General features: G+C 33.9%; 56 protein-coding genes and 2 tRNA genes (1 of these 58 running past the window's edge). 10 read left to right on the top strand and 48 right to left on the bottom strand.

What is annotated here, in order from left to right:
- Positions 1 to 401 carry the 3' portion of a Cof-type HAD-IIB family hydrolase gene (locus tag Q0E86_RS03405; protein WP_295754527.1) on the top strand. It extends 370 nt beyond the left edge of the window, so the window shows 401 of its 771 coding nt (coding positions 371-771); its start codon lies beyond the left edge, outside the window; its stop codon occupies positions 399 to 401.
- A gap of 38 nt (positions 402 to 439) precedes the next feature.
- Here the strand turns inward: Q0E86_RS03405 and fusA are convergent, their stop codons facing one another.
- The 16 genes from fusA to gap all read right to left on the bottom strand — a co-directional run bounded on the left by fusA (position 440) and on the right by gap (position 13103).
- Complete coding sequence (gene fusA / locus Q0E86_RS03400) at positions 440 to 2512, bottom strand: elongation factor G (RefSeq protein WP_295754526.1); 2073 nt, start codon at positions 2510 to 2512, stop codon at positions 440 to 442.
- A 10-nt stretch (positions 2513 to 2522) separates the two neighbouring features.
- Positions 2523 to 3194: an ankyrin repeat domain-containing protein gene (locus Q0E86_RS03395; protein WP_040466503.1), complete on the bottom strand. Its 672-nt coding sequence runs from the start codon at positions 3192 to 3194 to the stop codon at positions 2523 to 2525.
- Between the two features lie 223 nt (positions 3195 to 3417).
- Positions 3418 to 3798, bottom strand: coding sequence for a VOC family protein (locus Q0E86_RS03390; RefSeq protein ID WP_295754525.1), 381 nt, complete (start codon positions 3796 to 3798; stop codon positions 3418 to 3420).
- Positions 3791 to 5857, bottom strand: a complete 2067-nt coding sequence (gene rnr / locus Q0E86_RS03385; RefSeq protein WP_295754524.1) for a ribonuclease R — start codon at positions 5855 to 5857, stop codon at positions 3791 to 3793. The genes Q0E86_RS03390 and rnr overlap by 8 nt, the downstream gene beginning before the upstream one ends.
- A gap of 46 nt (positions 5858 to 5903) precedes the next feature.
- Positions 5904 to 6134: a preprotein translocase subunit SecG gene (gene secG / locus Q0E86_RS03380; RefSeq protein ID WP_295754523.1), complete on the bottom strand. Its 231-nt coding sequence runs from the start codon at positions 6132 to 6134 to the stop codon at positions 5904 to 5906.
- A gap of 55 nt (positions 6135 to 6189) precedes the next feature.
- A complete protein-coding gene (locus Q0E86_RS03375) occupies positions 6190 to 6960 on the bottom strand; it encodes an HAD-IIA family hydrolase (protein ID WP_295754521.1) in 771 nt (256 codons plus the stop codon).
- 24 nt (positions 6961 to 6984) lie between these two features.
- Positions 6985 to 7533 (bottom strand): transcription termination/antitermination protein NusG, encoded by a 549-nt coding sequence (nusG, locus tag Q0E86_RS03370; protein WP_118011501.1) that lies wholly within the window; start codon positions 7531 to 7533, stop codon positions 6985 to 6987.
- 7 nt (positions 7534 to 7540) lie between these two features.
- On the bottom strand, positions 7541 to 7738 hold the full coding sequence (gene secE, locus Q0E86_RS03365; protein ID WP_295754520.1) for a preprotein translocase subunit SecE: 198 nt from the start codon (positions 7736 to 7738) through the stop codon (positions 7541 to 7543).
- A gap of 9 nt (positions 7739 to 7747) precedes the next feature.
- Entirely contained in the window at positions 7748 to 7897 is a 150-nt protein-coding gene (gene rpmG, locus Q0E86_RS03360; protein ID WP_083783560.1) for a 50S ribosomal protein L33, read from the bottom strand.
- Positions 7898 to 7941: 44 nt separating this feature from the next.
- Positions 7942 to 8538, bottom strand: a complete 597-nt coding sequence (locus Q0E86_RS03355; protein WP_295754519.1) for a hypothetical protein — start codon at positions 8536 to 8538, stop codon at positions 7942 to 7944.
- A 73-nt stretch (positions 8539 to 8611) separates the two neighbouring features.
- Complete coding sequence (rlmB, locus tag Q0E86_RS03350; RefSeq protein WP_295754518.1) at positions 8612 to 9328, bottom strand: 23S rRNA (guanosine(2251)-2'-O)-methyltransferase RlmB; 717 nt, start codon at positions 9326 to 9328, stop codon at positions 8612 to 8614.
- Positions 9325 to 9711 carry a Mini-ribonuclease 3 gene (locus Q0E86_RS03345; protein WP_295754517.1) on the bottom strand — a complete coding sequence of 129 codons (387 nt, stop codon included), beginning with the start codon at positions 9709 to 9711 and terminating at the stop codon, positions 9325 to 9327. Before Q0E86_RS03345 ends, rlmB begins: the two co-directional genes overlap by 4 nt.
- Positions 9711 to 11042, bottom strand: coding sequence for a cysteine--tRNA ligase (gene cysS / locus Q0E86_RS03340; RefSeq protein ID WP_295754516.1), 1332 nt, complete (start codon positions 11040 to 11042; stop codon positions 9711 to 9713). The genes Q0E86_RS03345 and cysS overlap by 1 nt, the downstream gene beginning before the upstream one ends.
- A 70-nt stretch (positions 11043 to 11112) precedes the next feature.
- Complete coding sequence (locus tag Q0E86_RS03335) at positions 11113 to 11790, bottom strand: hypothetical protein (protein WP_295754515.1); 678 nt, start codon at positions 11788 to 11790, stop codon at positions 11113 to 11115.
- Positions 11783 to 11959 (bottom strand): hypothetical protein, encoded by a 177-nt coding sequence (locus Q0E86_RS03330; protein WP_295754514.1) that lies wholly within the window; start codon positions 11957 to 11959, stop codon positions 11783 to 11785. The genes Q0E86_RS03335 and Q0E86_RS03330 overlap by 8 nt, the downstream gene beginning before the upstream one ends.
- 130 nt (positions 11960 to 12089) lie before the next feature.
- On the bottom strand, positions 12090 to 13103 hold the full coding sequence (gene gap / locus Q0E86_RS03325; protein ID WP_040466502.1) for a type I glyceraldehyde-3-phosphate dehydrogenase: 1014 nt from the start codon (positions 13101 to 13103) through the stop codon (positions 12090 to 12092).
- A 193-nt stretch (positions 13104 to 13296) separates the two neighbouring features.
- Between gap and Q0E86_RS03320 the strand changes: the two genes are divergently transcribed.
- Together Q0E86_RS03320 and Q0E86_RS03315 are read left to right on the top strand one after the other, a co-directional pair.
- Complete coding sequence (locus tag Q0E86_RS03320) at positions 13297 to 13791, top strand: Lrp/AsnC family transcriptional regulator (protein WP_117926831.1); 495 nt, start codon at positions 13297 to 13299, stop codon at positions 13789 to 13791.
- Positions 13791 to 14951, top strand: coding sequence for a pyridoxal phosphate-dependent aminotransferase (locus tag Q0E86_RS03315; RefSeq protein ID WP_295754513.1), 1161 nt, complete (start codon positions 13791 to 13793; stop codon positions 14949 to 14951). Before Q0E86_RS03320 ends, Q0E86_RS03315 begins: the two co-directional genes overlap by 1 nt.
- 57 nt (positions 14952 to 15008) lie before the next feature.
- Here Q0E86_RS03315 and Q0E86_RS03310 read toward each other — a convergent pair whose 3' ends face one another.
- The 8 genes from Q0E86_RS03310 to Q0E86_RS03275 all read right to left on the bottom strand — a co-directional run bounded on the left by Q0E86_RS03310 (position 15009) and on the right by Q0E86_RS03275 (position 22986).
- On the bottom strand, positions 15009 to 16697 hold the full coding sequence (locus Q0E86_RS03310; protein WP_295754537.1) for a phospho-sugar mutase: 1689 nt from the start codon (positions 16695 to 16697) through the stop codon (positions 15009 to 15011).
- A 72-nt stretch (positions 16698 to 16769) separates the two neighbouring features.
- On the bottom strand, positions 16770 to 17036 hold the full coding sequence (locus tag Q0E86_RS03305) for a phosphocarrier protein HPr (RefSeq protein WP_003866017.1): 267 nt from the start codon (positions 17034 to 17036) through the stop codon (positions 16770 to 16772).
- Between the two features lie 61 nt (positions 17037 to 17097).
- The gene (locus tag Q0E86_RS03300) at positions 17098 to 17523 is read right to left on the bottom strand and encodes a DUF523 domain-containing protein (RefSeq protein WP_295754512.1); all 426 of its coding nucleotides are present in this window, start codon (positions 17521 to 17523) and stop codon (positions 17098 to 17100) included.
- Positions 17523 to 18962, bottom strand: coding sequence for a glycogen synthase GlgA (gene glgA / locus Q0E86_RS03295; protein ID WP_270433004.1), 1440 nt, complete (start codon positions 18960 to 18962; stop codon positions 17523 to 17525). Before glgA ends, Q0E86_RS03300 begins: the two co-directional genes overlap by 1 nt.
- Entirely contained in the window at positions 18962 to 20077 is a 1116-nt protein-coding gene (glgD, locus tag Q0E86_RS03290; RefSeq protein WP_288518698.1) for a glucose-1-phosphate adenylyltransferase subunit GlgD, read from the bottom strand. The genes glgA and glgD overlap by 1 nt, the downstream gene beginning before the upstream one ends.
- A 2-nt stretch (positions 20078 to 20079) precedes the next feature.
- Positions 20080 to 21219: a glucose-1-phosphate adenylyltransferase gene (locus Q0E86_RS03285; protein WP_295754511.1), complete on the bottom strand. Its 1140-nt coding sequence runs from the start codon at positions 21217 to 21219 to the stop codon at positions 20080 to 20082.
- A 115-nt stretch (positions 21220 to 21334) separates the two neighbouring features.
- The gene (locus Q0E86_RS03280) at positions 21335 to 22555 is read right to left on the bottom strand and encodes a chloride channel protein (protein WP_295754510.1); all 1221 of its coding nucleotides are present in this window, start codon (positions 22553 to 22555) and stop codon (positions 21335 to 21337) included.
- A 62-nt stretch (positions 22556 to 22617) separates the two neighbouring features.
- On the bottom strand, positions 22618 to 22986 hold the full coding sequence (locus tag Q0E86_RS03275; RefSeq protein ID WP_040466500.1) for a desulfoferrodoxin family protein: 369 nt from the start codon (positions 22984 to 22986) through the stop codon (positions 22618 to 22620).
- A gap of 91 nt (positions 22987 to 23077) precedes the next feature.
- Between Q0E86_RS03275 and Q0E86_RS03270 the strand changes: the two genes are divergently transcribed.
- Positions 23078 to 23839, top strand: coding sequence for an RNA pseudouridine synthase (locus tag Q0E86_RS03270; RefSeq protein ID WP_295754509.1), 762 nt, complete (start codon positions 23078 to 23080; stop codon positions 23837 to 23839).
- Here the strand turns inward: Q0E86_RS03270 and Q0E86_RS11145 are convergent.
- The 4 genes from Q0E86_RS11145 to Q0E86_RS03255 are packed head-to-tail and all read right to left on the bottom strand — an operon-like array spanning position 23812 to position 27053.
- Positions 23812 to 24273, bottom strand: a complete 462-nt coding sequence (locus tag Q0E86_RS11145; RefSeq protein WP_367117376.1) for a prepilin peptidase — start codon at positions 24271 to 24273, stop codon at positions 23812 to 23814. The two genes, Q0E86_RS03270 and Q0E86_RS11145, sit on opposite strands and share 28 nt — an antisense overlap.
- Before the next feature lie 52 nt (positions 24274 to 24325).
- Positions 24326 to 25522: a cation:proton antiporter gene (locus Q0E86_RS03265; RefSeq protein ID WP_295754508.1), complete on the bottom strand. Its 1197-nt coding sequence runs from the start codon at positions 25520 to 25522 to the stop codon at positions 24326 to 24328.
- 15 nt (positions 25523 to 25537) lie between these two features.
- Positions 25538 to 26425 carry an RluA family pseudouridine synthase gene (locus Q0E86_RS03260; RefSeq protein ID WP_295754506.1) on the bottom strand — a complete coding sequence of 296 codons (888 nt, stop codon included), beginning with the start codon at positions 26423 to 26425 and terminating at the stop codon, positions 25538 to 25540.
- Entirely contained in the window at positions 26412 to 27053 is a 642-nt protein-coding gene (locus tag Q0E86_RS03255) for an HAD family hydrolase (RefSeq protein ID WP_295754505.1), read from the bottom strand. The genes Q0E86_RS03260 and Q0E86_RS03255 overlap by 14 nt, the downstream gene beginning before the upstream one ends.
- A gap of 137 nt (positions 27054 to 27190) precedes the next feature.
- Here Q0E86_RS03255 and Q0E86_RS03250 point away from each other — a divergent pair, with 137 nt between their 5' ends.
- A complete protein-coding gene (locus tag Q0E86_RS03250; protein ID WP_295754504.1) occupies positions 27191 to 28708 on the top strand; it encodes a 4Fe-4S dicluster domain-containing protein in 1518 nt (505 codons plus the stop codon).
- A 65-nt stretch (positions 28709 to 28773) separates the two neighbouring features.
- Positions 28774 to 30678, top strand: a complete 1905-nt coding sequence (locus Q0E86_RS03245; protein WP_295754503.1) for an NAD(+) synthase — start codon at positions 28774 to 28776, stop codon at positions 30676 to 30678.
- 15 nt (positions 30679 to 30693) lie between these two features.
- Here Q0E86_RS03245 and Q0E86_RS03240 read toward each other — a convergent pair whose 3' ends face one another.
- The 9 genes from Q0E86_RS03240 to Q0E86_RS03200 form a co-directional block, all read right to left on the bottom strand.
- Positions 30694 to 31572 carry a YitT family protein gene (locus tag Q0E86_RS03240; RefSeq protein WP_295754501.1) on the bottom strand — a complete coding sequence of 293 codons (879 nt, stop codon included), beginning with the start codon at positions 31570 to 31572 and terminating at the stop codon, positions 30694 to 30696.
- A gap of 119 nt (positions 31573 to 31691) precedes the next feature.
- Positions 31692 to 31997 (bottom strand): type II toxin-antitoxin system RelB/DinJ family antitoxin, encoded by a 306-nt coding sequence (locus tag Q0E86_RS03235; RefSeq protein ID WP_295754500.1) that lies wholly within the window; start codon positions 31995 to 31997, stop codon positions 31692 to 31694.
- An 81-nt stretch (positions 31998 to 32078) separates the two neighbouring features.
- Positions 32079 to 32663, bottom strand: coding sequence for a ribosome biogenesis GTP-binding protein YihA/YsxC (gene yihA, locus Q0E86_RS03230; RefSeq protein WP_295570159.1), 585 nt, complete (start codon positions 32661 to 32663; stop codon positions 32079 to 32081).
- A gap of 1 nt (position 32664) precedes the next feature.
- Entirely contained in the window at positions 32665 to 34971 is a 2307-nt protein-coding gene (gene lon / locus Q0E86_RS03225; RefSeq protein ID WP_295754499.1) for an endopeptidase La, read from the bottom strand.
- A 64-nt stretch (positions 34972 to 35035) separates the two neighbouring features.
- Positions 35036 to 36313, bottom strand: coding sequence for a trigger factor (tig, locus tag Q0E86_RS03220; RefSeq protein WP_288518720.1), 1278 nt, complete (start codon positions 36311 to 36313; stop codon positions 35036 to 35038).
- The gene (locus Q0E86_RS03215; protein ID WP_295754498.1) at positions 36306 to 37037 is read right to left on the bottom strand and encodes a DUF3196 family protein; all 732 of its coding nucleotides are present in this window, start codon (positions 37035 to 37037) and stop codon (positions 36306 to 36308) included. Before Q0E86_RS03215 ends, tig begins: the two co-directional genes overlap by 8 nt.
- Before the next feature lie 115 nt (positions 37038 to 37152).
- Entirely contained in the window at positions 37153 to 38529 is a 1377-nt protein-coding gene (locus Q0E86_RS03210; RefSeq protein ID WP_295754496.1) for an MATE family efflux transporter, read from the bottom strand.
- 1 nt (position 38530) lies between these two features.
- Positions 38531 to 39298 (bottom strand): InlB B-repeat-containing protein, encoded by a 768-nt coding sequence (locus Q0E86_RS03205; protein WP_295754495.1) that lies wholly within the window; start codon positions 39296 to 39298, stop codon positions 38531 to 38533.
- Between the two features lie 55 nt (positions 39299 to 39353).
- Positions 39354 to 42281 (bottom strand): TOTE conflict system archaeo-eukaryotic primase domain-containing protein, encoded by a 2928-nt coding sequence (locus tag Q0E86_RS03200; protein ID WP_295754494.1) that lies wholly within the window; start codon positions 42279 to 42281, stop codon positions 39354 to 39356.
- Positions 42282 to 42590: 309 nt separating this feature from the next.
- On the opposite strand from Q0E86_RS03200, the gene Q0E86_RS03195 reads away from it, so the two are divergent.
- Positions 42591 to 43433 (top strand): CPBP family intramembrane glutamic endopeptidase, encoded by an 843-nt coding sequence (locus tag Q0E86_RS03195; RefSeq protein WP_295754493.1) that lies wholly within the window; start codon positions 42591 to 42593, stop codon positions 43431 to 43433.
- A gap of 173 nt (positions 43434 to 43606) precedes the next feature.
- Here Q0E86_RS03195 and Q0E86_RS03190 read toward each other — a convergent pair.
- From Q0E86_RS03190 to Q0E86_RS03175, 4 genes are all read right to left on the bottom strand, one after another.
- A tRNA-Arg gene (locus tag Q0E86_RS03190) sits at positions 43607 to 43683 on the bottom strand.
- Positions 43684 to 43737: 54 nt separating this feature from the next.
- Positions 43738 to 45561, bottom strand: coding sequence for an ABC transporter ATP-binding protein (locus Q0E86_RS03185; RefSeq protein ID WP_295754492.1), 1824 nt, complete (start codon positions 45559 to 45561; stop codon positions 43738 to 43740).
- Entirely contained in the window at positions 45551 to 47281 is a 1731-nt protein-coding gene (locus tag Q0E86_RS03180) for an ABC transporter ATP-binding protein (RefSeq protein WP_295754491.1), read from the bottom strand. Before Q0E86_RS03180 ends, Q0E86_RS03185 begins: the two co-directional genes overlap by 11 nt.
- A gap of 12 nt (positions 47282 to 47293) precedes the next feature.
- A complete protein-coding gene (locus Q0E86_RS03175; RefSeq protein WP_295754490.1) occupies positions 47294 to 47719 on the bottom strand; it encodes a MarR family winged helix-turn-helix transcriptional regulator in 426 nt (141 codons plus the stop codon).
- A gap of 110 nt (positions 47720 to 47829) precedes the next feature.
- Between Q0E86_RS03175 and rlmD the strand changes: the two genes are divergently transcribed.
- Together rlmD and Q0E86_RS03165 are read left to right on the top strand one after the other, a co-directional pair.
- Positions 47830 to 49125 carry a 23S rRNA (uracil(1939)-C(5))-methyltransferase RlmD gene (rlmD, locus tag Q0E86_RS03170; protein WP_295754488.1) on the top strand — a complete coding sequence of 432 codons (1296 nt, stop codon included), beginning with the start codon at positions 47830 to 47832 and terminating at the stop codon, positions 49123 to 49125.
- Between the two features lie 14 nt (positions 49126 to 49139).
- A tRNA-Leu gene (locus Q0E86_RS03165) sits at positions 49140 to 49225 on the top strand.
- Between the two features lie 64 nt (positions 49226 to 49289).
- Here Q0E86_RS03165 and Q0E86_RS03160 read toward each other — a convergent pair.
- From Q0E86_RS03160 to Q0E86_RS03150, 3 genes are read right to left on the bottom strand one after another with little or no spacing between them, the layout of a single operon-like run.
- On the bottom strand, positions 49290 to 49583 hold the full coding sequence (locus Q0E86_RS03160; RefSeq protein ID WP_295754487.1) for a septum formation initiator family protein: 294 nt from the start codon (positions 49581 to 49583) through the stop codon (positions 49290 to 49292).
- A 53-nt stretch (positions 49584 to 49636) separates the two neighbouring features.
- Positions 49637 to 51484, bottom strand: a complete 1848-nt coding sequence (gene mnmG / locus Q0E86_RS03155) for a tRNA uridine-5-carboxymethylaminomethyl(34) synthesis enzyme MnmG (protein ID WP_295754486.1) — start codon at positions 51482 to 51484, stop codon at positions 49637 to 49639.
- A gap of 1 nt (position 51485) precedes the next feature.
- Positions 51486 to 53093: an oligosaccharide flippase family protein gene (locus Q0E86_RS03150; RefSeq protein WP_295754485.1), complete on the bottom strand. Its 1608-nt coding sequence runs from the start codon at positions 53091 to 53093 to the stop codon at positions 51486 to 51488.
- 101 nt (positions 53094 to 53194) lie between these two features.
- On the opposite strand from Q0E86_RS03150, the gene Q0E86_RS03145 reads away from it, so the two are divergent.
- Positions 53195 to 54691, top strand: a complete 1497-nt coding sequence (locus tag Q0E86_RS03145) for an NAD(P)H-hydrate dehydratase (protein ID WP_295754484.1) — start codon at positions 53195 to 53197, stop codon at positions 54689 to 54691.
- Here Q0E86_RS03145 and udp read toward each other — a convergent pair.
- From udp to Q0E86_RS03125, 4 genes are read right to left on the bottom strand one after another with little or no spacing between them, the layout of a single operon-like run.
- Positions 54688 to 55473, bottom strand: coding sequence for a uridine phosphorylase (gene udp, locus Q0E86_RS03140; protein WP_295754483.1), 786 nt, complete (start codon positions 55471 to 55473; stop codon positions 54688 to 54690). The genes Q0E86_RS03145 and udp overlap by 4 nt on opposite strands.
- A gap of 8 nt (positions 55474 to 55481) precedes the next feature.
- Complete coding sequence (locus Q0E86_RS03135) at positions 55482 to 55781, bottom strand: hypothetical protein (protein ID WP_295754482.1); 300 nt, start codon at positions 55779 to 55781, stop codon at positions 55482 to 55484.
- On the bottom strand, positions 55781 to 56068 hold the full coding sequence (locus tag Q0E86_RS03130) for a hypothetical protein (protein ID WP_281741191.1): 288 nt from the start codon (positions 56066 to 56068) through the stop codon (positions 55781 to 55783). Before Q0E86_RS03130 ends, Q0E86_RS03135 begins: the two co-directional genes overlap by 1 nt.
- A 9-nt stretch (positions 56069 to 56077) precedes the next feature.
- Complete coding sequence (locus Q0E86_RS03125) at positions 56078 to 57541, bottom strand: DUF1846 domain-containing protein (RefSeq protein WP_295754480.1); 1464 nt, start codon at positions 57539 to 57541, stop codon at positions 56078 to 56080.
- Positions 57542 to 57671 lie beyond the last annotated feature (130 nt).

The raw sequence follows: 57671 nt of genomic DNA, 5'->3' as shown, positions 1-57671 counted from the left end.
CTAATCAGCATGTGCATGTGATTGATGAGTTTAATGAATTTATGGATGCGGAAATCTATCAAATGATGGTTGCGACGACAGAAGATCAAGATGAATTGATTCTAGAAAACACAACCACATTAAAAGTAGCTCGTTGGTGGGATAGAGCTTGTGACATCATTCCTTGTAATGGTGGAAAAGATATAGGCATTCAAAAAATATTAGATTACTACAATTTCAAAAAGGATGAAGCCATGGCCTTTGGTGATGGTGGAAATGATATTTCCATGTTGAACTATGTGGGGACAGGTGTTGCAATGGGTAATGCCAAAGATAATGTAAAAGCTATAGCTGACTATATTACCGATTCTGTACAAGAAGATGGAATAGTTAGTGCACTTAAACATTTTGAAATTATATAGAAAAAGACAGCTGTTTTTGCTGTCTTTTTACGTATGTCCTATTCTTTATCTTTCTTACTATCTTCAATGACTCTTGAAGCATAAGGTTCTGGCACTGGATCATAACGATCCATTTCCATAGTATAAGTACCTAAACCAGTTGTCATACTTCTTAATTCAACACAATATCTAGACATATTTGCCATTGGAACTTGTGCATCAATTTCTTGATCTGAATCCACTGGAGTCATACCCATGATTGAACCTCTACGTTTATTCAAATCACCAATTACAGCCCCTGTAAATTCATCTGGAACACGAATCTTAACATTCATGATTGGTTCTAATAAGATTGGACGAACTTTAGTCATCGCATCTTTATAAGCTAAGTGAGCCGCCATCTTAAATGCCATTTCACTAGAGTCAACATCATGATACTTACCATCTAATAATGTTGTCTTCACATTTACCATCTTATATCCTGCTAAAGGACCCTTTTGGCAGCATTCACGAAGACCCGTTTCAACAGCTGGGAAGTATTGTTTAGGAACAGCTCCACCAAATACCTTTTCTGCGAATACCATTTCTTCTTCATCAGGATTTGGACTAAATTCTACAAATACATGTCCAAATTGTCCATGTCCACCTGATTGTTTTTTATGACGACCTTCACCAACAGCTGTCTTTGTGATGGTTTCACGATAAGTAATCTTTGGATCACTCAATACAACTTCTGCTTTAAATTTTGAGTTTAACTTATTCACAATCACATCTAAGTGTTGATCACCAATACCATAAATCACTGTTTCTTTTGTTTCCGGATTATTTACAACTTTAAATGTTGGATCTTCTTCTTGTAGACGAGCAAGTCCATTTGATAAACGATCCTCATCATTTTTAGTCTTAGGTACAACAGCCTGACCATACATTGGTGTATCGAACACAATTGGATCTGCCATCAACAATTTACCCTTATCGCATAAAGTGTCATTTGTCTTTGTGTTTTGTAACTTAACTAAAGCTCCAATATCACCTGTAAACAATTTACCAGCTGCAGTCTGGTGTTTCCCCTTAACAATATAGATCTGACTGATTTTTTCTGGTTTACCATTATTGGCGTTCACAACTGTACTATCAGCTGCAAGCACACCACTCAATACTTTGACATAACTAATTCTTCCAACAAATGGGTCAACAATTGTTTTGAAGACTTGTGCTGTTAAAACTTCAGTTTCACTTGTCAACAATTCAACTTTAACACCATTTGGAGTTGTAGCTGTATACATACCTCTTTCTGAGTATGTTGGGAAATAACTAATAATTAAATCCATCAAACGTTGGATACCAATTGAATTAACTGCACTACCAGAATATACTGGACAGATTTCTCCATTACGCACACCAATACGTACCCCACGTTTTAATTCTGCATCACTAAATTCTTCACCAGAGAAGAATTTCTCCATTAATTCATCATCACCCATCGCAACAGCTTCTGCAATCTGATCTTTATAAAGAGCTACTTCTTCTTGCATAGATTCAGGAACTGGACATGGTTTATCCGCTAATTCTGGACTGTAATACCAAGCTTTATTTTTGATGATATTTACAGATCCAATAATCTTTCCATCTTCAACGATGGGAACTTCAAATGGAATAACACTCTTACCAAATTCTTCACGCAATGCTTGATAACTTGCATCAAAACTTGTGTGTTCTTCATCTAACTTATTGATGAAGAAGATTGTAGGTTTCTTTTCAGCAACCGCTTGTTTATAAGCTAATTTAGTTCCTGATTGTAAAGGATCTTTGGCATTGACTACAATCAAACTTGAATCACCAACCGCAAAACCACCTTGTTTTTCACCGACAAAGTCTAAATAACCTGGCGTATCAATAAAGTTGATTTTACTATCTTCCCATTCAATTGGTACGATTGTTGTATACACAGAAAGTCCACGACGAATTTCTTCTGTATCAAAGTCAATCAATGAACTTCCTTCTGCTGTTTTTCCAAAACGATCTGTTGCCTTTGTATAGTACAACATAGCTTCTAGAACACTTGTTTTTCCAGCTCCACTATGTCCGATTACACTTACGTTACGTACTTCAAAACTCTGATAATCTCTCATACGCTTAACCTCATCTTAAGATCGGCTCTAATTGAGCTCTACAATGTTCACGAACATAATCTAATGCAACACGACCTTGTTTATCTGTCATATCTTTATCAGCTCCATAAGCCAATAATTTTTCAACTAAACTTGGATATCCACCATAAGCAGCACGCATCAATGCAGTTACACCATTATTATCAAATAAATTCACATCGGCATTTCTTTCAAGCAATAAGTGAATTGTGTCACGTTTAAATGCGATACAAGCTTCCATTAAAGCACTACGACCCACTTCATCTTGATCATTGATTCTAGCTCCAGCATCTAACAATACTTCAACACAACGATCTTGTCCTAATAAACAAGCACGCATCAATGCAGTACGTCCTCTATCATCTTTGGCATTCACATCGGCACCTGCATCAATCAAAGCTTTTAAGATTGTTTTATTGCCTTTTTTTGCAGCTGTCATCAAAGCTGTTTTCCCTTTATTATCTGTAATATTCACATCTGCCCCATTATCAAGTAAAACCTGCACTACATCTTTACGATCACGTTTACTTGCACGCATCAAAGCTGTACGTCCATCACCGTTTTGATAATTTACATCTGCCCCCGCTTTGATTTGAGAACAAACCATTGGGAAATCACCATTTGCGCATGCATCCCAAAATACCTTATTAAAATTCTGATCCATTTCAATCATCCTCCTCATCCTTTATTGTTCATGAAATCACAGAAAAACTGGAATGATAGTTCACCCCAGTTTACATATGTACAAAGAAAATAATTGAAATTTTATTTACTTTTACGCCTTGAACTTGATTCATCTCAATCACTCCTTTGTTTAACTGATTCCATTCTAACAAAGAAATAATTATGTGCAAATCAAGTACCAACTTGGACAGAAAACCTACCAATTATGCCTTTTCACAAAACAATTCAATTGATTCATGTAACGGACCTTCTACAAAAGCCACACGAATTGGAAAAACAGGATCTGTTTGCATATCCACATCTTTTGGTTCCACGCTCACTTTATAACCTGAATTACGTACTTTTTCAACAAGTTCATCCACATGATCTGTCGCAAACGCAAAATGACGAATACAACCTTCACCAACAGTTTTTGTGCCATCCAAGAAGATTTCTATACAACTATTGAAACAATCCAAATGAATACCTGTATCCCACTTTCTTAAAATTGGAAGTTCTAGTAATTCATGATAGAAATATATCATTTCATCATATTGTTCTTGTGTCTCACATTTAAATGCGACATGATGAATTCCTTTAATCATAATTTTTTCTTTCTAACAAGCTAAATGTCACTTGTCCTTTTTCTCTTTGAACATCCGTACAAACTACACGTACACGCATACCCATCTGGAATACTTTACCATGTGTTTGTCCCTTTAAAGTCATTGTATCTTCATCATAATCGTAGAAGTCGTTTGAAAGAGTATGAACAGGAACAAGACCTTCAACTGTATTATCCATTTCCACAAAGAATCCAAAACTCATTACACCAACAATTGTACCTTCAAAAACTTGACCAATACGCTTTTCCATATATTGCGCCTTTTTATAGTCATTGACCATTCTTTCCATCATAATCGCATCTCTTTCTTTTTCAGAAATATGGAAAGCCTGTTTCTCAATTTTCTTTTCATCATTTGATGGCGTACGCTTTTGTTCATTAAAACAATATGCATGCAACATGCGGTGTACGACTAAATCTGAATAACGACGGATTGGACTTGTGAAATGACAATATTCTTCTAAAGCAAGTCCAAAGTGTCCAAGACAATGTGCATCATAGCGAGCCTTCTGCATTGAACGCAAAGAAACTATAGACAAGACTTCATATGCATTTTCATCTTGAATCGATTCTAAAAATTTTTGAATTTGACTCGCACTGACTTCATCTGGATAGAAATCAAAAGGAATACGTAAAGAATTCGCAACCGTACAAATTGTTGCCACCTTTTTAGGATCTGGATTTTCATGCACACGATACATACTTGGAATCTTATTGACATGCATATGGTGAGCCACACAAACATTGGCTAAGATCATACATTCTTCAATCATTTGTTCGGCAAAACCACGTTCTAATACTCTAACATCAATTGGATATCCATTTTTATCCATAAGGATCTTCGCTTCTTTTGTATTGAAATCAATACACCCGCGATTATGCGATTGTTTCTTTAATAATTTAGCTAAAGATTCTAGAGTAAACAACAATTCTTTTACTTCTGAATACTCTTCTAATATAACTTCATCGCCATTTAAACATGCATTCACTTTTTTATATGTACAACGCTTATCAGAATGAATCACACTTGGAAATACATTGTATGTCAATAGATTTCCCTTTTCGTCCACTTGCATAGCACAAGTAATTGTAAGTCGATCTACATTGGGATTTAACGAACAAATACCATTACTTAAATCAAATGGAAGCATAGGCACTACACGATCGCATACATAGATTGAGTTCCCTCTTAAGTATGCTTCTTGATCCAGGGCACTATTTTCTTTTACATAATGCGAAACATCGGCAATATGTACATACAATAAATATCCCTTTTCATTTTTCACAATGGAAATCGCATCATCAAAATCCTTGGCATCATCCCCATCAATAGTAACAGTTAATAAGTTTCTTAGATCTTTACGATTTTCAAGTTCATCCTTTTGAACTTTGGCAGGAATTCTTTTACATTCCTTCACAACTTTTCCATTAAATACCTGACGAACCTGGTTACTTGTAAGCATCGCACTAATATCAACGCCTGCATCATCTGGATGTCCTAAAACTTGTATGATTCTTACTTGTAAAGGATCCGCATACTTCACAATTTGACATACAACCTTTGTACGTTTTTTAAAGCTAAACTCTTTTTCATTGACAACACGAATCGCACAATGTAAGTCTAAATCGCTATAGAAGAATGTTTTCTTCTTTTTAACAATCATAACGCCTGTAATATTTGTCAATCCATGATTAAAGACTTTGATCAAAGCTGGTTCTGGCTTTAAACGAACCAACACTTCATCTTTATCAAAAATCTTCATCTTTTTATTTTTGGGAACATACACCTTATTATTTTCGTTAAACACAGCTATTTCATATCGTGAAATATCTTTTGCGCTTCCAGCCATAAAATGTATATCATCAATCAAATATAAACTTGTATGATCGTTATAAATCAATTTTTCATCTTCTAACTCATTTAAAGATTTCACCATTTCTGTAAATTCTTTACTTGACTTAGGGCGAACGACTTTTTCTAAATCTCGTATTTTACATTCTTTTTTTTCTTCTAAATATTGAATGATTTTTTCTTTCATTTTTTTCCTCCTTTAAAACAGAAAAAAGACCTTAACGGTCTTTTAATTACACAATCTGCAATGCGATCACAATCGCAAAGAACAAAATTCCACAAAACAAAGTTAAGCGAGAAATCACTTTTTCCGGTCCTCTTTCTTTTTGTACCGCAAACAAGTTCAAATCTCCACTTCCTGTAAAAGCAGCCGATAATCCGTCTGATTTACCACTTTGTAATAATGTTAATATAATAATAATACCAGATAATGTCATTAAAATCACATTTAATATATCTTTCATTTTTTCATCACACCTTCTACGATATTTCGATTATACCAATAATTTAATAAAAATACTAGTCAAAATTATAGTCCACTAAATCCATTAACGTATTCACTACGTGAGTTGGATAAATTTTTAGTTGTTCGATATCTTCTTGTGTATGAACACCCGTCTGCACAAGCACTGTTTCAATATTTTGCTCGAACCCTAGCTTGATATCCGTTTCTAAATTGTCACCAATCAATACGATTTCATCTTCTTTTAAGCCAAAATATTCCAAACATAAATCAAGAATAGCTCGATTGGGCTTACCAATACGCGGCGATTTTTGATTGGCTGCATATTCAAACATATCGACTACACTTCCATTGCCTACTTCAAATCCACCAGGTTTTGCCAAAATACGATCATTATTTGTACCAATGATCTTAGCTCCATTTAAAATCAAAGACAGAGCTTTTGAATACGATGCATAAGTGGCATCTTTATCCAATCCAATAAAGACAAAGTCCGGGTTTTTATCATCAATCATAAAGCCTTCTTGATCCAATGCATCTTTCATACCTTGTTTTCCAATATAATAAGCCTTATTACCCTTGTAGTGCTTTTTAACATATTGACAAGCTGCCATGGCGCTATTATAAAACATGGATGGTTCTATACCTGTATATCCCATATCTTGCATATGTTTCACATTTTCTTGTGGTGTACGCATAGAATTGTTTGTCAAAAAAATAAATGGAATCTTCTTTTGGATACAATAATCTAAAAATTGATGGGCACTCTCAATAATCTGCGTACCACGATACATTGTGCCATCTAGATCAAATACTAAAGTTTTCATAAACTCACCTAAAAAAAGAAAGTCTTAGTCGACTTTCTTTAAATCCATGTATGGAATTTCTGTTGGTGTTTCACGACCAAATAAGATCAATAATACTGTAGCTTCTTTCTTTTCTTCATCCATAGATTCAATTGTACCTTCTGAATTTTTGAATGCACCATTTGTGATTTCTACGCGATCTCCCACTTCAAAATCAACCTGAACATTTACATCTTGACGACCCAAACGACGTAATACGGCATCTACTTCTTCTTGAGCTACTGGGAATGGTTTTGCACCTTTTCCACTTGATCCGATAAATCCCGTAACACCTGGTGTATTACGTACGATATACCATGCTTCATCTGTCATGATCATTTGCACTAACAAATAACCAGAGAATAAGTTATGTGTTTTTTCAACTGGTTTACCATTTTTATATTCAATTTCTTTTTCTTCCGCAACAACGATTTGGAACAAGAAATCTTCAAGACCCATAGTCTTAATACGACGTTCCAAGTTTTCTTTTACACGATTTTCTTGACCTACATATGTATTAACTACATACCATTCTTTTTTTAACTCTGACATAATTTCCTCCCTATGCGCCAACGATCATTTTAACTAGACCGCTTGATAAAACCTCACAAACAAAGAAATACAAACCAAACAATACTGTAAATACAACGACTAAAGCACTTGAAGACATCAATTCTTTAAATGTTGGCCATTTTACAGTTTTTAATTCTTTGAACACCTTTGAAGGTGAATATGTTCTTTCCTTTTTCTCTTTACTCATATGGATTCCTCACTTTGTTTCCTTATGCAAAGTATGTTTGCCACACTTTGGACAATACTTTTTAATTTCAAGACGTTGCGTGTTGGTCTTCTTATTCTTTTCGGTCGTATAATTTCTTGATAGACACTCTGTACACGTCAAAACAACTTTATCTGCCAATTCCTTCACGCTCCTTAACTCATTAAATGTACCATTTAAACCATTCAACTGTCAATTGTCGTATACCATTTTTTTACCTTTTCAAACATAAAATTGACCTTTGCACAACTTAATCCTAGTTCTTGCGCAATATAATTAAAGGTATATCCATCCATCCGTAAATCAATAATTTGAACATATTCTTCGCCGAATAGATTCATGATTCTTGTTTGAATGTGCTCCCACATCAATTTATCCATCACGATATCATGCACTTCTAAAGAATCATCCGTACTAATTCCACTATAATACAAATTTGTATCTTCTTTCACTTTTTGATCCAAACTTATACAAGCCTGATTCAAATAACATTGTCTGCGGATAGCTTGACGCAAAAGATCATATCCTTTATTTTTTGTACAACGCCTATAGAAACTAGTAAATGTCAAAACACGATCCATGCGACATTCAAAAACACATCGATACAATAATAAATCTGCATGCCTGTAAAACTCGTCTCTATCACATAATATCGTATTTGTCTTACGTACAAATATATCAGCCCATATTTCTGTAACCATAGGTCTAAAATATTGAATTAAATGTTTCATCTCATAAAAATCATTCATTTGAATTAAATATATACTCTCATATATGTTCATAACTATCACCTAAATTCATTATAATAAGGCAATGTGAAAAAGACATTAAAAAAGCCAATTTTTAAAAATTGACTTATTTTTTTGGATTTCTTTGATTATATACTTCATACATCAAGATAGCAGCTGCCACACTTGCATTTAATGAAGTGATGCTTCCTACCATTGGTAAGTAAACCATATAATCGCATTGTTTTTTTACAAGATTTGAAATACCCTGGCCTTCTGAACCAATTACCAATACAGTTGGTGAATCATACATACCTTCACGATATTCCCTAGCCTCTTTCATATCGGTTCCAACAACCCAATATCCGTCTTGTTTTAAATTTCTAAGTGTTTGCGATAAATTTGTAACAATAGAAACAGGCACTGTATAAGCAGCTCCTGTGCTTGCCTTTACAACCGTTGGTGTTAATCCACAACTGTTGTGTTTTGTCAAAATAACACCATCTACACCCGCGCAATCACAAGTTCTTAAAATAGCCCCTACATTATGTGGATCTTGAATTCCATCCAAGGCAACAAGAAGACCTGGTTTTTTAGCACGAGATACAATCTGCTCAATACTATATGTTTCAATTTCACTGACCTTAACTGCCACACCATTATGATGTGTTGTATTGGCAATCTTATCTAATTTTGCACGATTACAATATTCTACTTTTAAATTTGATTTTTGGATCGACTTCAAAAGTTTTGCGTCCTTCAAACCTTGAAGTACATATACTTTTTCAATTGAATCCATATCATTTTGAAGTGTAGAATACACATTTTTTCCATATACGATCATAGACTGTCCCCTATTTCAATAATTTTATCAAGACAAACCTTTAGTCTTTCTTGATGTCCATATAAATACAAATAGCCAAGCATTGATTCTAATGCGGTAGCTTCTAGATATGTTTTGTGTGTCGCATTTTTAGCTTTTGAATGAATAGTGGCATTTCTTCCACGCGCTAAAATGGTCTTTTCATCTTCCGTAAAGAAATTTTCTTCCATCATTTTATTGAGCATAATGGCTTGTCCTTTTGCGCTACAAATAACGGCATTTTTCTTTTGTAGAACATGTGCCTTGCGAAAACCTAAACTCAAAAGGTGCTCACGTACTGCCAAAGACATAACGGCATCACCAATCCATGCAAGACTTGTCGCATTTTCTGTTACAATTTCCATTACAGAATTCCTTTTTCAATTAATGCAGCACGAAGTTTATCTGCAACTTCGAAATTCTTTTCTTTAACAGCATTTCTCCAATTTTGATACATCTCTTTATCTTCTTCGCTCATTGAAATTTTATCAAATTCAATACCTAAAATATAAAGCATCTTTTCTAATGTATGTACCAATACAGCTAAATTTTCAACATCAATTTCTCTTTGACGAACGGCCTGATTGATTTTCTTAACCACTTCATAAACGACACTAATTGCGTTTGGCGTATTCAAATCATCATTTAAAGCATCAATAAATGCGTTATATGTTTCATCGAATGTAGTTGCTTCTTTAGCATCTAATAAAGCAAGTTTTACACAAGCTTGTTTATAGGCAGCTGCAATCTTATCTAGTTCTTTCTTTGAAGTTGCGAAAGCTTCTTCGTTTAAATTTAATGGTGCACGATAATGTGTAGAAATCATTAACCAACGAGTTAGATTTCCTCCGTGGTTGGCAATCAAGTCTTTAGCCCACCATACATTTCCTAAAGATTTAGACATCTTGATACCATTGATATTGATCATACCATTATGTACCCAGATATTTGCCAAGTGTGTGTCGTTGCATACTTCGCATTGGGCAATTTCATTTTCGTGATGAGGGAATTTTAAATCCAATCCACCACCATGGATATCAATCAACGTTTTCTTAAATACATCCTGAATCATAACAACACATTCTGTATGCCAGCCTGGACGTCCTTTTGACCATGGTGAATCCCATTTAATTCCTTCTGTTGTTTCTTTCCATAAAGTAAAATCTAATGGATTTTCTTTCTTTTCATTTTCATCAATACGAGCCCCTACCATTAAATCATCAATACTTTGATGAGATAGTTCCCCATATTTTTTATCACTATTTACACGGAAGTAAACATCGCCTCCAACTTGATAGGCAGAGCCATTTTTAACCATCTTATCGATAAACTCAATAATTCGATCCATAGTTTCTGTTACGCGTGGTGCATAATCTGGAAGATCTGCATGAAGTCCTCTTCGTACATCATTATAGGCAACAATGAATTTATCTGTAATTTCTTTTTCAGACACATTTTGTTCGATTGCCGTTTTAATGATCTTATCATCCACATCTGTATAGTTAGACGCAAAAGTCACTTCATATCCTTGTGCAGACAATGCTTTTTTTAATGTATCAAATACAACGATAGGACGAGCATTTCCGATATGTGGATAGTTATATACGGTAGGTCCACATACATACATAGAAATCTTTCCTTCTTCGATTGGTTTTAATTCTTCAATGGTTTGAGAATAACTATTATATAATTTCATAATAAAATGTCCTCCAATTCATTTCTTTATTATACAATACAAAACATGAAAAAAAAAGCTAACCAAAAGGTTAGCCTACATGTAAATTACTCATAATACGACGAATATCTTCTTCATATGGAGTACCAGCTAAATTTTCTAAAGCCGGATTAAAATATTCCATCATATGATCTACATCTTTTAAATATGAATATTGAAGTCCAATTAAATATTGAATTGTGCCAACTGGAAATTTACGGTTGTTGTCAAGATCAGACATACCATCCCACATACTATTTAAAATTTCTTTGCAGTCATCAATATATTTAGCTTCTTTCTTCATTAAGATACTAAATTGAATTTGCATATTCTTAAATGACTTTTCATCGACATAGCTTTTTCCATAAGAAAGCATGCCCTCTGCTTTTTTAATTTTACCCTTTTCTAAGTAATAATAGAATCCACGACTCGCAACACTTGCTTTTTGCTTGTTAGAAATACGCATGTTTTTCAATAAATCAAATTGCTCTTCAATTTTCGCATCATTTCTTTGTGCTAAGTATCCACTTAAACGCATATATTCGCGGTTAAATGCTTGATATGAAAATTTACAAGCATTTGAATCTAATGTTTTATAGAATTCATCATATTGTTCATTATCCAATTGAGATAATAATTTTTTCCATACCACTTTCTTCATAATGATTGGTACAAAAATAAAAACCAATGTCATTATGACGATAATTATTAAATTTAAATTTTTACTCATCTTTTTTCTTATCCTTTTCTAATTCTAAAGTTAAATCACGAAACTGAGCCAATAAATCTTCACTAATTCCGTCTTTTCTTAATTTTTCCATGTAGACAGCATCCAAATCATCTACATCTTTTGTCAAATCATCGCGCTCAGAATCTGTCAAACGATGTCGAATTCCCATCGCTAACACCTCACAATCTCTAAAGGTTAGAATACAGTATTTACCTATTTATTTCAAGTTTTGGTTTGCACTTTTTAGTTAAGATGAAAAAAAAGGAATCCGATTGGATTCCTTAAAAGTCTTACGATAATTAAGCTAATTCTGAGAAATACTTAATTGTACGAACCATTTGGCTTGTGTAAGAGTTTTCGTTGTCGTACCAAGAAACAACTTGTACGTGAGTAGTTCCGTCACCTAATGAGTGAGCCATTGTTTGAGTTGCATCGAACAATGATCCGTAACGCATACCAACGATATCACTAGATACTAATTGTTCTTCAGTATATCCGAATGATTCAGTTGTAGCAGCTTTCATAGCAGCATTGATTTGGTCAACTGTAACTTCTCCGTCAACAACAGCTACTAAAATAGTAGTTGATCCTGTAGGAGTTGGAACACGTTGAGCAGATCCGATTAATTTTCCGTTTAATTCAGGAATAACCAATCCGATAGCTTTTGCAGCACCTGTTGAGTTAGGAACAATGTTAACTGCAGCAGCACGGCTACGACGTAAATCACCTTTACGTTGAGGTCCGTCTAATGTCATTTGGTCACCAGTGTAAGCGTGAACTGTAGTCATGATACCTGATTTAATTGGAGCTAATTTGTTCAAAGCGTTAGCCATTGGAGCTAAACAGTTTGTTGTACAAGAAGCTGCAGAAATTACTGTATCTTCTGGTTTTAATGTTTCGTGGTTTACATTGTAAACGATTGTTGGTAAGTCATTTCCTGCTGGAGCAGAGATAACAACTTTACGAGCACCTGCTTTAATGTGTGCTTCTGCTTTAGCTTTTGAAGTATAGAATCCTGTACATTCTAATACTACGTCAACTCCTAATTCACCCCAAGGTAATTTAGAAGCATCAGCTTCTGCGTAGATAGTGATTTCTTTTCCATCTACTGTAATTGAATTTTCACCAGCAACAACTGTGTCAGCCTTAGCGTAAGTTCCTTGAGTTGAATCATATTTCAACAAGTGAGCTAACATCTTAGGGCTAGTCAAGTCATTGATAGCTACTACTTCGTAGCCTTCAGCACCAAACATTTGACGGAATGCCAAACGTCCGATACGTCCAAAACCGTTAATCGCAACTTTTACTGTCATGTCAGTAAATCCTCCTTTAAATACCATTGTTATTATAAAAGCCTACCGTTAATTTGTCAATTCTCTAACAAGTAAAACTTTTAACAACTAACAACCACTTATATTTTAGACTATTTACAGTCTATTCTCAAGCATTTTCATACTTTTTACATAACCTTAATTGTGCTATTATATTCAAAAGGAGGAATTAAAAATGAACCAAAGTTTAATCCTAGATTTACTAGAAAATAATGCTCGTTTAACATCACAAGATTTAGCTGACATTCTAAATGAAGATGAAGCGAGTATAAAATCCGAGATTCAATCTTTAGAAAAAAATAAGATCATTTGTGGTTATCACACGATCATCAACTACAACAAAGCATTAAAAGACCAAAAAGTCTTAGCTTATATAGAAGTAAGTTGTACACCTACAAGAAATAGAGGGTATGACAAAACAGCGGCATTGATTGCGAATTATCCAGAAGTCGATACTATGTATCTTTTAAGTGGGGATTGTGATTTCTTATGTTTAGTCCAAGGTAAAACAATGTTTGAAGTGGCACGCTTTGTGTCTGATAAAATCGCTTGTGTTGAAGATGTACGATCTACTAAAACTTTATTTGTCTTAAAACAATATAAACAAAGCGGTATTGTCATGATTGACAAACCTGAAGACAAAGAATCAAGATTGGTTGTGACTCCATAATGAAACGTTTATCTACAAAAGCAACATCCATTAAACCGAGTGGCATCCGAAAATTTTTTGATTTAGCCAATACAATGGAAGGTGTTATCTCTTTAGGTGTTGGTGAACCTGATTTTGCGACGCCATGGCACATCTGTGAAAATGCAATTCATTATATGAGCACTGGTCACACACACTATACGGCTAATAGAGGATTGCTTGAGCTTCGTGAAGAAATTTGCAAATTTCATAAAGAACACTACAATCAAGTATATGATCCTGAAAGTGAAGTCATAGTTACGATTGGTGGTAGCGAAGCCATTGACCTTTGTATGCGTGCTTTATTAAATCCAGGAGATGAAGTCATTGTATTAGACCCTAACTATGTTGCCTATGCACCAAGCGTTATTTTAAGCGATGGTGTTGTTGTCCCTTTACAATTAAAAGAAGAAAACGATTTTAAAATCATTCCAGAAGATTTAAAGAAAGTCATTACGCCAAAGACAAAAGCTATGATCATCAACTACCCTAGCAACCCTACTGGTGGTGTCATGACTAAAGAAGATTACGCAAAGATTGTTGATATCATTAAAGAATCTGGTATTTATGTTGTCAGTGATGAAATCTATGCGGAACTTAGCTTTGATCAGCCATTCGCTTCCCTAGCTCAATTTGATGAAATCAAATCTCAAATTATTGTCGTCAACGGTTTTTCAAAAGCCTACGCAATGACAGGGTGGCGACTTGGATATTGTATGGCCAATAAAGAACTATCTTCTGTAATGAATAAGATTCACCAATATGTTATTATGTCTGCACCTGTTATGTCTCAATATGCAGGTATTGAAGCTATAAAAAATGGATATGACGATGTATTGATGATGAAAGAGGATTATCTAAAAAGAAGAAACTTCTTAGTCAATCGATTAAATCGAATGGGCCTAAAAACAAATATGCCACATGGTACATTCTATGTATTCTGTAACATTCAATCAACAGGCCTTGATTCAGAAACATTCTGTGAAAGATTACTACAAGAACAAAAAGTTGCCTGTGTACCAGGAAATGCCTTTGGTGAAAGTGGTGAAGGATATATCCGTATCTCTTATGCATATAGTATTGACCACATTAAAGAAGCTGTAGTACGCTTAGAACAATTCTTAAAGGATTTAGACAAATAAGTCTAGATCCTTTTTTTGTAAATTAAAAAGGATGCCCTTATAAGACATCCCTTCATACTATTCAGCAATCAAATCATCCATTGCCTTTTGGAAATGAACAGTTTTGTTGTGAGCATCCTCTTTTGAAGCTCCCTTGATACAATAGTAGAATTTACATTTTGGTTCTGTTCCACTAGGACGTACCGCAATCCAGCTTCCATCTTCTAGATAGTATTTCAATACATCCGATTTAGTGAATCCAGTAAGTTCAGTTACTGTATCTCCTTCTTTAATTACACATTCTTTATAGTCTTCGCTACGAACAACTTTAGTTCCACCAATTTCACTTGGAGCATCTTTTCTTAAATTAGCTAAAATTTCTTTGATACGCTTAGCACCTGCTTCACCAGCTAATGATAGAGCTACTTGACTTTCTTCATATGTACCATGACGATCATATAAGCTGTCTAATACATCCACTAAATCTTTTCCTTGTTCTTTGTAGAATGCACAAGCCTCAGCAAGCATCAAACAAGCTTGAGGAGCATCTTTATCACGAACGAAAGGTTTGATTAATGAACCATAACTTTCTTCATATCCAAATACATAGTTCTTTTTGTGTGTTTTTTCATATTTCGCAACTTTTTCGCCAATGAATTTGAATCCTGTTAATGTTTTTTCTGTTGATACACCATAATCAGAAGCTACCTTTTCACCTAGATCACTAGTAACTACTGTATTGAACATAACAGGGTTTTCAGGCATCTTACCTTGTTTTTGAAGTTGTGAACAAATATATTCAATTTCAACAGAACCAGATTGGTTACCTGTTAAAACAACATATTCACCATTATGCAATACTCCAACACCCATACGGTCAGCATCAGGATCACAAACCAAGATCAAATCCGCTTGATTTTCTTTTGCGTATTTCAATGATAATTCATAAGCACCAGCTTGTTCTGGGTTTGGTGTTGGTGTGTTAGAAAAATCAGGATCTGGACTACATTGTTCAACAACTGGAATACAAGTATATCCTGCACGTTTATATACTTCTTGTACTGGAATATTTGCCGTACCATGTTCAGGAGAGAATACGATTTTGATATCTTTTTTCACTTCTGGATTCAATTGAATACTCAATACATTCTCGTAGTATTCTTCATCCACATCTTTACCAATGACTGTAATCAATTTCTTTTGTTCTTCTGTACAATTTGCATCAATTGCTAATTCATCTTCAATTGCGTTAACTTTATCGATAACTTGACTAGCTAAACATGGAATCAATTGACATCCTTTATCATCATACAATTTATAACCGTTATATTCTTTAGGGTTATGACTCGCTGTAATCATAATTCCACCAAAGCAATTTAAGTGACGTACCGCAAAGCTTAATTCTGGTGTTGGTCTTAATGATTCAAATACATAAGATTTAATATTATTTTTTGCCAATAAATCTGCACAGTCAAACGCAAATTCTTTTGACATATGACGGTTGTCATACCCAATCGCAATACCAGCTTCGCCACCATTATTTTCATTAATGTAGTTCGCATATCCTTGAGTAGCTTTACGAATTGTATGAATATTAATACGATTCGTTCCAGGACCTAAAAGACCACGCATACCTGCTGTTCCAAATTCAATTGTAGTATAGAATGCATCATTTTTTTCTTCAGCATCCATAGCTTCTAAAACAGGTTTATATTGAGGGGCTAAATTTTCATGATTTAACCATTTTGAATATCTTTCTTCAACAATAGACATTATTCATTCTCCTTCTTTTCTAGCATTGAAATAAAAAAGTCTCATAAACTATGAGACTTTTCTTAATTAAGCAATGATCTTCTGAGCGCGCAATACTTCTTCGATTGCAGCTACAGCAGCATCTTCATCTTCGCCTGAGCAGCTAATTGTGATTTCTGACTGTGTAGGAATTCCTAAAGACATAACTCCCATGATAGATTTCATGTTTACTTCACGTCCTTTGAAAGCTACATTGATTTCGCTTTTGAATTTACTAGCAGCGTTAACAGCTACAGTTGCTGGACGTGCGTGAAGACCTACTGGATCTACTACAGTTACAGTTACTTGTTTCATAATTATCCTCCTAAATCAAATCTAAATGTATTTTATGACATTTTGCCAAAGAAAACAATACCTAAACGAATTTTTCTGATTCCGCTTCCATAATTGGAATATCTAAACTTTGCAGCATTTGAGCAAAGATACCACTACCAGCTATAAGATTCCCTTTAAAAGTCCCATCATAAATTAGGGAATACCCACAACTAGGTGATCTTCTTTGCAAAATCGCAAAATCCACTTGTTTTTCTTTCGCTATATTAAGAGCTACTTCTGCTCCTTTGATAAACTGTTTTGTACAATCATTACCCTCTTTATCCATAACTTTATCCCCTACTTTTTCACAAGGAATACGCGGACAAGTAAGTCCTCCAAGCATTTCTGGACAAACAGGAATGACTTCATGTTCTTTTAAAAGTTCAACAATTTTTGAGTTATAATTGTTTTTTCCATTGTACTTACAGTCATATCCTAATAAACATGCACTAACAAGAATTCTCATTAGTCTACTAATTCATCATACAACAAAGAATATGTTTTAGCACTTTGTTGCCATGACACATCTGTGTTCAACGCATTACGTTGTAACATTTCCCAATCTTCTTTGCGGTTATAGTAAACATCACAAGCATAATATAATGTGTGGATCAATTCATTGGAATCATAGTTTTCAAAACTAAATCCATTTCCAGATTTTTCATACTCATTATATGCATCGACTGTATCTTTTAATCCACCTGTTTCACGAACAAGAGGTAAAGTACCATAACGCATAGAGCACAATTGTGAAATGCCACATGGTTCAAATAGACTAGGCATCAAGAATAAATCACTTGCTGCATAAATACGGTGTGCCAAGCTTTCATTATATCCGTAATAGAAACAAATCTTACCTTTATTTCCATCTTCTAATTCACGGAATTTATTTTCAATTTGACTTTCACCACTACCCAAAATAACCAATTGAATAGGAGCTGCACATAATGCATCTAATTGTTCCATCAATAAATAGAATCCTTTTTGCCAAGTTAAACGAGAAACGACTCCAACCATCATAACATCTGGATTCTTTTCTAATCCCAATTCTTCTTGAAGAGCCATTTTTGCCTTTTTCTTTTGAGCCGCAATATTCACCTTATCAAAGTGATAAGGGATTTCTGGATCTGTACTAGGGTTCCATAATTGGATATCAATACCATTTACAATTCCCCATAAATCATATTTACGCATATTCAATACAGCTTCTAAGTGTTCACCATATTGAGGCGATAAAATTTCTTGAGCATAAGTTGGTGATACAGTTGTAACTTTATCGGCATATAAGATACCAGATTTCATAAATGAAATTCCACCATCAAAACGCACATTACCATTGTCTAATAAATAGTATGGTAAGCCTAAGCAACTATCTAACATTTCAGGACCAAAGTTTCCTTGATATGCCATGTTGTGAATTGTATATACAAAACGAATAGCACGATATCTAGGATCTGCATCATGCGTTTCTTTTACCATACAAGGAATCATACCTGTATGCCAATCGTGGCAATGGATAATGTTAGGCCAATAGTTCAACTGATTCAACATTTCGATAACAGCTTTTTGGAAATATCCAAAACGCTCCCCATCATCTTGATAACCGTATAATGAATCTCTTTCAAAATAACCTTGATGTTGAATGAAGAAGAAACAAACATTATCTACCATTTTTGAAAATACACGTACTGGTACTTCATGATAATTGATTGAAACTGAATATTCACAGTCAAAGTGAAGTTCATTATAGTATTTATCACTAATTTTCTTATATAAAGGCATTACAACCTTTACTTCATGTCCTCTTTCAGTAAGTGCTTTTGGTAAAGATCCAATAACATCGGCAAGTCCACCTGTCTTAATGAATGGTAATCCTTCCCCAGCAACCATCAAAATTGATGCCATTAAACGTTCTCCCTTCTACCAATATACAAAGGTTGTTCTTCCAAACCTGCTAAATCTTTTTTCTTTGCGATTCTTGAATGTTTGTCAACAATCACATTCTTCAAGTGTGCGCCATCCGCAATTACTACATCTGGCATAATAATACAATTTTCAATCAATGCATCTTTTCCAATTTTACAAGAACGACCAATAATTGAGTTCTTAACTACACCACTGATTTCACAACCATTTGAAATCAATGAACCTGTTGCCGTACCACCATTTAAATAAATAGCTGGAGCTGAATCACTTGTACGAGTATATACAGGCCATTCTGGATCGTTGATATCTTTCATTTTTTCTTCTGTTAAGAATTCCATATTACTTTCATAATATGATTTTAAATCATTGATAACATAAATATGTCCACGATAATTCAATCCACGAATATCCATATCTACACATTTGTCATTCAAAATATCTTTGAACCAATACATTGAACTTGTTTCTTGAGCTTCTTCAACTAATGTTTTGAAAATTTCTTTTGACATAATGTATGTTTGTAAAGATAAATATCTAGACTTATAGTTTCCTAAGTTTTGATCAATACTCAATACACCACGTTGTTTATTCATTTGAAGTACATCACATCCAATGTAGTTTTCTTTTGCGTTATCAACATGTTGATATAAAACAGAAACTTCTGCACCACTTTCAATGTGCTGTTTTAATAATTCCTCATAGTTTCCTTTATAAAGCATATTAGCTGGAGCAATCACAACATAGTCATTGTGGTTTTCCATAACAGCATGAATATTTTCAGCATAGCATGAAATATCTGTAGTAAAACGTGAATTTCCACCATCTGTATATACAGGCACTAAAGATAAGTGTCCGTGTTTTGAGTTGATATTATAGTGACGACCTGTACCAACATGATCAATTAAAGAACGAGGATTTCCATTTACATAAATTTGGATATCATCAATACCTGAATTTGACATATTTGAAATCGCAAAGTCAACTAAACGATAACGTCCTAAAAAGCTAAATGCAGCAATTGGACGATATTTTTGCATACCTTCTACATAAACAGAAGAATCATTATAAGTAATTATTCCTAAAGCGTTACACATAATTATTCACCCTTCTTTACTCTCTTTGAAATTAATACGATTTCTTCGCTGTCTGGACTACCCACAACAGCACCATCATCAATCTTTACACCGTCCGCAACAATTGCACGATAGATTTTTGCACCTTTACCAACCTTAACATTTGGCATTAATACAGCTTGAGATACAAGTGCATCTTCATCAATGTCAACATTGTTAAATAATACGGAATCCACTGCATGTCCTCGAATCACTGCACCTTGGTTGATGTAGCAATGTTCTACTTTTCCAGTTGGTCCTACATAGTGAGGTAAAGTTGGAATATCTTCTGTATAGATTTTCCAGTTTGGATCATCTAAATTCAATTCATTATTTTTGTTTAACAAGTCCATGTTTGCTTCCCACAATGAATCGATTGTTCCAACATCTTTCCAATAGCCTTCAAACTTATAAGCATATAAACGCTTATCTGCATTTAAGAAATTTGGAATAATATCTTTACCAAAGTCATGGTGAGAACCTTCAGCTGTCATATCTGAAATCAATTCTTTACGCAATTGTTTCCAGTTAAAGATATAAATACCCATACTAGCTAAATTACTCTTTGGATGTTCTGGCTTTTCTTCAAATTCTACAATTCTTCCTTCATCATCCGTATTCATAATACCAAAACGACTTGCTTCCTTCATTGGAACTGGAAGTACTGCAATTGTACAATCTGCATTATTTGCCTTATGGCAAGATAACATATCTGCATAATCCATCTTATAGATGTGGTCACCTGAAAGAATCAATACATATTCAGGATCAAACTTGTCAATAAAGTCGATGTTTTGAGTGATGGCATCTGCCGTTCCTTGATAAACGTCAAATTTTGTTCCATCTTTTTCACGTGGTGGCAAAACATAAACTCCACTTCCACGTGCATCAAGTCCCCATCTTTGTCCAGCACCAGCATACGCATTTAATTCTACAGATTCATACTGAGTTAAAACACCTACAACGTTGATATCTGAATTCGCACAGTTACTTAGCGGGAAATCGATAATACGATATTTTCCCCCGAAATAAACAGCCGGTTTCGCATTCTTTTTAGTTAGTTCTAAAAGACGTGTTCCGCGGCCACCCGCTAAAATCATGGCGAGCATATTATTCTGTTTCATAATCATCCTCCTAATAATACTCTTTATATAACTAAAGTATAGCACTTTTTCAAATAAAATCTACTTATTTAAGTAAATTTGTATGCGTTTTCATAACACCGTAAAAAAAGACAAATCATTCTCTGACTTGTCTTTGTAAAGCATAAATCGACTCATTTTGATTTACAATATAAGCTATAGCACATACAACAAAGAAGAACGGAAAATATTGATATCCAAATACTTCCATGCCGATCGCAATCGGTGCTAAAAAAGTATTCGTTGCAGCTCCAAACACACTACAATAACCTAAGGCCGCCACAAATAAAGGATCTAATCCAAAAACAGGCGCAATTATAACCCCTAAGCTTGATCCAATCGCAAATAATGGTGTAACTTCACCACCTTGAAAACCAGCCGATAAAGTTAAAATGGTTAACACAAACTTTAAAATCCAATCATATCCATACATCTTATCCGATGTAAAAGAACCTACAATCAAGTTTTCACCAACACCCGAATACCGACACTTGCCAAACACAAATAATAAAATGGCTACAAGAATACCCATCATAAAAATGCGTTTATAAGGATTCTTTATTTTATTTGTCACAAATGCTTTTGTATGCTTTAAAAAAAACGCAAACAACCCACCAATCAGGCCAAATAAAATCCCTAAAACTAAAAGTTTTATGGATAGTTCGACATCTAAATCACTTACACTTCCAATTTTAAACGAACTCTTATGCAATCCAAATAAACTAGAAACATAAGCTGCGGTAAAACTTGCAGGAATTGCACAAGACATAGCTCGATATTTTAAAGTTCCCGCAACTAATACTTCTAAGGCAAAAAAGATAGCTGTAATTGGAGTCCCAAATAATCCGGCAAAACCAGCTGCCATACCTGCGACCATAAAAATAACACCACTATTTTTAAAGCGGAAATATTTTCCAAAATAATGGGATACCGTAGCTCCAATCTGCATCGCAACGCCTTCTCGACCTGCACTACCACCAAAGAAATGTGTAATCCATGTCGATACAACCATAAATGGTGCCATACGAAGTGGAATCCAATCACTCTTTCCTTGATCCACTTCAAAGACAAGTCCCATACCTTTTCTAGATATTCTTCCCCAATGATCAAACAAGAACACAATAGCTAGGCCCGCAAAAGGAAGCCCTACTAACATGATGCATCCCATGTGTTCTCTAAAATTTAAGATCCATTCTAGGCCTTTGCCAAAAACAACTTCACAAAGCGCAACAATTGCACCAATAAAAATTCCACAAAAACACTTTAATACAATTTCATCATATACTTTAAATGATTCTCTTAACTTTTCTTTATACATAAACTTATTATAAAAAAACAGATTGTTTTTTTCAACAATCTGTCATCATTTTTACATTTTCGTTACAATTCTATTTCATTTTTCCACAAACCATGCAAGTTACAATACTCATACACAGTCACCTTACCTGTTCTTCCTTTTGGATCGAAAACATATTCTGGTTTCATTCCTGGTACTAGTCCTGCACGATCCACAGTTCCATCACTATATTCAACCCAGATATTTGTGATATAGTGTGCTTCTAACATTGGATGTTCAACACTTCCAACTACAACTTTAAGTTTATTATCTTCTACACTTACTTGTGGAACATGTTTTTCTTGTGCCGCATCCACTTCACCCGCTTTTAATTCACGATACCCATTAGGAACAACATCCATCAACAATCCTTCAACAACACTACCGTTTTCTAAATTTTTAAAGATTTTCATAAGTATTCCTCCTGTTCTTCTATTGACATTATGACACGCATCATTAAAATATTCTATTGATATGCTCATAAAAAATATAAATGAAAACTACATGCGCTATACAACAACTTCTCAAGAAATCTTTGAGACTTTTTATATTTCAAAAACACATAAAAAGCATCTTAAAATAGATGAAGAGAAAAAGACGATTTATTTTAATTACCCAGAAAAAGATGTTGAAATAAATTATGAACCGGTTGACATTTTATACGAAAATACATTTTTGATTGTAGCCTTTAAACCTCCATTTTTATTGGTTCACGATGATGGAAACAACCAAGACACTCTACAAGCTCGAGTCAATGGATATTTACAATTAAACCAAAACAAATATCCAGCTCAAGCTATCCATCGAATTGACTATGAAACAAGTGGTTTGGTGTTATTTTGTAAGCATCCATTCTTTCAGGCATATTGCGATAAAAATATGGAAGAGCACCATATAAAAAAAGAATATATTGCCTTAGTACAAGGTCATACAAATTATAAAAATAAAAAGATCATTTCAAATATTGCAAGAGATCGTCATAATGCCAAGAAAATGATCATTCATCCAAATGGAAAAGAAAGTGTTTCAATATTTAATACACTTAAAAATTATAAAGATTGTTCATTAATTCAAGTAACGATTCTTACCGGAAGAAAACATCAAATCCGTGTTCAATGTGCTTCTTTGAACCATCCCATTTTAAACGATTCTCTATATGGAGGTAAAAAAATTGATAATACAGGACTTTTACTTCAAAGTCATCATATTCAATTTAATGATGTAGATATTACTTGTCCTCAAGAAAAAAGATTCATTAGAAAATAGAAAATCGTATATCCTTTCAAAACGGCAATCCATACACCAATTGCCAAACACGATATATAGGGAAGGATATGCTTTTTTTTATATAAAATCCAAAGTATTCCAAGTAAAACACTAATATATAAAGCTACAAGCATTCTTTCTATGCCCAAATAAAATCCAAAAAAACTTAAATAACACACATCGGCACTGCCAATCCAATCGGATTTAATCAATTTAATTGTTCCGCTAACAAAAAGAAAAACTAGACTTGTACAGACTCGATTTAATAATGGCACATAACTTGAACAAAAGAATAAAAGAAGTATCGATGGAAAAATCCAATACTTTTCAATATACATCGTTTCATAGTCTTTTTTGGCAAGAAAATACAAGAATAAAACGAAATAAACAGTCGATAGTTGAATTGGTTTTATTAAAAATGTAATTATAAACATAAATAAAAGAGTCTTCATACTTTCAGTATAAAGACTCAATGTGAAAATAATATTAACATTTTGCAGTTTGTACAAAATCTGCATCATTTGGTTTCTTTTTGTATACGATTTTTAATAAGATTGGTGTAATAACCGTTGTGAATACGACACACAATAATACTGGAGTCACAAAGACTTCAGGTAAAATACCTAATGCCATACCTTTATTTGCGACAATTAAGGCAACTTCTCCACGACTAATCATACCACATCCAATACGAATAGCTTGTATAGGTGTATATTTACATACAATAGCACCTAAACCACATCCAACAATTTTTGTCAAAACGGCAACCACACATAATACAATAACTAACTCAATAAGTTTGGCATTCCATGTGATTGGAGAAAGTTTTAATCCAATACTCGCAAAGAATACAGGTGTAATCAACATATAAGATAATGTTGAAATACGTTTTGTGACATAATCACATTGTCTTGTACCTGAAAGAATCAAACCAGCCACAAAACTACCAGTGATATCTGCAACACCAAAGAAGGCTTCTGAACAGAAGGCCATAATCAATGCGAACGCAAAAGACACAATTGAATATCTTTGTAGTCCACCACATGAATCATGTTCAAACCACCATGAGAATACTTTGTGTAAAATAACTCCTACAACAACGGCAAACACAAAGAACAATAAGATTTTAAACATAACAACACCAATATTAACTGAACTATCAGCCATACCTGTTACTAATGTTAAACAAATAATACCTAAAACATCATCAATGACAGCGGCTGCTAGAATCGCATTTCCACTTTCTGTAGACATACATCCCATTTCTTTTAATGTTTCTACCGTAATACCAACACTTGTAGCTGTTAAAATAACACCTAAGAATAAGTTGTGTAACCATGCATCTGGCCCAACATTATAGAATCCACCAACCACGTATCCAACAGCTAATGGAACCAACACACCAAGTGTCGCAATAATAAATGCTTTTAGTCCTGCTTTCTTTAAATCTGTAATGCTTGTTTCAAGACCAGCCGCAAACATTAAGACGATAACACCAATTTCCGATAAAGATTCAATTAACTTACTTGGCTCAACTATATTTAATACCGCAGGCCCTAAAACAATTCCTGCGATCAATGCACCTACTACAGATGGCATACGTAATCGACGAGAAAAAAGTCCAAAGGCTTTTGTCATTAATAAAATTAAGGCAATATCTAATAAATATCGATATTCTTGCATATTCATATCCTCCCACTATGCTCTTGGAATTTCAAACACCATTTGTGAAAGTGGTAAATCAATATCCTGAAACTCTAACCGATATGCCATCAATTCTACCGGCCTTTTCTTTCCATGATATCCATATTTTACATCACCTAACAAAGGATGCTGTATATGTCCCATTAGAGCACGAATCTGATGAAATCTTCCTGTATGAAGAGTGATTGTACAAATTGAATTCTCGCCATCATCACTTTCAACATGTACATCCATTAATGCTTTTTGATAGCCCTCTAATTTTTTATCACTTACTTTCGCAATCGTATTTTCTTTGCGAATGTAATAACACATACTAAAATCTTTTTGATTAAAAGTACCGTAAACATGTGCACGATACATTTTCTGGATCTTACGATTTGCGATTGCCTCATTTACTTTTCTTAACGCATTCGCATTTTTTGCAGCAATCACTAGACCTGTTGTATTTCGATCTAATCTATGACAAATACTAGGCGCAAAAGAATGTTCCTTATTTGGATCATATTCGTTTTTCTCCATTAAATATGCTTGTACACGATTGACTAGACAATCTTGATTTTGGCTTTGATCACTCTGTGACAATAAGCCGTATGGCTTATTCACAATCAAGATGTTTTCATCTTCATAAATGACATCTAACTTTGATGATATATAATTTGTTTCCACTTTTTTCTCTTCTAAAACATCCGGAGGTAAAAACAATAAAATACTATCGTTTTCCTGGATTTTCTGATCAAAAGTACAACGCTTACGATTCACCTTGATTTTTTTATTTCGAATCGCCTTATACATCATTGACTTGCCTAGTTTAGGAAAAGTTTTCATTAAAAACTTATCTAATCTTTGATTCGCATCATTTGAATTGATCTTAATCTCTTTCATAAATAAAATCCAAACTTTCCATTAAACTGTCCATAACCGGTACATTCACACTTTCTAAAGTCTTACGATTTTGATGCCCCGTTGTTACCAAGATACACTTGGCATCAATACTTTTTGCGACTTCATAATCATGCACGCTATCACCTACAAAATAAATTTCATCATCCAGGTTACATGTTTGTTTAAACGCATGAGCTAATTCCACTTTACTTTTCGCATAAATATCATTGATTCCATAAATTGAATCAAATAAAGTATCTACATTTAAATTTTGCATTTGTCTTAGAAGATAATCCATCTTACTTGCAGAAAGTACGGTTTGTGAAAAGCCTAAATGCTTAGCCTTTTTTACAACATCCAATACATCTGAATGCAAGTCGCAACTATAACTTTTTTCTTGATAATCCTCCATATATTCGTGAGCCAATATGGAAAAAGGTATTTTATCAAAATCAAAGCCAACCCTTTTATAATAATCCTCTATTGGAAATGTAAATACTTCTCGATATTGATTTAAAGTGCTTAACGGCTGTAGTTCATGATTGACTAAAAGTCGATTGATACATGAAAAACATAAATCAACATCATCTAACAAAGTTCCGTTCCAATCCCATACAATTTTTACCAAACAATTCACCTCGCTCGGTATTATATCACTATTAGGAAAAAATAATAACACTTTATACTAATTAAAACTTTCACAAATAGACTTTTTACTATATAATATTGTATGAGTCTATATGAGGAATAAAAATAGGAGGAAATATGAGAGGAATTTATAACTCGGTAACTGACCTTCGTCGTCAGGTCTTTACTGCCATCGCTTCAATGGCATACGATGACAATACAGATTATTCGAAACGTATGGAAGAGATTCCATATGAAATTTTACCTGGTACTAAAGCAAAATATCGTGAAAGTATCTTTCTAGAACGTGCAATTATTGGTGAAAGATTACGCTTAGGAATGGGTTTACCTGTTCGTGACATTACTGAATATACTAATATTTCTGATGGAATTGAAGAAAGTACGATTGCTAAAAAATACTATGACGATCCACTGATCAATATTATTAAATTCGCATGTAATGCATGTCCTGAAAAGAAAGTTTTCGTAACAAACGCTTGTCAAGGATGTTTATCACACCAATGTACAGAAGTTTGTCCAAAAGATGCGATTCATATCGTAAATGGTAAAAGCTGCATTGACCAAGAAAAATGTATTAAGTGTGGACGTTGTATGGATGCATGTCCTTATCACGCAATCACAAAATTAGAACGTCCTTGTGCTGCAAGCTGTGGTATGGATGCGATCAAATCCGATGCAGATGGAAAAGCAGAAATCGATTACGATAAATGTGTTAGCTGTGGAATGTGTCTAGTTAACTGCCCATTTGGTGCTATTGTTGATAAAGGACAAATTTTCCAAACAATTTATGCCATGAAAGAAGGTTATGAAGTAATTGCCGCTGTTGCCCCTGCTTTCGTTGGTCAATTTGGTCCAGCTGTAACTCCAGACAAAGTAAAAGCTGCATTAAAAGCTGTAGGTTTTGCGGATGTTGTTGAAGTTGCGATTGGTGCTGACTTATGTACAATTGAAGAAGCTGAAGACTTCTTAGACAAAGTTCCTGAAAAACAACCATTTATGGCTACAAGTTGCTGTCCTGCATGGTCAGTTATGGCGAAGAAAAACTTCCCTGACTTTGCACCATATATTTCAATGGCATTAACTCCAATGGTATTAACAGGTCGTTTGATCAAAAAAGAAAAACCAAACGCAAAAGTTGTATTCATCGGTCCTTGTGCTGCTAAGAAATTGGAAGCAAGCCGTAAATCAATCCGTAGTGATGTTGATTTCGTATTAACTTTTGAAGAAGTTATGGGTATGTTTAATGCGAAAGGTATTGAATTAGATCAAATCACAACTTCAGATCCATTGACTGAAGGAACAAATGCAGGTCGTGGATTTGCCGTTAGTGGTGGTGTTGCCAAAGCTGTTAAAGATTTGATTCAAAAAGAACACCCTGGAACAGAAGTAAAAGTTCAGGCTGCAGAAGGATTAAAGAATTGTAAGACAATGTTGATGATGGCAAAAGCCGGAAGATTAAACGGATACCTACTTGAAGGTATGGCATGTCCTGGTGGATGTGTGGCTGGTGCCGGAACTTTACAACCAATCAACAAATCAAGTGCATTAGTTAAAAAATATGCGACTGAAAACGATAAGAAGGATGCAGACGAATCTGCATACGGAGATCGTCTTCACGAACTTAGTGAACAATAATCAAAGACGTCCTTAAAATGGACGTCTTTTTTTGGTATAATTTTCAATGGAAATGAGGTATCAACATGCATCGTTATTCATATTATAAAACAGCTGCCTGTACGCCAAATGTTTCAATTGGAGATCCACAGGCTAATAAAGAAGAAATTTTAAAATGTATCCAAGAATTAGATTCAGATACACAACTTGTCATATTTCCAGAACTATGTATTACAGGATATACATGTCAGGATCTATTCTATGAACATACATTATTAAATAAAGCAAAACAAGTTCTATTTGAAATTGTAGAAGAACTACCAGAAAATATAGTTGCAGTCTTAGGCTTACCTTTAGAAATTGATAATAAGCTTTATAATTGTGCGGCCATTTGTTTCAACCATGACATTCTAGGCATTCAAGTAAAAACATATATTCCTAGCTATAACGAATTCTATGAAACAAGATGGTTCTCAAGTGCGAGTGAACTAAAAGAAAACACAACTTTTAACTTCAACAACAAAAAGGTTCCTGTTTCAAATCATATTGTATTTAAAGATACAACTACATCTGCTTGTTTAGGTGTTGAAATCTGTGAAGATCTATGGGTAACCATTCCTGTAAGTTCAACGCATGCACTAGCAGGAGCCAATGTATTATGTAATGTTAGTGCTTCAAATGAAATCATTTCAAAAGCGAACTACAGAAGAAATCTAGTCAAAGATCAAAGTGCTAAATGTTATGCTGGCTATATATATGCCAGTGCAGGACCTACAGAAAGTTCAAGTGATTTAGTTTTTTCTGGACATAATTTAATTTGTGAAAATGGGGCCATTTTAAATGAGACTAAAACAGATAAAATCATTTATGGTCAAATTGATTTAGATCACTTAAATCATGATCGTCTACATTATAAAACAAGCAGGCAAGATTTATTCCATGTAAACTATATAACCGTAGAATTCGCATCAAAACCAATTGAAGAAATTGAATTTGACCGCTATATCGATGCTTATCCTTTTGTTCCAAACAATCAAGATGAAAGGATTACGCGTTGTTTAGAAATCTTACACATTCAAGCTCAAGGCTTGGCAACACGTCTTTCTAAAATTCACTGTAAAGATGTTGTGATTGGAATTAGTGGTGGTTTGGATTCTACTTTAGCTTTACTTGTATGTCATGAAGCCTTTAAAATCAATAATTATGATTCAAAAGGAATTCATGCGATCACAATGCCTGGTTTTGGAACAACAAAACGTACTAAATCTAATGCGCAAATCTTAATGGATCTTCTTCATGTATCTAGTGAAGAAATTTCTATCGTGGATGGTGTAAATCAACACTTTAAAGATATTCACCATAATCCAGAAGTTCATAATATTACGTATGAAAACTCTCAGGCTCGTGAAAGAACACAAATTCTTATGGATTTAAGCAATGCCTATAATGCGATCGTAGTAGGTACTGGAGATTTAAGTGAACTTGCCTTAGGATGGTGTACATATAATGGGGATCACATGAGTATGTATGCAGTTAATGCGAGTGTTCCTAAAACACTTGTTCGCTATATTGTTGAAAGTGTAGCCTTAAAAGATGAAGTATTACATGATGTATTGATGGATATTTGTGATACACCAGTATCCCCAGAGCTTTTACCGCCAGATAAAAATGGTAAGATTGCGCAAAAAACAGAAGAAGTATTAGGATCTTATGATCTTCATGATTTCTTCTTATATCAAATGTTAAGACATCATGATGAACCTAAGAAAATCTATGATTTGGCTTGTGTTGCATTCAAAGATGTAGAAAAGGAAACAATTAAAAAAGCCATCACAACATTCTATAATCGTTTCTTTACGCAACAATTCAAAAGAAACTGTATGCCAGATGGTGTTAAGGTTGGATCTATTTGTTTCTCACCTAGAGGTGATTGGAGAATGCCAAGTGATGCATCAAGAAGTCTATGGACTAAACAAGTGGAGGAAATTTAATTCCCCCACTTTTCTTTATACTTTATCCATATTATTTGAAAAGATATCTGCCACTTCACTCATGATAATATAAGCACCAGAATCGATTTCATGAACTTGTTCTTTCATGCGATTGACTTGGTAACGATTAACTACAAAATAGACAATGGATTTAGGTCGTTTTGAATAACCACCCGTGGCATCCACTCGAGTTACACCACTTTCAAATGTTTCACTTAATGCTTCACAGATTTCGGTTGGATACTCCGTTACAATCATTGCACATTTAGCTCGATCAATACCTTCAACGACAAAATCAATTGTTTTTAATGCCGCTGAATACGCAACCACAGAATAAAGTGGAAGTACCCAGCTATTTAATACAAGTCCGCAAAATACATACAGAATCACATTATATATCATCACAAAAGTTCCTACTGTAATTCCAATACGTTTTGCGAAAATCACTGCCATAACTTCAATACCATCCATAGCCCCACCAAAACGAATGGCCAAACCACTTCCTATACCTGAAATCATGCCACCAAATAATGCGCAAAGAAGTAAATCTGTACCAGCTAGTGGTGAAGCAATACTAACATCAATTGGAAAAACATCCGTTATAAGCCATGCGAATAAGGAATATATAAAGACGGTATAAATGGCATAAAATGTGAACTTCTTTCCTTGTTTTTTGAGTCCAAAAAGAAATAAAGGAATATTTAATATCAACAAGAATAATGATAATGATAAATAGGATGGTGTAATTTGTTCTAATAACATAGAAGTTCCAGAAATTCCACTATCATACAATTTCACAGGTGTCATAAATAATGTAATGCCAAAGGCATTCACAATCCCTGCAATTGTCAGCATAAATAGATTTGTAATACGAGGTGTTGGGTTTTGTTTCATAAGCTCAGCACTCCTTTTTAGGTTTCCATTTTAACATACTCATACACCAAAATCATTTCACTCACAATTCTTTTAGACAATTTTAAAGAATAGACTATTCTATAATCCATTTTCTAAATTCATAGTTTTAGATCCTTTTTCAATGATTCATTAAATTGATCAAAAGGAATTGTATTCCCTTTTAAAACTTCATTATGAGCCGCCAAAATCTCCTTAGCTAATTCCTCTTTTGTCATTTCTGCTTCATTTAAAATTTTATTTGATGGTATCTTCACATCAAAAGGTAAACCGTTATTTAAAATTATTTGATTGTAGAACATGTTAATTGCGACAGAAGATGGTATTCCTAATTTTGCCAAGATGGCTTCTGCTTGTTCTTTTGTTTCTGGTTCAATTCTTGCATATACATTCGATGTTTTTGACATATAATAAGCTCCTTTTTCTTAATTATAAGTCATTGTACTTACATTCGCAATCTTTTGTATGTAATACAAGAAAAGAACAGACTATTTTTTAGCCTGTTCTACAATTTCATTGATTCTTTCTAAGACAGGTTCAAAACCTGTTTTTTCTGTACTACTGATACCGAAAATATTCTTCATTGGCAATTGAAGCTGTTGAGAAATATCTTTCAATGCACGAACACGTTTTGTCTTAGGAATCTTATCGACTTTTGTAGCTACAATGACGATTTGAATTCCAAGACTTTGAATCATTTCGATCATATCTAAATCATCATGTGTTGCGCCATGTCTTGCATCCACAAGTTGTACAACGCAACAAATTTGTTCTCTTTGGTTAAAATATGTATCCATCATTTTACCCATTTTGATCAACATTTGTTTAGACATTTTCGCATAGCCATATCCAGGAACATCCACCAACATCCATGTATCATCGATCTTAAAGAAATTGATTAAACGTGTCTTACCCGGTGTATTTCCTACATAGGCAAGTTTTTTCTTATTCGTTAGTGCATTAATAAAGCTTGATTTTCCAACATTACTACGTCCAACGACAACAACTTCTGGTAAATCAGATTCTGGCCATTGATCCTTTTCAACAGCACTAATCACAAATTCACTGATCATACTATCTTACCAATGCGTTATGTAATACTTGAGAGACATTTGAACAAGGAATAAAAGTAACTGCATCTTTTACTTCTTGAGGTACATCATCCAAATCTTTTACATTTTCTTTTGGAATCAAGATCGTATCAATTCCAGAACGATGTGCTGCCAATGATTTCTCTTTTAAACCACCAATAGGAAGAACATTTCCTCTAAGTGTTACTTCACCTGTCATGGCTAAATTTGCCTTAACTGGAATATTTGAGAAACAAGATACCAATGCCGTTGTCATTGTAACACCAGCACTTGGTCCATCTTTTGGAACTGCTCCTTCTGGTACGTGAATATGTACATCATTTTCTTCAAACAATTTTGGTTCAATTTTGAATTCTTTCGCATGTGTACGAACATAGTCTAGCGCAATACTAGCACTTTCCTTCATAACATCACCTAATTGTCCAGTAAGAACAAGTCTTCCTTTACCAGTAAAGCGAGTTGCCTCGATTTGAAGGATATCTCCACCAAAACTTGTATAGGCAAGTCCTGTTACAGTTCCAACTTGATCTTTCTTTTCTTTTTTACCATAATCGACTTTTTCATTACCCAACCACTCATGAACTAATTTCTTAGTCAACTTAATACTGCGTTTGTTGTTTTTTAAGATTGCTAATACGGTTTTACGGCAAATTGTCGCAATCGTACGCTCTAATGAACGAACACCCGCTTCACGAGTATAGTAACGAATTAAATATAGTAACATATCATCATCAATTTTTAATTGTGATGGTTTTAATCCATTTAGTTTTAATTGCTTAGGCACTAAGTGATCCTTGGCAATATGAACCTTTTCTGCATCTGTATAGCTTGATAATTCAATGATTTCCAAACGATCTCTTAATGCAGGTGGAATATTTTCTAAATAGTTAGCGGTTGCGATGAATAATACTTTTGATAAGTCATAAGGCTCTTCAATATAGTGATCTGAGAATACTGAGTTTTGTTCAGGATCTAATACTTCAAGCATAGCACTTGATGGATCTCCCTTATAATCACTTGCCATCTTATCAATTTCATCAATTAAGAATACAGGGTTAGTCACTCCAGCCTTTTTCATACCTTGAATGATACGTCCAGGTAAAGCTCCTAAATAGGTTCTTCTATGTCCTCGAATCTCTGCTTCATCACGAACACCACCAAGAGACATCTTTACAAATTTACGGTCTAAAGCACGTGCAACACTTTTTGCCAAAGATGTTTTACCAACTCCAGGAGGACCTACCAAACAAATGATTGGTGCATTTAATGAATTTGTCATTTGTTTAACAGCTAAATATTCTAGAATACGTTCTTTTACTTTTTCTAGACCATAATGATCAGCATTTAAAGTAGCTTCTGCCGCATTTAAATCCTCATTATCTTTTGTTTGCTGCCACCAAGGAAGATCCATTAACCAATCAATGTATGCTTTGATTACACCAGTTTCTCCACTAGCCATAGGAAGCATTTCGTAACGACTGACTTCATCCGCTACCTTTTTCTTAATATAGTCAGGATATGGATTTTCGGCTAAACGCTTACGAATCTTAGCTGCATCTTCATCTTGAGCAACTGTATCCCCTAATTCTTCACGAATGACATTCATCTTTTCACGAAGATAGTAGTCCTTTTGCCCTTGATCAATTCTTTCTTTAACAGTTTCGTTGATTTGTTTTTCAACTTCACTCATCTTTTTTTCTTTAGCCATATCTTGAAGTAACATCATTAAACGATCATTTACTCCAAGGGTTTCAAGATATTTTTGTTTTCTTTCAAGATCTAAAGGTAACCCCTGAACAGCTTTATCACTTAAGAATTCACCGCCCATACCTTTAGAGATTTCCATAACAATTTCTTTTGTCACAAAACGATCTTGACCTTGCATGCGATCAAGCTCATCTGCGATCATACGAATCAAGGCTTCTTCTTCAACCGTATCTTGTTTTTCACTTTCAAGAATTTCAACTTCAACAAGATCACTCAAGCTTCCATGAGTCCATTTATTTAATTTAACACGTTTGATTCCACGGAATTTAACGCGTAAAAAGTTATCAAAACGACGAATATGACGAACTTCACACAAAGTCCCTACAGAATATATATCTTCGGTTCCAGGATTTTCTTGTTCAAGCTCTTTTTGAGAAAATAAACAAATCTTTTTATCATAATTATCCTGAGCATTTTCAACAGCATGTACAGAAGTATCTCTACCTACATCAATCACAATTTCTTGATTTGGATATAGTACGACCCCTCTTGTACAAACTAAAGGATAGGTATTTAATTCCATACAAAAACCTCCTTATATTAAATATGGAAAAAGACGCTAAGCGTCTTTTTTCGTTTACATTATACTACTTTACAGAAGTTTTAATGAAGTCTAATGCTTTTTGATTAGCTAAATCTGCTTTAATACTTTCTGGAGAAATCAATGATTTGATTTTTTCAACTTCCATGTTGTACATTTCAGACATTGTAGTAAATTCTTTTTCTACATCTTCATCACTAGCTTCGATGCTTTCAGCTTTTACGATAGCTTCTAATACTAATTGAGTCTTAACACGAGCAGCAGCTTCTGGGCTCATTTGAGCACGAATTGCTTCTTCAGTTTGGTGAGTTGCTTCTAAGAATTGTTTAGCAGTGAATCCAGATTGTTGCATACGACCTTCGAATTCTCTATACATACGATCAACTTCTGCATCGATCATAGCTGCTGGAATTTCAACGTTTGCGTTGTCACAAACTTTTCCTAATAATTCATTAGTGAAGTTTTCTTCAGCTTCTCTTTCTTTTTGAGCAGTTAAGTCAGCTTTTACTTTTTCTTTATAAGCATCAACTGTTTCAACGTTTTCAATCTTTAATTTTTTGATTAATTCATCATTTAATTCAGGAAGATCTTTATATTTTACTTCGTGAACTGTGCAGTGGAATGTTGCAGGTTGACCAGCAAGTTCAGCTGCTTGGTAGTTTTCAGGGAAAGTAACTTCAACGTCTTTTTCTTCACCTTTCTTAACTCCAACTAATTGTTCTTCGAAACCTGGAATGAATGATCCTGAACCAAGTTCTAATGGATAGTTTTCTCCAGATCCACCTTCGAATGCTACACCATCTTTTGTTCCAACGAAATCGATAACTACTTGATCACCTAATTGAGCAGCATCGTCATCTTCACGAACAACCCAGTCAGCATAACGATCTTGAACGCGTTTAACTTCGTTTTCAACATCTTCTTCTGTAACTTCTACATCTGCTTTTTTGATTTCTAATCCTTTGTATTCACCTAAAGTTACTTCAGGAAGTACTGTACATGTAAATACTAATACGGCTTTTTCATCATCAGCTTCTTTAACATCTAAAGTAGGACGAGCTACTAATTCGATATTGTGTTCTTTGATTCCTTCTGATAATACTTCATTAGCTACTTCTTCGCTAGCCATATCATATAATGCTTTTGAAGAAAGTTGTTTTTTAACTAAAGCATCAGGGATTTGTCCTTGACGGAATCCTTTCAAATTCATGTGAGATTTAGCATAGTTTAATGCTTTTTTCTGTGCTTTTTTCCAAGCTTCCCCTTCTACTGTTACTTCTAATTCACCAGTAGAATTTTCTTTCAAAGTCCAAGTACTAGTCATTGTTTTCTCCTCGCTTTTCAATGGATAACTCAATATCCTCAATTTTTTCAAGCCCCTGTTTCTTGACAAAACCAGGCCATTCATCGGATTTCTGCATTGCATCATATACAAGTCTTGTTACACTTTTCGCAAGTTGGTAAGGATCTTTGTCTTCTTGACCAAATGGTCTTTCATACAAAACAAGCTGCATCAAAAGTGACATACAAAATTGAACCATGGTTGGATCTTCATTTGTAAACCAACTTTCAAATAATGAACTCGCTTCACAGATTGACGAATCTTGCTCCATAGGTAAGATGGCACTTGGAATAAATGTAATGTTCAATCCGGATTTTATCAAATCAAATGGATCATCGATTTTCTGCTCCATTAAAGCCTCAATCAATGTACCCTTATATTCATCAGGTAAATCTGAATCCAATAATACCTGAACTTCATCATGACACATTCTTAAATTCATGTTTTCTAACATAGAAATCGCAAAGATTTTCTGTTCTAGACTTCCATGAATATAATCCTGTAACTTGTTGAAATCCATACTCTTATTCTTCTGTTCCAAATAAGGTTTACATTCAGACTTATAAGATTCTAATAAATCTAATGCATCTTGTGGAACATAAGGCATGTTCAGCTCCTGACAAATCAATTCGTACGCCTGGGCATAACTTTTTTCATCTATCTCTTTTTTTATTTCTTCGATTAAAGAATGATAATATGCGTTCACTTATACCTCCATGCGAAACATTAGTATTCTACCATAAATATCGACAATAATCAATTCTACGCCTTTTTAAAATACAGAATTCAAAGAATGTCATTTCAAGAAAAAAACTCTCCTATTAAAGAGAGTCTACTTTCATATTTTTTTCTAATTCATTTAACTTCTTGAATTCACCCAAAATACATATAACAGAAACTACAAAAGCAACAAAATCCGCAATTGGAGCTGCATATAAGATACCATTTAATCCAAAGAATTTAGGTAAGATCAAAACAAGTGGAATCAAAAATAATACTTGTCTAGTCATAGACAAAAACATTCCTAAATATGCTTTTTTAATTGACGCAAAGAAGCTTGACGAAAGCATCTGTACACCATCAATGCATACAAGCATTAGATAGATTCGCATAAACATTGTCGCAAATTCAAAATAGTTTGCGTCTCCTGATCCGAAGATTGATAATACAGTGCTCGTACAGAATTGAAATAAAGCCCAACCAATAAAAGAAACAACTAAGTTTGCACTTACCGCAAGCTTAAACGTCTTTTTAACACGCTCATATTTTTGTGCCCCATAATTAAACCCAATAATTGGTTGCATTCCTTGCGAAATACCAATGATAATAGCTAATAATATCGCATTGGTTTTCATGACAATACCACAGGCAGCTAAAGGAATATCACTACCAAACTTGGTAAACTGTCCATAATACGTCAATGAATTATTTAATACAATTTGCACAAACAAAATCGCAATCTGATTTAATGAAGCACTCATTCCAATGGTTGCCATTTCTTTTGTATCACTCAAAGAAATACGTAAGCTACTCTTATCAAATTCAATATGTTGAAAACTCTTGATATACCAAGCCGCAATCACAAATGAAATCACTTGACCTGCAACAGTGGCAATGGCAGCACCAGCTACTCCCATATGAAAGACAAAGATAAATAATGGGTCTAAGATGGTATTAACTATAGCACCTGCAACCATACATATCATTGAATATTTTGGTGATCCATCCGCACGAATCAAGTTACTGATCACATTTGTCGTAATCAAAAATGGCACACCCAATGTCGTAATACGCGTATATTCTAAGGCCAAAGGCATAATTGTACTTGTAGCCCCAAATGATTTTAATAATGATTCTAGAAACAAAAGAACTAAAACAACATAGATTACCGAACAAAGAACAGATATGCTGATGCCATTGCCTGCAATACTACTTGATCGTTCTGGTCTTTTTTCACCTAGATATAAACTAAATAAACTCGCTGATCCAATCCCAATCAACAAGGCGATGGCCAACGCAATTGTTGTAAGTGGGAAAGCTACATTGGTTGCAGCATTTCCTAAAAAACCAACACCTTGACCAATAAAGATTTGATCCACAATGTTATATAGTGACGATACAAGCATTGAAATAATACTTGGTATCGCAAATTTTTTTAATAATGACGACTCTTTTTCATACCCTAATGGATTTTGCATACTAATCTAATTCCCTCTTTCTAAATTGTGCTATTAAATGCTTATTTCCCATTGAATGCTCTTTGATCACATTCAATTCATTTCCTCTTTCGTCAAACCAACCCACAAAATCATACCCAGGTTTAGTGGCAGGCAACAAATGAATCGTATCTGAAAAATACGTATATGCCTTTGGATTTCTACGACTACTCAATCCACCATTTAAATCATACGTAATCTTATATTGACTTACCTGCCAATGGGCATATAACGTACAAGATTCATGAATTGGTTCATCCAAGTTATAGCGCCAACGATAATCACAATCCCAAAACCATCCATCAAAGGTATATCCAACTCGTATAGGAGATTTCATATTCACTAACAATCCATATTCATTCGTACATACATCCATATAATTAGCTCCACCACATGTTTCAAAATGAATCACAGGACACTCTTTATAAATGGCTGTTAATATAACAGGTTCATGAATACCTGCTGGTAAACTTGTGACAATTTCACCATTAAGCTGCCAACCAACAAACATAACACCCTTCTTAAATGCCGGATACAACAACAATTCTTCCGATTCAATACACGTATATCTAGGATTACGACGAGACATAATTCCGCCATCCACATCATATTCAATGGGATACCAAATAGGTATCCATTTATCATATAAAGTCACAGAATGAGGAAGTACCCCACCTGGATTTAATCTTTTTGTACACTCTTTATCTATATACCAACCAACAAACTGGTAACCTTCTCTTTTCTCACTCATCAAATATCACCTGCCCATTATTTTATCACAAATAGAAAAACTTCTAGGAAAATTTCTAGAAGTTATTCAAATAATTATATAAACTATTCCCAAAAGTCATTTCCATAAGTTCATTAGCGATTTCTTTACTTTGAATTCGCATAATATGATCTTCAACATCTTGCTTCCCTAACAAATTCATATTTCCATACCATACAATCTCTTGATCAATAATCGCAAAATGTTCGCAATTATCTTCTGCCGATTTTAGATAAAAACCAGATTGTCTCATTTCTTCTAACAACTGCATTCTATAATTTGAACTTCCAAACCTAATTTTATCTGGCATCCAAGAAACTACGGTTACTTCCACTCCATCTTCTATCTTGTTTTTAACTAATTTTGTAAAATCTGCAACCTTATCACCAGATAATGAAGGACTGGAAATAACAATATTTTTCTTTGCGCACATTAAGTCTTGACTATACATATCATAATAATTATTTGCATCAAAAATAGATTGAGAAGTCTCTGATTCATTTTTTATGTCGTTTGTATCCGAAATTAATTCATAACCAGATGCTTTGTAGGCCTTTAATCTTTTTCCATACATTCGATCAAACATTGGAATATGGACATCTACATAATCATATACAAGTATTGTATCTTTTTTATCATATAGTCGATGAATTCTTCCTGTAAATTGTTTTATAACACTACTACTCGCTACAGGCATTGCGAGAAACAAAGTATCCAATCGATCAAGGTCAAAACCTTCTCCAACGAGTGATCCTGTCGCCACTAATATCATAGTTTTGTCTTCAGGCACACTTTTCATTAATTCAACAATATGATCATTTTCCTTTTTTGATTGAGTACCTATCAACAAGAAAACAGAATCTGCCACACCCTCTAATTGTTTATATAGCTTTTTACAATGATTCACATATTTAGACAGGACCACAGGCGTACGTTTTTTCTGAATACAATCCTTTATATCCTGAACAATCATTTGATCTCGCAAATCATTATCTCGTAATATTGAGTATGCTTCATTTGGATTCTTTTCATCTTTCATCATTCCTCTTGGTGCAACCACATGTGTAAACCGAGGATATAATAAACGAGGAATCCCTTGTTGTTCAGCCTGTTCTTTTGCGGAATATTTATGTCGTATTGGACCAATAAGCATAAAATTCATCTTATCTAATTGATCTGTTCGATCAACGGCCGTAACACCATATACATATTTAGCTTTAATTTCTTTTAAAACAGCACTTTCAGTATTTGAAGCCGCATGATGACATTCATCCACAATGATCATGCCATACTCATTCAACAGTTTATGAAATTTCCCCTTTTTACATATAGAACCAGCCATTGCGATATCAATTATACCTGTCATAGAATCATGCGAACCTTGCAAAGTACCTATCAAAGATTTTCTCTTTTTGACCAAACCTTTAGGCGTGGTATATTCAGGCAACTCTTCATTTATATCTAAAAACGTCTGTAATTTGTCTTTCCACTGTTCTAATAAAGATGAACTCTCCAACAAAATGAGTGTATTCACTTTCTTTGTCGCAATTAAATCTGCACAAAGAACTGTCTTACCAAAAGCTGTAGTTGCTAATAAAATACCATTATCATGCTCAATCATTTTATGTAGAGCCACTTCTTGTTCCGGCTTTAACTCCCCCTTAAAAGTAACATCAATACTTTTTCCTGGTTGTCTTTTATCGTCCACCATCATTTGAATCCTAGCATTTTTATTGTAAGACATTAAAGTATCATAACAGCCTCTAGGAATTTGTATATATCCACTATCATAGTCTTCCCCAAGATAAATATATTTATACATACCAAAAGTAGAAATTCCCATACCTTGATTTTTATAATAGACTGGATTACTAATTCTAGCCAATTTACGAACTTTATTTTGAATAGATGCACTTAAGTTTGAAGTATCCACAAAAATACCATTTGATAAAGTGATATGCATTTTTCCGTCCACTTCATTTTTATCAAATTCTTTAACAGAATCCCAAGGTTTATCATCTAAATTTCCATGCCATTCTTTTATCTTTTCTTCAATAAACGACTGTGAAAGCTTAGGCTTAGACCATAATACATTCCATTGATTTGCATAGGCATTCCAATTTTCATCAATAAATGCACTGTTGCCATCTTTCAATGCTTGTCCTTGTAACGGCAAAGCAATCAAATTTCCAAGGCCACCTTTTGGCATACTATCTTGTGCTGGTATCATACGATCATAATATTTAAACGATTTTAAATTCACTTGCTCTGCCCCTTTATCCAACAAAGCATTTCCAAAATTTCTTGCCAAAATAGCTGAAATAGGTTTATCAAAGAAAATCCAGATGTGAGCTCCTTTACCAGATCTAGAACGCTCAATTAAAGGATCTATTCCATTTATTTGACATATTCTTCGCATCGCATTGACTTCTTCTTTCCAACTCTCATCTATATTCGCAAAATCATTTCCTGCATCTTTATCATGATTATCAAAGTCAAACACTAAAAAGCGACACGTATTATCTTTATGTAATGGATAAACACCAATAACTTCATTTCCTTTTAAATGAGACATAATACTATCAATTGTCAAAGCTTTATATTTTTGGTAATGACAATCTTGGCAACGAAATCCTGCATTCCATTTCTTACCACAACCATCTGACCAAAAATTTATACATTGCGGATAATACCCTGCCTTGTTCGTTTTTTTGTTTTCCACTCTTTTTGCGTACACATCTGTACGACCCCAAAAACGAGCGAAAAATCGATTTGCCATATCTTTTGTGATTTCATTTGGAAAAACAATACGACTACCTTGATTCGTTTCAAAAGTTTCTGTATTTGTTAATTGAGCCAATTCTTCTTGATAAGAAATTCCTTCTCGATCCAAAATGTTCTTCAAACACTGAATCTCTTTTTGCAAGTCATTTATTATAGTCAAATTATCATTTGCTTGTTTCACAAAACCACCTACTCTTTTCAATACTATTTTAGTTGAATTCACAAATAAAAAAAACACCCAAGACTCCGTTAGTTAGACGGAGAGGAGTGTTTTCAGAACACATCTGCAAGTAGTAGTCTTGTAGTAGTTCTATGCATATAATAGTCCTTTTTACAAACCCTTGTGTTAACACAAACACACAAAACAGATAAAATTTTCTATTGATAATTCAATCAACATGATTATAATGAAGTTTAAATTATAGATAAATCGGAATTTGTTAAGTTGGTAGTAATTTTTTGCAATAATGAAGGTAAAGGAGAGCATTTTATGAGTACAAGAAAGACGATAGGAGGGGCTTTGGGAGCTATCATTGTATTGCTAGTAGCTCAATTATTAGCTCAGTTAGTGGCAAGTTTGTTTGTTTTGATTAAAATTCCAGAAGGTATATGCAATATTATAGCAGGAATTATATATGTTGGATTAGCATTTGTTTTAATTAAATTATTTTCAAAAAGACTACTTAAAATAAAAATAGAAAATTTGGGAATGCCAAAATTTTCAATTAAAGCTAAATGGATTATTGTAGGTGTATTATTACCTGTGACAGTAATAGCGATTTATCTTTTTTTCTTTTCTGGAAAGTATGTTTCTTCTGGAATGAATAGTAATCAGATTTTTTCAATACTGAGTGCTGGTATTGCTTTTACAGGCATAGCCGCTGGTTTTGTTGAAGAAATGGTTTTTCGAGGAGTTATTCTAAATCTGTTAAAAGAGAAATGGAATATTAAAGTAGCTGTATTAATTCCATCAGCTTTATTTGGATTAATACATATTATAGGAATGGATTTTTCCATTATAAGTAGCCTGTTGGTTCTTATTGCAGGAACAATGGTGGGAATAATGTTCTCAATGATTGCTATTGAAAGTGGTTCTGTTTGGAACAGCGGAATTGTTCATTCACTTTGGAATATTTTAATTATTGGCGGCGGTTTATCGATAAGTGAAAAGGCAGATGAATATTCGGTTATGACATATGTACTTGATTCAAAAGACTTTGTTTTCACTGGTGGAGAATTTGGAATTGAATCATCAATTATTGCACTATTAGGTTATGTTATAGTTACTTTAGCAGCAATATGTATGATTAAGAAAAAAGCAAAAGTGCAATAAGTATCAAGAAACAAATTCCAATTTATTAAATCTTAACATCAATATTTTTGATTAAACCTTTTCAACAAAGAGACATAATGTTTCTTTGTTTTTTTATAAAGGTTTTCAAAAAGGTTTTCAAAACTATCTATAAACAGAAAAAAAGCCTTTATATAAAGGCTTTATTCACTAGATGGCGTCGACGGAGGGATTCGAACCCCCGACCGTGCGCTTAGAAGGCGCATGCTCTATCCGGCTGAGCTACGTCGACAACGCATATATTTTATAACATAATCAAAATATATGCAAGCCTAAAATTAAATATTTAGTCTAACTCAAAAGCACCTGTGTACAATTGATAGTATTTACCCTTTTGTTTCAACAAGTCCTCATGATTACCACGCTCAATAATATGACCTTGTTCTAACACCATGATCGCATCACTATTTTGAATTGTTGAAAGTCTATGCGCAATCACAAATACTGTTCTTCCTTCCATCAACTTATCCATACCTTCCTGAACAATACGCTCAGTATGCGTATCAATGGAACTTGTAGCTTCGTCCAAAATCAATACGGGAGGATTGGCAACCGCTGCACGAGCAATGGATAAAAGTTGTCTTTGTCCTTGTGATAAAGATTCACCGCCCGCATGAATCATTGTGTCATAGCCACGTTCTAAGTGTTTAATAAATTCATGTGCATTTGCTAATTTACTTGCCGCAATACACTCTTCATCACTCGCATCCAATCGACCATAACGAATATTATCCATAATTGTACCAGTAAACAAATTTGTATCCTGCAATACAATACCTAATGATTTTCTAAGATCTGCCTTCTTGATTAGTTTTACATCAATACCATCATATGTAATGGAACCCGATTGAATATCATAGAAACGATTGATTAGATTCGTGATTGTTGTTTTACCAGCACCCGTAGCTCCTACAAACGCAATTTTTTGACCTGGTTTCGCAAATAGAGAAACATCAAATAAAATCTGTTTATCTGGATTATAAGAGAAGTTCACATTTTCAAAACGAACATCCCCACGAAGAGGAACCAATTCATCTTGACCATTTTTTCTTGGATGATGCCAAGCCCAATGATCATGATCAATTTGTTCTAAAGTAACCACACCATCATCCACTTCACTTTCTGTATCGATGATTTCATAAATACGCTTAGCACCGGCATCCGCCATAATTACGGCATTTAACTGCATACTAATTTGTCCAATTGGATTCGTGAAACTACGATTTAACTGTAAGAATGCCGCAATACTACCAAGCGTTAATCCAGCAATATGATTTAGCGCAAAGACAGATCCAACAACAGCTACAAGCACATAAGAAATATATCCAATATTCATTACAATTGGCATTAAAACATTCGCAAACGTGTTCGCATTGGCACTCGCTTCAAACAACGCATCATTGACTTGATCAAAATCTTTAATACTTTGTTCTTCATGCGTAAAAACCTTAATGACTTTACTACCTTCCATCATTTCTTCAATAAAACCATTTTCTACACCCAATTGTTTTTGTTGCTCAATAAAGTATTTACCTGATTTTGCCGAAATCTTTTTTGAAGTATAAACCATCAATAAACCACATGCGATTGTTAATATAGCCAATGGTACATTTAAGATAAACATGGAAATTGTTACTGAGATGATCGTCATTAAAGATACAATGACCTGAGGAATACTTTGCGAAATCAACTGTCTTAAAGTATCCGTATCATTTGTATAAACAGACATGATATCCCCATGTGCATGTGTATCAAAGAATCGTAATGGCAACGTCTGCATATGTTCAAACAATTCATCACGAATATGTTTTAAAGTACCTAAAGAAATAGTGACCATAATACGATTGAATCCATAAGTTGCCAAAATACCAACTCCATAAATCATCGCTAATTCCATTAACGCATTCAATAAAGGTGTATAATTCGGTACTTTCTGTGATAATAATGGAACAATATAATCATCAATCAAGTTTTTTAGAAACATGCTTCCATATACATTGGCGATACTTGAAACAACAATCAATACTAGTACAATAAAGCTTTCAATCTTATAAGCAGTTATGGTTTCTTTAATAACACGCTTTAAACTATTCGTACTTCTATTGTTCATCAAAATCACCTCCATTATTTTGTGCCTCAAACGTTTCTTTATACATCGCATTCGATTTTAATAATTCTTCATGCGTGCCTAAACCAGAAACTTTTCCATCATCGATGACCAAAATCTGATCTGCATCCTGGATACTTGAAACACGCTGCGAAATAATGATTCGAGTTATATGTGGAATCTTCTCTAAGAAAGCCTGACGAATCAAGGCATCCGTTTTTGTATCCACTGCACTTGTAGAATCATCCAAAATTAAAATTTTAGGACTCTTTAATATAGCTCTAGCGATACACAAACGTTGTCTTTGTCCACCCGAAACATTCGATCCACCCTGCTCAATATACGTATCATATTTGTTGGGCATCAATTGAATGAATTCATCCGCCTGCGCAAGTTTACAAGCCTCAATAATCTCTTCATCTGTCGCATTAGGATTTCCCCAACGCATGTTTTCTTTTATTGTTCCTGAAAATAAAACATTCTTTTGTAGAACCATCGCCACATTATCCCGCAATACTTTTAAATCATAATCACGTACATCCATTCCAGCTACTTTCACGCTACCACTAGTTACATCATATAAACGTGGAATCAATTGTACTAAACTCGATTTACTAGATCCTGTTGCGCCAAGAATTCCAAGTGTTGAACCTGAAGGAATATGCAAGTTAATGTGATTTAAAATATCTTCATCCTTACCATAGTGAAATGAAACATCTTCAAAATCAATGGTTCCATTTTCTACAGTTTGTACTCCATTTTCAGGACTTGTAAGATCTGATTCTTGATTCAATACTTGGGCAATACGTTTTCCACTCGCAATCGACATTGTCACCATGACAAAAACCATACTCATCATCATCAATGACATCAAAATACTTGTTGTATATGTAAATAAAGACATCAATTCTCCAGTTGTCATATTTGAAGCCACAATTTGATGAGCCCCTAACCATGAAATCAAAAGAATGGTGCCATACATACAAAGCTGCATAACAGGCGAGTTAAATACTAAGATTTTTTCAGCCTTACCCTGAATGCTAAAAATAGTTTCACTTTCTTTACGGAACTTTTCAATTTCATGATCCTTACGAACAAAAGATTTCACAACACGAATTCCCAAAATATTTTCTTGAATACTCGCATTTAAAAAGTCATAACGAGAAAATAAACGACCGAAGATAGGACTTACAATAAAAATAATGCCAAATAAAATAACTCCTAAAACAAATACAACACCCACAAAAATCATTGCCATTTGTTTATTAATAATAAAAGCCATGATTAATGATGCAATCAGCATCAATGGTGCACGAACACAAACACGAATAATCATCTGATATGCATTTTGAATATTTGTCACATCCGTCATCATACGAGTGATCAATCCACTCGTTGAATAGGCATCAATATTTGAAAAGGAAAAGTTTTGAATATTACGATATTCTGCCTTCCTCAAATTCTTCGCAAAACCACTCGATGCGATAGCCGCATGCTTTCCACTTTTAGCTCCAGCCCACAAAGATACAAAGGCTGCCACCAACATTAAAATTCCATACAACCAAATTGAACTCATTTTTCCTTTTTCAATGCCATTATCCACTAATAAAGCCATCAAAAAAGGAATCAAGACTTCAAGTATAGCTTCAATTGAAACATAAACAGGACTTAAAAGCGTATCCTTCTTATATTCCTTCACTTCCTTTAATAAAGTTTTAACCATAATAAAACCCCCTTATTCTAAATTTTGAGCAAGCTCCTTTAAAATTTCTAATAATTGCTTTTGCTTCTCTATACCTAAGGCATTTTCAAACTTAGATTCCATGATACGAATCTGATTTTCAACATCCTCATGAAGATCCTGCTCTTTTTGTGTTAACACAATCGCACGAACTCGCTTATCTTTCGGATTAAGCTTTCTTTCAATAAATCCCTTTTGTTCTAAACGATTTAGAATACCTGTAACCGTTGGATTTGAAATATGAAAATGCTCTTCAATATCTTTTTGAATGACTGGATCCTTATCTGTAAAATGCAAATAACCTAAAACCTCCTGTTGAGACTTCGTTAAATCATACTTTCTTAATCCTTCATTCATATGTTTATCCATTTTTTTCTTGATCAAACTAAAATAAAAACCAATATCATTGTTGTCACACACTGTCTTCACCTCATTTTCATAGCGCGCTATACATTTATATAGTACGCTATATATATTACTCTAATAATTCTATTTGTCAATTCTAGATTTTTTAGTTATCATACTTATGTATGAAAAAAAATGAAGAATATATAGTAACATGTATCGATGATACAGATTTAAATAGTGGCGTTGTTAAAATTGACGATATGGTTGTCTTTGTTCCTAACTTATTGATTGGTGAAAAGGCAAAAATTAAGATTGTTAAAGTCAATAAAAAATATGCCTTTGGCATCATTACACAACTTTTAGAACCAAGTATAAACCGCCAAGAATTAACTTGTGAAGTCGCAAAAACATGCGGCGGATGTCAACTACAACACATGAACTATGGATATCAATTAGACTATAAATATAAACATGTTAAAAAATTATTTGAAGACATAGAAGTTAAACCCATTCTAGGTATGGATTTTCCTTGGTATTATCGTAATAAGGCCCAATTTCCAGTTAAAATAAAAGATGGAAAAGTACAAATGGGATTTTATCGTCAACACTCAAACGATGTAGTCACATGCAAAGAGTGTAAGATTCAAGATCATATAATCAATGAAGTATTTCGTTTTATCCAAAAACAGATCACGCTTGAAATGGCCCAAGATTTAAGACACGTATTTATCCGTCATTCTAGTACAGATGAAATTCAAGTGGTATTTATTGGTAAAAGTGAAAAGAATATTTCATCCTTATCTGACCAATTAAAAAACACATTCTCAAATATCACAAGTATTGTATTTAACTACAACACACGAAATGACAATGTGATCTTAGGCAATACATATAAAGTATTATATGGAAATGACTATATAATTGAAGAATGTTTAGGTAATAAAGTAAAATTACATTTTAAAGCTTTCTTTCAAGTCAATCCTAAACAAATGGAAGTTCTATATAGCCAAGCCATTAAAGCCGCTAATCTTTCTGGAAATGAAACATGCATTGACATGTATGCTGGTACTGGAACCATTGGAATGGCTGTCAGTCAACATGCCAAAAGTGTAATTGGTGTTGAAATCGTTAAAGAAGCTGTAGATAATGCCAATGACAATACCAAAATGAATCATCTTGATCATTGTCACTACGTTTGCCAGGATGCCACAGATTTTGCGCATAATCATAAAGAGGATAAAATTGATGTTATTTTTATTGATCCACCAAGAAAAGGCATGACTGAAAATGGTATTAAAGACACAGTGACAATGCAACCTGATAAAATCGTATATGTTTCTTGTAATCCTAAAACATTATCAAGAGATTTAAAAATATTTAAAGAATATGGATATCAATGCGAATACGTACAACCCGTTGACATGTTTTGTCAAACTATCGGACTTGAATGTGTTGCCAAGCTTACAAAAATAGTGTAATATTTTAACACTATGAGGCCGTGGTGGAATTGGTAGACACGCTACTTTGAGGGGGTAGTGAGTAATGCTCGTGTGCGTTCAAATCGCATCGGCCTCACCATCTAGGTAATAAAAGTGCTTTGGCACTTTTTTTATTTTGCACAAAAAAACTAGACCACAACGGCCTAGTTGTCTTTACTTGGAAATTTAAATACTTGCTCCCCCTCTTTTGTCACTAAGTATTTTCCACGCGCAATATATTCAACATAATCTGGATTTGTAAGATTTTGTTTTGCCTTCTCTAATTCTTTTTTCTTTGAAGACAAAGCATTTTTCTCTTTCTGCTTTTGACTAATGCTTGTCCTTAACTCATGAGTCATGGCCAATTGGCGCATTCCACCTACAATTAAAAATGCAGACATTCCAAGCATTATAACATATACAAATACAAGTTGAACTTTTTTTCGTCTTCCTTTCATAAATAAATCCCCTTTTTAATATAGCATACTTTTGAAAGCGAATTCAATGAAAATTATTTCACACGCATAGCTAAAATCGCTATATCACTCGGATTTATACCCGAAATACGACTTGCCTGTCCTAAAGTCAAAGGACGAATCTCTGTTAATTTCTGTCTCGCCTCTAAAGAAAGATTATCCATATTTTCATAATCTAAGTTTTGAGGAAGTTTCATCTTTTCCATTTGTTGCAGATGTTTGGCATCACGCTTTGCCTTGGCAATATAACCAGCATACTTAGTTTGAATTTCAATCTGCTCATTAATTTGATCCTCATAGTCTAATCCAGTATATTTTGCCAATCCACGAACCGTAATTTTAGGACGCTTGATCAAATCCAATGCACTACATCCATGTGCTAATGGTTCAAAACCTAATGTTTGTAGATATTCATTCACATCACTATTTGGTTTAATATGTGCATTTGAAAGTTCTTCTCCAGCTACTTCTACAGCTTCCATTTTCTTTTTAAACGCATCATATCTTTCTTGTGAAACCAAACCTATCTCATATCCTTTTTCAAGTAAGCGTTGGTCCGCATTATCATGACGCAACAACAAACGATATTCAGCACGTGAAGTCAACAAACGATAAGGCTCTTTCGTACCTTTTGTACATAAATCATCTAACATAACACCAATATAGGCTTCATCACGACGAAGGACAAATGGTTCTTTTCCATCAACTTTTAAAGCTGCATTTGCACCAGCCATTAAACCTTGACCAGCTGCTTCTTCATAACCACTTGTACCATTGACTTGTCCTGCCGTAAATAAGTTTTCGACAATTTTACTCTCCATATTCGGTTTCATTTGAAGTGGATCGATCGCATCATATTCAATCGCATACGCATATTTTTCAATCACACAATGCTCTAAACCAGGTAATGAATGAACCATTTCTTCTTGTACATCAATTGGCATTGAAGTGGAAAAACCTTGAATATAAATCGTATCCAATTCTTTAGATTCGGGTTCTAAGAAAAGTTGATGTCTTTCCTTATCCGCAAAGCGAACTAATTTATCCTCAATACTTGGACAATAACGAGGTCCTACACCTTTAACCAATCCTGAATACATGGCTGAATCATGTAAATGTGTATGAATAATTTCATGCGTTTTTGGTTGCGTATAAATCAAATGACATATTTCTTGTTTTTCAAAAGGCAATACATCTTCTGTTTTTGTTGTCTCACTAAAACGCAAGAACTGATTTGTCCCAGGTTGAGGTTCCGCCTTAGAAAAATCAATCGTATCCATTTTTACACGAGCCGGTGTTCCCGTTTTCAAGCGGAATGTACGAATCCCTGCATCACGCAAAGACTGAGATAAGGTATTTACTGTTCTTTGTTCTTCCGGACCAGAAACAGTTGAAGTATGTCCTCTTAAGACATTACTTGTCATATATGTACCCGCTGTCAAGACAACGGCTTTACTTTCTACAAAAGTACCATCTTCTAATTCAACACCAATGGCTTTTTTATCTTTAATCACTACACTCTTACATGCAGCTTCAATAATATCTAAGTTTTCTTGTTCTTCTAAAGCCTTTTTCATAAAACGCTTGTACGCAATCTTATCACTTTGAACACGCAAGCTCCATACTCCAGGACCTTTTGTCGTATTCAACATTTTAAATTGTAAAGCTGTTCTATCCGCCGCAATAGGCATCATACCACCCAACGCATCAATTTCACGTACAACAATTCCTTTAGCCGGTCCACCAACACTAGGATTACATGGCATAGAACCAATCATATCTTTACTTAGTGTGACAATTGCCGTTTTCTTATTCATTCGACTCGATGCCAAACACGCTTCAATTCCTGCATGTCCAGCTCCAATTACTATAACATCATACATTTTATACACCTGATTTCTTTCTTAACTGAAAGTGAAAAATACTTTGTGGAACCTTTAAATATAAAGTGACAACCACATATACAATTACACTTAATAAACCATTTAAACACATCTTGAACAAACATACTAGTTTTGAACCTTCAACTCCATACAATCCTAATTTTGATAATAAAAGCGAAGCAATCCATAAGGCAAGTAAACCAACTAAAATGCGTACTGAAATAATCATAGTTTTACGATAAGAAATGTGATATACATCATGAATTTCTTTTAGGTTTTTATAAAGAATATAGCCCGTACCTAATAAACTTGAAATAACAGCTCCAGCTATACCCATGATCCATACAAATGGAATCAATAAAACACCTTTGATCAATACACCAATCGCAAGATTCTTTAATACATTTTTTCTTAATTCCAATGAAACCATTAAATTCGTTACCAAAGGAGCAAATGTAGATAAGAATCCTTCTAAAGCCATCCATTGTACTACGAATGTACATAGCTCTAAATTTTCTGAATAATACAATGTATAATTCAATGGACCTGCATACGCAAAAATACAGAAAGAGACTGGGATTGCCACATAAAGTACAACATTGATACTATCCAATACATTCTTCTTAACGAGTTTATAATTTTTCTTAGATAATGCTTCAGATATATGTGGAATGATAGCTGTTGCGAACCCCGGACCCAAAATCATTGGAATCGCATTTAATTTTCCAGCAACATAGTTTGATGCAGAAATAACTGTTGTTGTATCTTTCGCGTTGTAGTGCATCTTTAATCCGGTTGGTAATAAAAAGCCATTAAATACCTGGTCAATATTTCCTAAAATCGCAACAACCAAATATGGAATTGCCAAAATAAGAATTTCTCTAAAAATCTTTTTAGCTGAATGACAAGCCTTTGTCTGTTTACTTGCCATTTCATCAACGACATATTGATGTTTACGATCAAAATACGCAAATTGTGCAATGGCCGCAATGGTTGCCACAGAAGTGGACATAACAGCTGCATACAATGCATATTTTTTATCCCAACCAAACGCATATACAACTAAACAAGCAGCACTTAACAAGAATGCTACACGGAATACTTGTTCAAAAGCTTGAGAGAATGCATATTCTTCCATTTCTTTTAAGCCTTGATAATAGCCTCTAAAAGCAGATAAAACTGGAACAAGGAAAATAGCTAAAGATAATATTTTTAAGCAATTTGCCATGATATCCGCATTTTTGGCTACCATAGCTGGCGCAATGACATTGGATAAAGTAAATAATAGAATCATTCCTACAAATCCGGTTAATCCTAATATCGCAAACGCAATTTTTTTAACTAAAATAACACTTTTGGCATCTTCTAATGCGATATAGCGTGCTACTAAAGTTGCCACCGCAAAAGGAACACCCGATTGAAATATAGTCAATAAATAGGCATATATATTATAAGATTGTGCATATACAGATTGATATGCTTCTGACTGTAGTATATATGAAAATGGAATTGTATATGCCAATCCAATTAATTTTGAAACAAACAGACCACCCGTACCGATCAGGCCGCCAACTATAATCGACTTTTTAGCCGCTGAAGATCTTGACATAAAATAAAATACCTCCAATTTCATAATTATAACATACATCTTTAAAAGTATTATGATTTTTTAATGTTTAAGAGTATAGTAAATATGAAGAAGGTGAAATTATGTATCCTGCCTATATTCATACGCAAGCAACGGCTCGAAATATCGACCATGCCGCTATTGAAACATATCAAATTCCAAGTCTAATTCTTATGGAACATGCAGCTATAGAATCGACTAAAATCATTGAAAAAAACATAACTAAAGATCAATCCATCTGTATTCTTTGTGGACCTGGAAATAATGGGGCGGATGGATTAGCTATCGCAAGACTTTTGAAAACTAAATATTCAAAATTATTTGTGGTTGTTCCAGAAACTAAAAATATGTCTGAAGAAGAAAAAATTCAATTTCTAATGGTTCAAAATCTCAATATTAAATATGACCATAACCTACCAAATGAAACATATGATGTTTATATTGACTGCATCTTTGGCAACGGATTATCTAGAGATATCACGGGCTTTTATAAAACAATGATTCAAAATGTGAACGCAACACATTCAACCATTATCAGTATTGATATGCCTAGTGGTATCGATGCTACAATGGGCAATATTCTAGGTTGTGCCATTCATGCCGATTATACGATCAGTTTGGATTGTTATAAACAAGGACAATGGTTAAACGAAGGTAAAAATCATTGTGGGAAATTATATCTTGTAGATATAGGCATTCCTCAAATTCTACACCATAAATGCATGGACATAATAAAAGTCTTAAGTGAAGAGGATATCCATATTCCAAATCGTCCATTGACGGCTCATAAATCTTTTTTTGGCAAAGCCTTGATGATTGGCGGAAGTCAAAACATGCATGGAGCTATCCATATGGCAAGCTTGAGTGCTTATAAAAGCGGTATTGGAACACTCACATTAATGGTTCCAGAATGTATTTCAAATATTCTAGCAATCAAATCTGATTTTTATATGCTTCTACAATGTAGTGATCGAAATGGTATCTTTAGTTCAAAAGCCATTGATATCTTGAAACAAAATATAAATAATTATTCCATTCTTTCCATTGGAAATGGTATGCAAAAGAATAATGTTACAATCTCCTTAGTGGAACAAGTATTGAAGAGTGATAAAAAAGTTGTTCTTGATGCTGATGCCTTATGGGCTGCACAAAAGAATATTGATTTGTTAAAACGAAACGAAACAACTATATTAACTCCGCACATTAAAGAGATGTCGGACTTAACAGGTATCAACATAACAACAATCTTATCAAACCCATTTGAAATTGCACGTGACTTTTCTAAAGAATACAAAAATTGCGTACTCATTTTAAAATCAAGTCAAACCTATATTGCCCATCAAGGCAATGTATATGTTTTAGATGCACAAAACGCTGGCCTTGCCAAAGGTGGCAGCGGAGATATATTGTGCGGTATAGTTGTAGCAATGCTAGGTCAATGCAAAGATCCAATGCAAGCGGCTCTATGTGCTACCTACATTCATTCGCAAAGTGCTAAACTCGATATAGACTTAGCAAGTTTCATGCCAGAAGATATTATCAACAACATTCCAAACACATTAAAAAGGCTGAGATCCTAGTGATTCTCAGCCTCATCTTTTTCTATTAAAATTTTTATAGTTTGAACTGCACATTCCATCAATGGTTTTAAATCATGATTTTGAATGTTTGATAATCCCGCTTTTTCTCTTTCCTGATTAGCCAAACATAAAAACATAGCTCCACTACGAACATGGCGAGTTTGACTTACAATAAAGAGAGTGCTCGATTCCATTTCGGATGCTAAACAATCTAGCTTACAATAGGCATTCCATTTGTTTTGCAATTCCGGATAAATTGGCATTGTTTCAGGTGCATGTTGACCAAAGAAAGAGTCTTTACTTTGAACAACTCCAACATGATAAGAAAGATTCAATTTTCTTGCACTTTCTACTTGAGCACTTAAAACATCAAAACTTGGAACAGCAGGAAATTCAATTGGTGCATATTCACGTGTTGTACCTTCTTGGCGAATAGCACCACTCGCAATCACAATATCTCCACCTTGAACATCTAGACGCATACCACCACTCGTACCTACACGTAAGAATGTATGACATCCAAGTTGAACAAGTTCTTCAATTGCGATGGCAGTACTAGCTCCACCAATGCCGGTAGAAACTACACTGCATAAAACACCATTAATATATCCTGAATAAGTTACATATTCACGATTGTCCGCAACAAAATAAGCATCATCTAAATATGATGCGATATCCTTTACTCTTTTTGGATCGCCCGTTAAAATAACATATTCACCAACATCACTTTCTGATAATTGAGTATGATATTGTCGATTTGAACCTTCTGTATAATCAATCATAATATATCCTAGAAAGATTGGAATTGTAAGTAGTAAACATTTGGATGAAACATTGTAGTATTGAAACTATATGCTTGGCAATCATCTTTTTCTCCATCCCAATCATTGTTAAGTTTAGATAAAAGATCATCAATTTCATCTTCTTCCAATTCACTTGTCGCATAGAATTCCATACAACCAGCTAAACTTGGCTGTAAACGACTTGGAGAATAAGACATTTTTGAACAAATTTCATCCAATGCATTTTGAACTACTTCAACAATCGCATCATCTTCTTTATCTACAACAACATGCAATCTTATCTTCATTATGCATTCACCTGATCTATAACATATTTACATAATTTCTTTAAGTTTGTATCGTTAGATAAAGTAATAACTTTACCCAAACTTAAATTCAATGCCGCAATAACCGGTTCATCTTTATCCATCAAGACATTTAATGTACCTGTGGCATTTTCATAATATACATCAAACAAATAACTTTGTTTTCCGTTATCTTCTTTCTTTTCTCTTAAATCAAAATGAAAAGCATCTTTGTTTTTTAAAATAATACGAACAGCTCCTGCTCCAGAGCTAGGAATTGATTTTGCCATAAAAGCCTCCTATTTCTTATTAGCATCATAAGTAAGCATAATACCTAAGTTGGAATAAATGCTTAAATCTACATCCGCGACATCACAAGTTACATGTGCCTGCATACCTTTCAATTTAGGTAACATAGCCAATGCTTTCTTTGCGTCTTCACTATGTAAAGCTGAAACCGATAACGCAATTAAAATTTCATTTGAATGAAGTCTTGGGTTTACCGAACCTAAATATTCTGTTTTTAAATTCTGAATAGGAACAATAGCTTCAGGAGAAATCAATACTTTATTTTTATCAATACCCGCAAGATATTTCAATACATTCATAAGTACTGAAGAACATGCTCCCATTAAGTTTGTTGTCTTACCTGTAATAATGGTTCCATCATCTAATTCAATCGCACCAGAAAAAGATTTAGATTCTTCTTCTTTTTTACGTGCAGCCATAACACATGGACGATCCAATTCAGTAATTCCTGCTTTATTCATCACAACTTCTTGTTTTTGAACTTCATCATGCGAACAAAGTTCATATGCATATCTTGTTTTACTTACAAAATAACGACGAATAATTTCTTGATTACTTGCATTACAACAAGCTTCATCATCACTGATGCAAAGCCCTGCCATATTGACTCCCATATCGGTTGGACTTTGATAAGGACTAGAACCATAAATTTCTTCAAAAATATTTTTTAATACAGGGAAAATTTCAATGTCACGATTGTAGTTTACTGTAATTTCATTGTAAGCCTGTAAATGGAATGGGTCAATCATATTTACGTCTGCAAGATCTGCAGTTGCAGCTTCATAAGCAAGATTGACAGGATGATTCAAAGGTAAATTCCAAATAGGGAATGTTTCATATTTTGCATATCCTGCCTTAATGCCATGTTTATGTTCATGGTATAACTGTGATAAACATGTTGCCATTTTTCCACTACCAGGACCAGGTGCAGTAACAACAACTAATGGACGAGTGGTTTTAACGTAGTCATTTTTTCCAAATCCTGAATCAGAAATAATTTTCTTAGTATCTGTAGGATATCCTTCAATATAATAATGAAAATATACATCTATTTTTCTACGTTTTAAACGAGCTTTAAATAAATCAACCGCTTTTTGACGATTATATTGCGTTACAACAACACTACCGACATATAATCCACGCTTAGTAAATTCATTAATTAAACGTAATACATCTTCTTGATACGTAATTTGAAGATCTGAACGCGTTTTATTTTGTTCAATATCATTTGCGCTAATAACAATGACAATTTCCGCATCATCCTTTAACTGCATCAACATTTGTAATTTTGAATCTGGTGAGAAACCAGGTAAAACACGAGATGCATGATAATCATCAAATAATTTACCACCAAATTCCAAATATAATTTATCTCCGAATTGAGCAATACGCTCCATAATATGCTTAGATTGCATATCTAAATATTTTTGATTATTAAATCCAATTTTGTTCATAATTTTACTCTCCATACAACGCATTATTCTACAATAAAATATAAAAAAAGGCAAAAAAAAAAGACCCGGCAGCTAGCTATCTTCGCAGGGGCAAGCCCAACTATTGTCGCCGTGAAAGTGCTTAACTTCT

Origin of the sequence: uncultured Holdemanella sp. (assembly GCF_934754935.1) — a bacterium.
Lineage (GTDB): Bacteria > Bacillota_I > Bacilli_A > Erysipelotrichales > Erysipelotrichaceae > Holdemanella.
This window is presented reverse-complemented; position numbering and strand designations above follow the sequence as displayed.

Coding starts and splice junctions, on each gene's coding strand:
- Q0E86_RS03305 (WP_003866017.1), bottom strand. CDS start 17,036: ATGAAACAAGTAACTGTAACTGTAGTAGATCCAGTAGGTCTTCACGCA.
- gap (WP_040466502.1), bottom strand. CDS start 13,103: ATGACAGTAAAAGTTGCGATTAACGGTTTTGGACGTATCGGACGTTTG.
- fusA (WP_295754526.1), bottom strand. CDS start 2,512: ATGAGAGATTATCAGAGTTTTGAAGTACGTAACGTAAGTGTAATCGGA.
- udp (WP_295754483.1), bottom strand. CDS start 55,473: ATGATTGATTATACAGAAGGTTCAAATCGACAATATCATACTCAATTA.
- Q0E86_RS03335 (WP_295754515.1), bottom strand. CDS start 11,790: ATGAGTAAAAATTTAAATTTAATAATTATCGTCATAATGACATTGGTT.
- Q0E86_RS03210 (WP_295754496.1), bottom strand. CDS start 38,529: ATGCAAAATCCATTAGGGTATGAAAAAGAGTCGTCATTATTAAAAAAA.
- rlmD (WP_295754488.1), top strand. CDS start 47,830: ATGAAAAAAAATGAAGAATATATAGTAACATGTATCGATGATACAGAT.
- cysS (WP_295754516.1), bottom strand. CDS start 11,042: ATGAAATTATATAATAGTTATTCTCAAACCATTGAAGAATTAAAACCA.
- secE (WP_295754520.1), bottom strand. CDS start 7,738: ATGAGTAAAGAGAAAAAGGAAAGAACATATTCACCTTCAAAGGTGTTC.
- Q0E86_RS03235 (WP_295754500.1), bottom strand. CDS start 31,997: ATGTCAAAAACATCGAATGTATATGCAAGAATTGAACCAGAAACAAAA.
- Q0E86_RS11145 (WP_367117376.1), bottom strand. CDS start 24,273: ATGTTTATAATTACATTTTTAATAAAACCAATTCAACTATCGACTGTT.
- Q0E86_RS03185 (WP_295754492.1), bottom strand. CDS start 45,561: ATGAACAATAGAAGTACGAATAGTTTAAAGCGTGTTATTAAAGAAACC.
- Q0E86_RS03345 (WP_295754517.1), bottom strand. CDS start 9,711: ATGGAAATTGTAACAGAAAATGCGACAAGTCTTGCATGGATTGGTGAT.
- Q0E86_RS03125 (WP_295754480.1), bottom strand. CDS start 57,541: ATGAACAAAATTGGATTTAATAATCAAAAATATTTAGATATGCAATCT.
- glgD (WP_288518698.1), bottom strand. CDS start 20,077: ATGTGTAACGCTTTAGGAATAATTACTTATAATGATTCTTCTGTTTAT.
- Q0E86_RS03145 (WP_295754484.1), top strand. CDS start 53,195: ATGTATCCTGCCTATATTCATACGCAAGCAACGGCTCGAAATATCGAC.
- yihA (WP_295570159.1), bottom strand. CDS start 32,663: ATGATCAGTGAATTTGTGATTAGTGCTGTTGAAAAGGATCAATGGCCA.
- Q0E86_RS03180 (WP_295754491.1), bottom strand. CDS start 47,281: ATGGTTAAAACTTTATTAAAGGAAGTGAAGGAATATAAGAAGGATACG.
- Q0E86_RS03375 (WP_295754521.1), bottom strand. CDS start 6,960: ATGAAAACTTTAGTATTTGATCTAGATGGCACAATGTATCGTGGTACG.
- mnmG (WP_295754486.1), bottom strand. CDS start 51,484: ATGTATGATGTTATAGTAATTGGAGCTGGACATGCAGGAATTGAAGCG.
- Q0E86_RS03315 (WP_295754513.1), top strand. CDS start 13,791: ATGAAACGTTTATCTACAAAAGCAACATCCATTAAACCGAGTGGCATC.
- Q0E86_RS03150 (WP_295754485.1), bottom strand. CDS start 53,093: ATGTCAAGATCTTCAGCGGCTAAAAAGTCGATTATAGTTGGCGGCCTG.
- Q0E86_RS03300 (WP_295754512.1), bottom strand. CDS start 17,523: ATGAGAATTCTTGTTAGTGCATGTTTATTAGGATATGACTGTAAGTAC.
- Q0E86_RS03265 (WP_295754508.1), bottom strand. CDS start 25,522: ATGCAAGAATATCGATATTTATTAGATATTGCCTTAATTTTATTAATG.
- Q0E86_RS03275 (WP_040466500.1), bottom strand. CDS start 22,986: ATGAAAATCTTTAAAAATTTAGAAAACGGTAGTGTTGTTGAAGGATTG.
- Q0E86_RS03260 (WP_295754506.1), bottom strand. CDS start 26,425: ATGAAAGAGATTAAGATCAATTCAAATGATGCGAATCAAAGATTAGAT.
- Q0E86_RS03205 (WP_295754495.1), bottom strand. CDS start 39,298: ATGAGTGAGAAAAGAGAAGGTTACCAGTTTGTTGGTTGGTATATAGAT.
- Q0E86_RS03195 (WP_295754493.1), top strand. CDS start 42,591: ATGAGTACAAGAAAGACGATAGGAGGGGCTTTGGGAGCTATCATTGTA.
- rlmB (WP_295754518.1), bottom strand. CDS start 9,328: ATGATCGTATATGGAAAAAATGTGTATTCTACACTTCAAAATGATATG.
- tig (WP_288518720.1), bottom strand. CDS start 36,313: ATGACTAGTACTTGGACTTTGAAAGAAAATTCTACTGGTGAATTAGAA.
- rnr (WP_295754524.1), bottom strand. CDS start 5,857: ATGAAAGAAAAAATCATTCAATATTTAGAAGAAAAAAAAGAATGTAAA.
- Q0E86_RS03390 (WP_295754525.1), bottom strand. CDS start 3,798: ATGATTAAAGGAATTCATCATGTCGCATTTAAATGTGAGACACAAGAA.
- Q0E86_RS03130 (WP_281741191.1), bottom strand. CDS start 56,068: ATGGCAAAATCAATTCCTAGCTCTGGAGCAGGAGCTGTTCGTATTATT.
- Q0E86_RS03240 (WP_295754501.1), bottom strand. CDS start 31,572: ATGAAACAAAACCCAACACCTCGTATTACAAATCTATTTATGCTGACA.
- Q0E86_RS03395 (WP_040466503.1), bottom strand. CDS start 3,194: ATGGATCAGAATTTTAATAAGGTATTTTGGGATGCATGCGCAAATGGT.
- glgA (WP_270433004.1), bottom strand. CDS start 18,962: ATGGCATCAATTTTGATGGTTGCTGGGGAAGGATTACCATTCATTAAG.
- Q0E86_RS03355 (WP_295754519.1), bottom strand. CDS start 8,538: ATGAACATATATGAGAGTATATATTTAATTCAAATGAATGATTTTTAT.
- lon (WP_295754499.1), bottom strand. CDS start 34,971: ATGGAATTAAATACCTATCCTTTAGTTTGTACAAGAGGGGTCGTACTA.
- Q0E86_RS03285 (WP_295754511.1), bottom strand. CDS start 21,219: ATGAAACAGAATAATATGCTCGCCATGATTTTAGCGGGTGGCCGCGGA.
- Q0E86_RS03280 (WP_295754510.1), bottom strand. CDS start 22,555: ATGTATAAAGAAAAGTTAAGAGAATCATTTAAAGTATATGATGAAATT.
- secG (WP_295754523.1), bottom strand. CDS start 6,134: ATGAAAGATATATTAAATGTGATTTTAATGACATTATCTGGTATTATT.
- Q0E86_RS03250 (WP_295754504.1), top strand. CDS start 27,191: ATGAGAGGAATTTATAACTCGGTAACTGACCTTCGTCGTCAGGTCTTT.
- Q0E86_RS03320 (WP_117926831.1), top strand. CDS start 13,297: ATGAACCAAAGTTTAATCCTAGATTTACTAGAAAATAATGCTCGTTTA.
- Q0E86_RS03160 (WP_295754487.1), bottom strand. CDS start 49,583: ATGAAAGGAAGACGAAAAAAAGTTCAACTTGTATTTGTATATGTTATA.
- Q0E86_RS03330 (WP_295754514.1), bottom strand. CDS start 11,959: ATGGGAATTCGACATCGTTTGACAGATTCTGAGCGCGATGATTTGACA.
- Q0E86_RS03270 (WP_295754509.1), top strand. CDS start 23,078: ATGCGCTATACAACAACTTCTCAAGAAATCTTTGAGACTTTTTATATT.
- Q0E86_RS03245 (WP_295754503.1), top strand. CDS start 28,774: ATGCATCGTTATTCATATTATAAAACAGCTGCCTGTACGCCAAATGTT.
- Q0E86_RS03135 (WP_295754482.1), bottom strand. CDS start 55,781: ATGAAGATAAGATTGCATGTTGTTGTAGATAAAGAAGATGATGCGATT.